Source organism: Helcococcus sueciensis DSM 17243, assembly GCF_000423145.1.
GTDB classification, from domain to species: Bacteria; Bacillota; Clostridia; order Tissierellales; family Peptoniphilaceae; genus Helcococcus; species Helcococcus sueciensis.
The window spans coordinates 1-42,920 of record NZ_AUHK01000018.1 but is presented as its reverse complement, the minus strand read 5'-3'; the positions used below and the strand labels follow the sequence as shown (position 1 = coordinate 42,920).

Sequence of the window (42,920 nt, the reverse complement as noted above, 5' to 3'; positions counted from 1 at the left end):
ATATTTTTTCTGAATAACAAAATATTAGAATTTGAAGCATTGTTAGAGGGTTAACTTTAGGTTTTCTGCCAAAATGTGAGTAGACTTGATGAAGTTTAGATAAATCCATCCTTTCAATGATATTTTTTACAAGCCTTAACTTTACATCATCTTGAACATACACATCTATGTTAAAATTTAACTTTAATTGAATCGTATCGTTAATTAGTGTAGAATTAATAAGTAACGATGTATGATTATTAGTGTTTTTCATAATTACATTGTACCAAAAAAAGACGAGGACTTTTTAAGTTTCTCGTCTTTTTTGTGATTGGGACTTATGCAACAGCCCCTTTTTTTTATATTATTCAATAACAGGAAATAAACATCTAATATTTCGGATAAATTACTATTTCAATTTTGTTTTAAGATTGAAAAGTAGTATTATTAAGATAGAAGAACAAAGGTTAATTTTTTGCTATTTAAAATTAATTTTTTTATTTAAATATTAAAAGGGGGAATAAAATGAATAAAAAATTAGTAGCTATTTTTGTTTCATTTATGCTTGTGCTAACTTTTATAACACCAAAAGTTATGTTATCTTAATCAAACGAAAAATTAAAGATTTAGAAGAAGAAAATAAACTTCAATCACAAGAGTTACTAGAAAATAATTAAGGGAATGAACAAAAATCATATATTATAGGTAAATATATTTTATTTGAAGTCAAAAAAGAAAGAGATAGTGAAGAAAGTATACATCTTTATGTAATAGTTTTATCTATTATAAGTCTTACTTATATTTCTAGAAGACGAATAATAGATGATAAATAATACTATAATTTTAAAATATTGGTGATATAAAACATTATTTTATACCAGAGACATTTATAAATATTTGTCTCTGGTATTTTTATATATATTTATTTTTAAGTTCTGTATAGTCATATTCTGATAATTTTTGTATCATAATAATCCCATCACCTAAAGGAATTAAGGTGGATTTTACAGAACTATCATTTTGAATAAAGTCTAAAAATTCATTTAGGCGTTTATGAATTTTTCTATTTCTTCTAGGTATACTCGATAAGTCATCAAATACAGTTCCGCCCTGAAATATATCATCTACTATAAGTATTCCATCTAAATTTAGTTTTTCCATGCAGAATGGATAAAATTCAATATATTTAGCTTTTGCACTATCCATAAATATGAAGTCAAATTTTTTATTCATTTTATCTAAAACATTTTTTGCATCATCAAATATAATTTTTATTCTATCTTCAAGCGCAAATTCTTTTATATTCTTTTCGGCTTCAAAAAACATTTTTGGATTTCTTTCTATAGTGATGATTTGTCCATCTTTATCTAGATTCATTTCCATAAGTATAGAAGAATATCCAACCGCTGTTCCAATTTCAAGAATGTTTTTTGGTTTTATTAATGATAGTATAAAGTCTAAAAATATAGCAGTTTCATGCGGGATTATAGGAATGTTTTTTTCGTTACAATATTTTTCAAGATTATCTAATTCTTTGTAAAATTTTCTTTGTGATTCACGCATATAGTCAACAATTTTTGGTAAAACTATTCTTTTATTCATCATTTCGTTTAACATAGTACCTCTTCAATTCTTTTACTAAAAATAAATGATAAAAAATAATATATTTAATGAAATTGTATTATCATAAATTTTCATCTATAATATCATCATCTTGTTATCTTACTAAATTGTAATATTTATTTAAAATATAATGTGTACAATTATATTATAAAGTTTATAATAAAGAAAGTGGATTTTTTTAATATAAAAAAATCAAGGAGAGTTTTATGACATTAGAAAGTATAAATAAGAGGATTAAATCATTTTTTGATGATAAATTAATTTTTAGTTTTTTAACCTTTTTTATATTAACTTTGATAGTTCATGGTTTTATGTTTGCAAATAAAATTACAAACCATGATGATATACATCAATTATATAATATTATGGATCTTAGAATTTCTGGAAGGTGGTTCTTGCAATACGCTTCAGGAATTAGTAGTCCATTGAGTATGCCATGGATGAATGGACTTTTGATAACTTTATATGCAAGTGTTTCATTTGGACTTATTGTAAAATTATTAGAATTTAGAAATAAATTTGTTATATTCCTTATGGCATTTCTAATAACTAGCTTTCCAGCAGATGTTGCAAAATATCTATATATGAACAGTGCTGATGGTTATGTATTTGCACTAATGATGAGTACAATTGCTTCATTTGTATATGTTAAAGGTGGAAATATAGGAAAAATTTTATATATTATATTAAATATTTTATCTTTAGCTACTTATCAGATTTATTTGGGATATAGTGTTTCTTTAGTTGTTATTTACTACGCAGTAAAATCTATTTATGAAAATGATTCATTCAAGAATTATTTTAAACGTGTATTTATTTTAGGAATAATTTCTATACTAACATTAGTATTTTACATAATCTCAGTTAAATATATATTCGTTGTTGAACTTACATCTTATCAAGGGCTTGATAGTATTGGAACTTTTGATATCCATAAATTATTATGGGGTGTAATAAGAGCGTATACAGATCCGATTAGATTCTTTATAATTGATAATTTTAGAATTTTAAAAGTATTAAAATATGCAAATATTATTTTATTTTCGGGAATAATATATATTTTGTTTGATAATATCAAAATTGAAGGCGGATTAAATAGAGATAAAATTTTGAGTTTATTCTTATCATTGATAGTACTACCTTTGACAATAAATTTAGTATATATACTTATAAATGGTGGATATGCAGGACTTAGAATGCTTTATTCATATATTATTTATTATGTAATTGTATTTGTAATTTTAGAAAGATATTTAAGGTTAAATTATCACAAGCATCTTGAATTAAATAGAGTTAAAATAGCTAGTTTAGGACTTATATTTGCAATATTATTTGCTAATATATTTAATTTTACTCTTTATACAAATAGGGTTTATTTCTCACTATATTTAGATAATAAACATCTAGAAGCTTTTACTAATAGATTAATTACCAAAATAGAGGAAAAAGATTTTTATAGTGAAAATAAAACCATTAATTTTATTGGCTATACTGATATAGATAATGAATTTTCAAAACAATATTCAACAGATGATATTCTAGCTTCAACTTTATTAGAACACAAAATTCCAGGTCATATTCATTATAAATTGTATCCATCAAGATATCTTGCTTTTAATAATAAAATAAAAATGATTTTTGATGAAGAATACGATAAAATAGATGATGAAAATCTCATAAAAGAAATCAAAAACAGAAAAGTATATCCATCAATGGATTCAATATTTGAATATAATAATGAGATTTATGTGAAATTTAAGGATTACAGTAATGATTGATAAAATTAAAGACTTTTATTATAAACATATGCAAATGATAAATTATATATTTTTTGGGGGACTTACAACACTTGTAAACTTTGTTACATACTTTGTAGCGTTGAAGGTTTTTAATATTCCAAATGTACCTTCAAATTTAATTGCATGGCTTGTATCCGTACTATTTGCATTTGTTGTAAATAAATTATATGTATTTAGATCGAAGTCACTTGAAATGAAAGTAATACTATTTGAATTATTTACTTTTGTTTCCGTAAGACTTTTAACTGGCGCTTTAGAAACTGTTATAATGTATGTTGGTGTTGATGTAATGCATTATAACGAACTTGTATTAAAGATAATTGCAAATGTAATTGTATTATTGACCAATTATTTTGGTTCTATTCTAATAATATTTAGGAGGAAAGATGAAGAAAGTTAGTTTGGTTTTTCCTTGTTTCAACGAAGAAAAAAATGTATCAAAAATGTTTGAATTATGTAAAAAAACACTTTCACCAAACTTTTCATATCAGTATATTTTCATAAATGATGGTTCAAAAGACAATACCTTTTTAGAAATTAGAAAATTAGTTTTAGAAAATAAAGATGATGAAATAATCGGAATTAATTTTTCCAGAAATTTTGGAAAGGAATCGGGTATTTTAGCAGGTCTTGAACATGCTAATGGCGATTATACAGTAGTTATAGACTCAGATTTACAACAAGATCCTAAATATGTAAACCAAATGGTTCAAATTTTAAATGAAGACGATGATATTGACATGGTTTCAGCGTATCAAGAAAAGCGTAAAGAGTCCAAAATTTTAACATTTTTCAAAAATACATTTTATAATATTATAAATAAAATTAGTGATATAAAATTTGAAAAAAATGCATCAGATTTTAGAACTTTTAACTCTAAAGTAAGAGATGCAATTTTAGATATTAGAGAATACAATAGATTTTCAAAAGGAATATTTTCATGGGTAGGTTTTAATACTAAATATATCCCATATGAAGTAAATGAAAGATATTCCGGGAAGACATCATGGTCATTTAGATCTTTATTTAAATATGCAATGGAAGGTTTTTTATCATATAGTACATTGCCGCTTAAAATATCTTCATATATAGGAACGATTACTTCACTTGCAGCATTTATATATATGATAGTGGTATTTATTCAAAAAGTCTTTTTTGAAATAAATGTTCCAGGTTATGCAACTACGATAATCTTAATTCTTCTATTTTCAGGACTAAACTTTTTATCCCTTGGAATAATTGGACAATATTTAAGTAAAACTTATATGGAAGTAAAAAATAGACCACATTATTTAATTAAAAATGTAATTTCAAATAAAGAAGATTAAAGTTTAGGATATTATGATGAAGAATAAATTTAATTTGTTTAATATAATTTCTGTAGCATATTTATTAATTATAGGGTTTATAATGGGGTATTATATCAGCCATTATATATCTAAAGAAATTAATGATCCATTTATAAGAATAATCATTAGTGTAATACTATTTTACATAGCTATATTTTTACAAATTATAATACATGAAATGGACATTTAATATTTGGACTATTAACAGGATATAAATTTACTTCATTTAGAGTTAGTAATATTATATTGATTAAAAATGAAAATAAATTTTCTATTAAAAGATTTTCTCTTGCAGGAACTGGTGGACAATGTCTACTTGCACCACCTGAAAGAAAAGAAGATGGTTCGTATCCTTATGTCCTATATCATCTAGGTGGAGTTATATTAAATGTAATCACATCGATTATATTTTATTCAATATATATTTTTACACCTAAGAATTATTTTGGACTTTTATTATTATTACTTTCTTTGATGGGGATTTTATTTGCGATACTAAATGGTATTCCATTCAGTTCAAGCATTGCAAATGATGCACAAAATCTTAAAAGTGCCAAAGAAAATTCACTCGCCAAATCTGCAATGTGGTATCAATTGAAAATCAATTCTTTATTGGCGAATAATATAGGACTTTCTGAAATGCCAGAAAACTACTTTGAGTTGCCAGAAGAAAGAGACAAACATAATATAATAATTTCAGCTATTGATGTTTTCAAAGCGAATAGACTTATGTCAAAATTTGAATATATAAAAGCTTATAATCTAATAAAAGATTTATTGTCAGATGAATATACTATTCATCCAGTATATAAATTTTTATTACAAATAGATAAACTAACCATTGATTTAATGATGCAAAAAGAAAACACAGATATTTCTATTTTAGAAGATAAAGAATTTAAGACGTACAAAAAAGCTATGAAAAAAAATCCTTCTATTACAAGATTAGAATATGCAATTCGTCAATTAAAATATGGTGAAGATGTATTAGAAGAATATAAAATAAAAATGTTAAAAATAGGGGAGAAATATCCTTATGAAAAAGATATAGAAAGCGAAATTATTTTAATGGATAGGATAAAAGAAATATATATAAATAATTTAGTTATTGAATAGAATACTATAATTGTAATTTATATATGTAAAGACAAAAATATCAATAATAAGACCACACTTTAGATAAAAAGTGTGGTCTTTAGTATAAAATTAATTTTCTAAGCTATCAATAAATATTACATTATTTATATTACCTTGTTTTTGATATTTGAATTTTATATATTTATAATCATTGAAAGGTAGTTTTGGTGAAAGATTTATTGAAGCTATATATATTTCTTCTGGATTGTTTTCCAATTGGAAATAGTAGAAGGTGTTTCCATTTATAGTTACTTCATGTTTTTCACTTATAAAACCTTCGTTTTCTAATGTTTCTATATTTTCTTGAATATCTGGCAAGTTAGCATTGGTATTATTTGATAAGTGATTTATCATTGCTTGTTCAACGGTATTTCCTATTGATACATTTTGATAATTCTGTGCATCTATAAATGAATATAGTTTTATTAGACCTGCATTATCTTTAAGTGAAAGGAAATAAGTAGGTTTTCCATCTATATTTAGCAATAATGGAAATGTTGATTTATATCCTTTTTCTTGTACTTCACCTTCTGCTGATTCCATGGCGGAAGATTCTTCAGCTGAGGAAACAGGATAGAATTTAGTTTCTTTTGTTCTTAAATTTGAAAGCACAAAACCTACATTGGATTCATCAGCTGCTACTGAAGTATATCCTGTATAGAGATAAACATCATCATTTAATGCTAAATAATTATAACCACTAGTTGTCATAAGTACATTTTTTTGAGCGAATATTGAGTTTATATATCCATCTTTTAAAGATCCATTCCAATTTAATTGCTCAATAATTCTGTCGGCATTGTAAATTCTATCAATCCATTGTGGAATATCATCTTTTTTATAATATTTATGTTCACCATTTGTAGCATTTACTATAATTGCGCCTTCGACATCTAATGCATCAAAGAAGAAAATTGATGGTTTATATGTTGGTATTATCCAGTAAGGAACACCATTATCATCTATTTCAAAATTTGCTTCCTCAAATATTTTAGTTGGATATCTTAGACGTGTATATCTATAAATATCTCTAAAGAAATAATCTTGTCTTGAAATTTTGATTTTATCTTGTAATTTAACAAGATTAGTTTCGGCATTTACAATATCAACCATCATATAACCAGGTAATCCTTCAGACATATTGAAGATATATTTTATAAATCCATTATATTTAAGCGGTGTTACACGAACAGGTTTATTTTGATAGTTTATTTGAGTGTAAGTTTGAGAATCTATATCGAATTGAGAAACGAGATCGATTAATTCACCCATTTTTCTTGCACCTAATTTTACTGTTGTATCTCTATCTAGAGTTGGTATTTTATCAATTGGAAGTTCTTCTATATCTTCTTGGAAATTTGATTGTTTTATATTAATTATATTTGCATAACTTCTAGATTGAAATAGAACTAAACCTGGAAGTTTTAAAATTGCGAATAATATAATTCCAATAAATAATGTATATCTATAAATTTTATAAAATTTAAGAGATTTACCACCAACAAAAACTAAAATACCAAATATTATTCCAAAATAAATCCAAGTTTCTATTGATCTTATATTTAATGGAGGTAAAAATATATAATAATATAATAATGCAAAAACTATTATAGAAAATATAGCTGTAAATCTTTGTCCTTTTCTAAATTTGTTAGAAAAACCTGAATCAGTTTTAAAAATTTCAAAAAAAGATTTATCCTTTTTTGATGTCTTGAAACCCTTGTTAAATTCAAATTTTAAATCATCAAAATTTTTCATATAGCCTCCTTTTTATTTGATTATATCATAAATAATAATCATAAAATTAGAATTTAGATGTTAGTTTATTTTTGAACTTGGGTATTAATAGACTATAAAATAGGAGGATGTATGGAAGGTTTAGGCATATTAACTGGTATATTAGCCATATTTATATTATGGGGAATATTAAAACTTTTATCAGTTTCTACAAAAACATTGATGACATTATTATGGAATGGAATTGTAGGACTAGTATTATTATTTGTTTTCAATCTAGTAGGTGGAATATTTGGTCTACAAGTTGAAGTTAATGCACTTAATTCAATAGTAGCAGGATTTTTTGGAATACCAGGTATTATTTTATTATTAATATTGCAATAATTTTTTAATTATTAGAATCAAAACTAGTTTATTTAACTAAATAAATAAAAATATTAAATTAAGAAGGAGAATAAAATGGATATTAAAAGAGATGATTATATATTTTATATTGGAGAAAATAAGGATAACCCAAAAGCTTTTATAAGTTTTGAAGATGGGAAAGATAACGAAATAGTAATTACACATACTGTTGTTGATCCTGAATTGAGAGGACAAGGAATAGCAGCTACATTGGTAGAAAGAGTAGTAGAGTTCGCAAAAGAAGAAAACAGAAAAATTGTGCCTATATGTCCTTATGTAGTTGATTATTTTCAAAAGCATGAAGAGTATGAAGATTTATTGGCATAATAAATGTAAAATTTAAGAATCAACCTACATTATAGGTTGATTTTTTTTATAGAATAGTCTAGAATAAATGTATTATGAAAATGTTTTCAAAACTTAAAGATAAAATATTATAGATTATTCAGGAGGTGTATATGTTCGCGTTAAAAGTAGTGATTTCAAATGAAATAGGTTTACATGCTAGACCTGCGTCTCTTTTTATACAAGAAGCGATTAAATATTCATCACATATAGACGTGATTAAAGACGATAAAGTTTATAATGGAAAATCCATAATGAGCGTATTAAGTATGAGTGCGGGTAAAGGTGCAGAAATAACTATACGAGCAGAAGGAGAAGATGAAGAAGAGGCAGTTAACGCCTTAGTTGATTTAATAAAAAGACTTTAAATTGCTTAGAAATAAGCAATTTTTTTGTTATGTAATGGTAGAACTAATATATCTAAAATTAAATAATTTCTAAGGGAATTATATGTGAAATGTAAAATGTATCAAAAATTTAACATTTATAAATAAATATATTAGTAATTAAAAATAATATATATTTTTTATTAAAATTATATCTTGATGTGTTATAATAATATCAAAAGTGGAGTAGTTATGAATAAATTAATAATTTTACGTGGAAACTCAGGAAGTGGAAAGTCGACGGTAGCAAAAGAGTTACAGAGGTATTTTGGACTTCATACATTAATGATATCTCAGGATAATGTTTCAAGAGATATGATTTTAGCTTTAGAAGGTGAAGATCAAGAAGCTTTACCTTTATTTATACATTTATTAAAATTTGGACATGAAAATAATAAGGTCACCATAATGGATGGGATTTTTAGAAAAGAAAAATATGAAGAACTTCTTAAGCTTGCCAAAGAGATGTACGGAGATAATATTTACGCTTATTATTTTGATTTGCCTTTTGAAGAAACTTTGAGAAGACATCAAACTAGATGGAAAAGATCAGAGTTTGGAGAAGAAGAAATGAAAAGATGGTGGAGCGAAAGAGATTTTATAGGATTTATTTCTGAAAAGATAATAACACAAGAAATATCTAAGGACGAAATAGTAAATCTTATAATCAATGATATTGAAAAAGAATAGAAAATTGAAAATTGACATATAAAAGATCTTAATATATATTTATAGAATGAATATAGTTCATAATATAAACAATAAAGGAGCTTTATATGACAATTAGATTAATAATTGATTCAGCAAGTGAATACACGCTTGATGAAGCTAATAAAAAGGGTTTAGATTTTATACCTTTGATTTTAAATTTAGAAGATAAAAGTTATAGAGATGGTATTGAATTAACAAAGAATGATTTTTTTGACTATTTAATTAATAAAGGTGCTAAACCTTCAACGAGCCAACCATCACCGCATGACTATGAAGAGGTATTTAAGAATATTGTAGAAAATGGTGATAAAGGAATTTGTATTACTATTAGTAGTGAAGTTTCTGGTACTTATCAAAGTGCGATGCTTGCAAGAGAAAAATATAAGGATTCAATAGAGGTTATAGATAGTAGAAATGCTACTATAGGTGAAAGAATACTTATTGATATAGCTAAAGATATGATAGATGAAGGATTAGAATTTGATCAAATCGTCAATAAATTGAATACTATTAAAAACGAAATAAAAGTATATGGAATTTTAGATACCTTAGAATATTTAAAAAGGGGTGGAAGAGTTTCATCAGTTCAAAGTCTTATAGGAGGACTATTTTCTATTAAACCTATTCTTAGTGTTGTTGATGGAAAAGTAGAAATGATTGACAAATCTCGAGGAATTAAAAAGGGTTTTAATAAATTATATGAATATATTGATATAGAAGGTAAAGATATAGATAGAATTTATTTTGGATATAGTGGATTAGATAAGACTAATTTAGAACTGTTTATAGAGAATATGAAAGGAGTTGATAAGCAACAAGTAAATATAATTCAACTTGGTACTACAATAGGGACTCATGCAGGTCCAGGAGGTGTAGTAGTAGCTTATTATTAACTATGAAAAAGAATTTGCAAGAAAGATTTATAAACTCATGGGTTGATTTAAATATGGAATTGAGAGAAAATAGAATTCTACTGGAGTTATCATTTAATGAGATTATAGTAATTAATTATATAATCAATGCTGAATATAATGGTGAAAATTATGTGACTACGACAGAATTATCTAAAAAGATGAATTTATTAAAGTCGCAAATAAATGCTATTTTATTAAAACTTGAGAAAAAAGATTTAATTACAAAAAATCAAAATGTGATTGATAAAAGAGTGGTTGAGATAAAACTTACTAAAAAAGGTAGAGCAATTTATGAAAAAGAACATGAGAGAAGTCTTAAAATTGCAGATAATATTATTGATTTGATAGGAGAAGAAGAAGTTAATAATGTTATAAATAGTTTTGAAACAGTAGTAAAGAATATACAAAATAATAGGGGGGAGTAATGAAAAAGTATTATAAAGCTAAAAAAATATTTACTAAAGAAAGTGTTTTAGAAAATAGTTTTATGCTTGTAGAAAATGGTAAAATTGTTGAATTTCTATCTGAATATGATGGTGAATATGAAGATCTAGGTGATAAGTATATTGCACCAGGTTTAGTAGACACGCATGTTCACGGATATAAAGGAGCAGATGTTACAGACTGTGAAGTTGGAGCTCTGAATACAATGTCTGTAGGAATGTTAGAAATGGGTGTAACATCATTTTTACCAACGACATTAACTTCTTCTACTGAAAACCTAGAAAATGCGGTTGAATTGATAGGTAAAGAATATAAAGATGTAAAAGGGGCAAAAGTCCAAGGTATATTTATGGAAGGACCATATTTTACAGAAAAATATAAAGGAGCTCAAAATCCTTCATATATGTCAGATCCTTCAATTGAACAATTAAAAAAATGGCAAGATTTATCTGGTGGAATTATTAAAAAAATCGCTATTGCACCAGAAAGACAAGGAGTAATAGAATTTATAAGAGCTGCGAAAAAAATGGGAATATATGTAGCTTTAGCACATAGTAATGCTACTTATGATGAAGCAATCAACGCTGTAAATGCGGGGGCTAATATATTTATACATTTATACAATGGTATGAGAGGACTTCACCATAGAGAACCTGGTATGGTAGGAGCTGCAATGTATAGTGACGCATATGCTGAACTAATTTGTGATGGACATCATGTACATCCAGTATCAGCAGGTATTGCAATGAAGGTTAAAGGACATGATAAGATATTATTAATTACTGACTGTATGAGAGCAGGTGGATTAGGTGACGGTATGTCTAGACTGGGAGAATTCCCAGTAATAGTTAAAGATGGTACAGCAAGATTAGAATCAGGTGCACTTGCTGGTTCGATTTTAGATTTGAAGACTGCGGTTAAAAATGTTCATGATTGGAATATTGCAACTGTTAAACAAGCTATAGATATGGCTTCTTATCACGCAGCTAAATCTGTAGGAATTGATGATAAATGCGGTGTATTATTAGAAGGTAGAGACGCAGACTTCATTGTGCTTGATGAACAATTGAATCTAGAAAGAACTTATTTAGATGGTGAATTGAGATATCAAGCTTAAAATTATATATTGAATTAAAAAGGCATATTTGTTAGATACAAATATGCCTTTTTATATTAAATATGAATAATAGATATATACTAAAAAAGGATGCTTATATAAGCATCCTTAAAATATTTTATTATTTTATATATTTTTGTATTAAGTCGTAAGCAATCTCAGAATCATCAGTTTTCTTTAATTCATTTATTGACTCTAAATCTTTGCTTAATTTTGCAACACTTGAAAGTATTTTCAAATGATCGTTTCCAATACCTGCAGATGCAAATATTAATTTAGCAACATCATCATTTCCAAAATCTACACCAATTTTTGCTTGTATAAAAACAACTCCTGTTTTAAGTGTATATTTTGAAGAATCTCTATCACCATGTGGTAAAGCAATTTCATTGTCGATGTATGTAGTTAGAATCTCTTCACGATTTAACATAGATTCTGTATATTCTTCTGTTACATATCCTGCTTCTTGTAATTTTTTTCCAGCAAATTTAATTGCTTCTTCCTTAGATAAGAATTGTTGGTTTAAAAATACATTTTCTTTTTCAAATAGAATATTTGCCATGTTTTCTCCTTATTATTTTATATTAAATTTAAGTATAATAACTATATAATTATTGTGTATCAAGTAAATTATCCCAAATTAGTCATCATAATATAAAAAATGATATAGAATAATTCTAGTTTATTATATCACTTAATTTAGAAAAATGCATTTTAGAGGAAATACTTATTTAATTATATATTATAGACTATTGATTATAATTTTATCGATTAAGATTAATGATATAATAAATATATGAAAAGTGATAAATCTCTCGATATTGCTGAGAAAATAGCAAAAAAAGTTAATATAAATGGAGGCCGAGCTTATTTTGTAGGAGGACATGTTCGTGATGAATATCGATTAAAGTTTGGTCAAACAAATAATATAGATAATGATATTGATATAGAAATTCATGGTATTGAAAAAAATGATCTTGAAAAAATTTTGAATGAATTTGGTGATGTACTTGAAATAGGAAAATCATTTGGTATCTATACCATTCGAAAATATAATTTGGATATCGCTTTACCAAGAATTGAAACGAAAAGTGGAGAAAAACACACAGATTTTGATATAGAAGTTGATCCGTTTATAGGGACTTACAAATCTAGTGAAAGACGAGATTTTACAATAAACTCAATAATGAAAGATATACTTACAGGAGAATATATTGATCATTTTAATGGTATCGAAGATATCGAAAATGGAATTCTAAGATTTGTCAATGGGGAAAAGTTTCAGGAAGATCCACTACGTGTTTTAAGAGCTTGTCAATTCGCAGCTAGATTTGGATATAAAATAGATAAAGAAACTATTGAACTTTGCAAAAATATAGATATTAGAAATCTTTCAAAAGAAAGGGTTTATGAAGAGGTTAATAAAGGCCTTTTTTCAAGCAATCCATCTATATTTTTTAAATATATGGATAAAATGAATCATCTTAATTATTGGTTTAAAGAATTATTTCATTTACAAGAAATTGATCAATCTCAAAAATTTCATGCAGAAGGAAATGTATATAATCATACATTGATGGTACTAGATGAGGGATCTAAATTGCTTGATAGAGTAAATTATAAAAAAGAATTTATGTATGCCTTATTGTGTCATGACTTTGGTAAATATACTGCAACAAGCATTGAAAATGGTAAAATTCATTCTTACAAACACGAAGAAGAAGGAATTCCTCTTGCGAAAACTTTTTTAAGAAGATTAACTGATGAAAAATTTATAGTAAAATATGTTATAAATATGACTCTTCTTCATATGAAACCAAATATGTATGCAAGAGATAAATCGAAGATTAAATCTACAAATAGAGTATTTTTTGATTCTATTGATCCAAATGATTTAATATTATTATCAATAGCAGATGATAGGGGACGAATTTCGCTTGTTGAAAAGGAAAATAGTGAAGACTTTCTTTATGATAGACTTGAAATATTCAATGAATATATGTCAAGAGATTATGTAGAAGGTAAAGATTTAATTGAAAATGGAATAAAGAGTGGTCCTATATTTAGAAAATTATTAGAACTTCGTGATAAACATAGGATAGCTGGTGTTTCTAAAAATGAGTCGTTAAAACAAATTATTGCTTATAACAAAGAATTGGAGAGTAAAAATGAAAATTGAATTATGTATAGAATCTTTTGCTGGAGCAAAACTTGCTCAAAAATATAATTTGGATTCTGTAGAAATCAATTCATCATTAAATCTTGGAGGTATAACTCCATCACTAGGTTTAATAAAATTAGTTTCAGAAGTATTTGATGGGAATAAAACTGCTATGATTCGACCAAGACCTGGTGGATTCAACTATACTGATGATGAATATGAAAATATGAAAAAGGATTTAGAAATATTTATGAAAGAAGATGTAGATGCAATAGCTGTAGGTTTTTTAAATTCTGATTATACGATTAATAGAGAGAGAACTAAAGAATTCTGCGGAATAATTCATAGTAATAATAAAAAAATGGTGTTTCATAGAGCTTTTGATAATGTAAATGATATGCACAAAGCAATCGAAGTTTTGATAGAAATAGGTGTTGACGCTATATTAACTTCTGGACTTTATGAAAATGCTATTGAAGGGAAAGATAATTTAAAATCTTTAATTGAAATTTATGGTAATAATATAGAAATAATTGCAGGAGCAGGTTTAAATAGTTCAAATCTAAAAGATTTTATAAATTACACTGATGTAACATTTGTACATAGTTCAATGAAAGGATTTAGAGAGGATAATACTAGTTTTAATAATGTATCATATAGAGTATATAACGATAATAAAGTGCTGATTAATGATGAAAATGAGATTAAAGCATTTGTAAATAATTTTAACTAATAGTCGAGCTTGTAAAATAAGGAATAGATAGGTTTTTTGTTTACAATTCGCATTTTCGGTTTTTTCAGTTTAATTTTTCATTTCTCAGAAGGATTGTTGCAGTCTCAGAAGGAATTTTGCGTTTTCGGTTTTTTTAGATTTATTTTTAATTTCTCAGAAGGAATTTTGCCGTTTTCGGTTTTTTTAGATTTATTTTTAATTTCTCAGAAGGAATTTTGCCGTTTTTCAGTTTTTTTAGATTTATTTTTAATTTCTCAGAAGAAATTTGGCTGTTTTTCAGTTTTTTAAGATTTATTATTAAATTTGCCGAAAATATACTTAGAAATGGAGCTTAGCACTTAAAAAAGAGCCTGTTTGTTACGTTTTGTTAACAATCCGGCTCTTTTTTTCGGTTTTTAGCTAATTTTATTTCTATTCTCAGAAAAATCGTTATTTTCCTTCGGTATTTTTAAAAATATTTTTCATTTTTCAGAAATGGTATTTAAGTGGTATCTTTTCTACATTAAAAGTCCCCATTTGTCCTCTATACAATAAGCCTCTCTTTTTTATATACTTTCTATTTTATATAATATGAACACTTTCTTATTTATATAATATGAACACTTTCTTAATATCTTTTAACATTCATAAGTAATGCATTTGCATCAATATCAGAAGGCATAGTAAATCCGAATTTTGGATTTAGCGAGTAATCAAGAATTTGCGGTCCATCTGGAGCGACATTTCTCTTAAACTGTTGTGTAATAAATCTTGATAAGAATTTTATATACCATTTGCTTATTTCTTCTTTTGAATATTTGTCTGCAAAAGCAATTTCGCATAGATTTTGTATCTCGGAGATTTCTAATTTATTTTTTATTAGATGATATATAAAGAAATCATGTAATTCATATGGTCCAACATTATTTTCTGTTTTTTGTTCAATTTCTCCAGATTCATTTGTTGGAAGAAGCTCAGGAGAAATTGGAGTATCTACTATATCAAGTAAAGTGTCCTTAAGAATTTGTTTGTTTGTAGTATCTGCAATGAATTTTACTACTTCCCTTAATAGAGTCTTTGGTAAACCACAGTTAATTGAATACATAGACATGTGATCACCATTGTATGTTGACCATCCAAGTGCAATCTCTGACATATTGCCAGTTCCAAGCACTATTCCACCATGTTTATTCGCAAGATCCATTAAGACTTGTGTTCTTTCACGGGCTTGAGAGTTTTCAAATGTCACATCATATTGATTTTCATCATGATTAATATCTTTGAAATGTTGAATTACTGAATCTTTTATTGAGATTTCTTCAAGTGTTACATTATAAGAATTTGCAAGTTCTATTGCATTATTTCTAGTTCTTTGGGATGTTCCAAGTCCAGGCATAGTTACCGCATGAATATCTTTTGAATCATATCCAAGTTTATAATAAGTAAGAGATGCGATTATCAAAGCTAATGTGGAATCAAGACCGCCAGAAAGTCCTAAATAAATTTTTTTATCAGGGATTTGTCTCATTCTTCTTGCTAATGCTTCTGACTGAATATCAACAATATTTCTCATGAAAGAATTCCAGTTTTCCTTAGTAGGGAAATATGGATAAGGATTAATTTTTCTTTTGATAGGGATTTCTTTTTCTTCAAGAATAGTTTCAAAATTATAGTATTCAGAAAAGAAATTATCAAATATTACATCATCTCTTTTGAGTTCAGATAAATGGAAATCATTATAAATTATACCGTTTAAGAAATCTTTTCCTTGCTCAATAATTTCGCCATTTGAAACAATATATTTTTGTGAAGAATATATAGCATTTGAACTGGATTCATTGCTAGAAGGTCCTGCGTAAACTACTACATTATTTCTGTTCTTGGATAGATTGATTAGATTATATTTAAAAGAATCTAGGCTAAGAGCATTTCTTGTTTCGCTTCCAGGGATTAATAATAAGTCATATTTATTATTTGAATCTATATTTGCATAATTTACTAAATTCTCAAATTGAACATCAATAGTAATATCACAATTTTTTATATTTAGCATAAAATTATGATTTATATTAACTGTAGTACCATCTATTTCAAAAGAATATGAATCTTCAAAAGAATTAAAAATATTTTGTTCAAATTTATTTAAATAAGATTTTGATTTTCCGCCAATTATATTACCATTTTGAATGGAAAGCATTGTATTGTAATATTTTCCATTATTATATGTCGGAAGTCCTAGGTATATTATTGTATTAAAATTTTTTGAAGTACTAACTATCTCCTTTAGAGCTTCATAAGATCTTTTAACAATTTCCTTTGTTGCAATATATTCTCCGCTACTTACTCCGGTTAATGTAAGTTCTGGAAATAGAAGTATATCTACTCCGTTTTGAGCTGCGTAATTTATATATTTTATTATTTCAGATTTATTTGCTTCAATGTTCAATAATTTTATATTGATATTAGCGGAAGCAATTCTTAAAAAATTTTTGTACATATTTCCTCCGATTTGTAAATCTAAATGTATGTTTATATTTTATAACAAGAGAAAAAAGATTTAAATATATAGGTTAAAATGTTTGCAAAGATAATTTATTTTTTGCAAACATTTGCAATTTACGATATTTTACCAGTTGATATAATTATTATAACACAAGGTTATAGGTTACCTTAAAACCTAAATAAAAAATATAGGAGGAACACTATGTCAGTAAAGAAAATAATGGCAGCTTGTGGTTCAGGTATTGGATCAAGCTTAATGGTAAGAATGAATATCGAAAAGATATTAAGGGATTTAGGTAGAGATGATATCGAAGTATTCCATTCAACAACATCTGATGCACAGCCAGGTTCAGCAGATATATTTGTAGTAGGAAGAGATTTAGAAACATTTGTTGAAAAGTTAGACAATGTAATTGCTTTAGACAATATAGTATCTAAACAAGAACTTAAAGATAAATTAAAAGCTAAATTTGACGAATTAGGAGAAAGTTATAGCGAATAATATTAAGGAGTTTATGTTATGGGAAAAGATTATATTGAGTTAGACAAATTTAGTAAAAGACTTAGAATTGAAATCTTAAAAATGCTTAAATGGAGAAGATATGGTCACCTTGGTGGATCTTTATCCATAGTTGAATTATTAACTGTTTTATATAACAAGTATATGGATATTGATCCTAAAAAACCTCATAAGGAGGATAGAGACTATCTTGTACTTTCAAAAGGTCATGCAGGACCAGCGTTATATTCAACATTAGCATTAAAAGGCTTTTTCGATAGAGAAATGCTTTATACATTAAATGAAATTGGGACAAATTTACCTTCTCATCCTGATAGATTAAAGACTCCAGGTGTGGATGCTACAACAGGATCGTTAGGACAAGGAACCTCTTTAGCGACTGGACTTGGTTATGCTTTAAGAATGGAAAATTCTGATAAGCATGTATTTCTAATTTGTGGTGATGGAGAACTTAATGAAGGTCAAACTTGGGAGGCGTTTCAGTTTTTAGCACATAATAAATTACATGAAGTGGTATTATTTATTGATAATAATAAAATGCAGCTAGATGGAACAACAGAAGATATTATGAATCCATTTGATCTTAAAAAGAAATTTGAAGCTTTTGGATTTTATACTCAAGAAGTCGATGGTTCAAGTTTAGAAGAAATTGATAAGGCGATTGAAAAGGCAATTAATAATAAACAACAAGCATCTTGTATTGTGTTAGATACAATAAAAGCTCAAGGATTCCCATATTTCTATAATAGACTCGACAATCATGCACCAAAATTTAATGATGAAATTGATAAAGAAACAGATTTAATTATTGAAGAATTTGAGAAATTTATTATTGAAAATGGAGGTGATGAATATGTGGAAACTAAGTAAGGAACATAAGGATATTGAACTTAGAAAAGCTTTTGTTAATACTGTTGATGAATTAATGCAAGAAAATGAAAAAGTTGTTGTATTTGAAGCTGATCTTGGTGGAGCGTCAGGAACATTAGCTCTTCAAAAAAAATATGGAAAAAGATATATTCAAGCAGGAATTTCTGAAGCTAATATGGTTGGTATGGCAGGAGGTATATCTATAAAAGGATATATCCCATTTATACATACATTCGCTCCGTTTACTACTAGAAGAGCATTGGATCAAATATTTATAGCTGGAGCTTACCAAGGAAACACCATAAATATTTGGGGTTCTGATCCAGGATTTTATGCGGCTGCAAATGGTGGAACACATTCAACTTATGATGATATTTCTGTTATGAGAGCTATTCCAAATACTATAGTATTAGCTCCTTGCGACTCAGTTCAATTTGAATGGTGTATTAAAGAAGTTGCAAAATTAAAAGGTGTACACTATATAAGAGCTAATAGAAAAGCAAATCCAAAGATTTATGAAGAAGGTTCTACATTTGAACTTGGTAAAGGAAATGTAATTAGAGAAGGTAATGACGTTGTAATTTATTCTATGGGTGGACTTTTAATACATGCTTTAGAAGCGGCTTCTGAATTAGAAAAGCATGGAATAAGTTGTGAAGTTATAGACATGTTCTCAATTAAACCCTTTGATACAGAACTTGCAATTAATAGTGCAAAAGATAAAAAAATAGCTGTAACTTTTGAAAATCACAATGTAATTGGTGGACTTGGAAGTCAAATAGCTGAAATAATTGCTGATAATCATATTTGTACAAAACTTATAAGAATAGGAGTTGAAAACAGATTTGGTCAAGTAGGAGATGCAGAAGATCAAAGAAAAGAATACAATCTTACATCTGAAAATATTCACACAAAAGTACTTGAAAATATAAGTAGGTAATCATGAAAATTAAAGATGTACTTAAGAAAGAAAATATATCAATTATAGATGAAAATATTTCCTGGAAAGATGCAATATATCTTATTACAAAACCTTTAATAGAGCAAGGATATGTTGAATCAAGATATCCAGAAGAAATTATTAAAAATACAAATGAATTTGGACCTTATTATGTTTTGGTTGAAGATGTGGCTTTTGTGCATACTAGACCAGATCAAGGTGTAATTGATAATCAAATAGCGGTTTTAGTAAATCATACTTCAGTTGATTTTGAAGCAAATAAAAAAACTGCAAAACTGTTTATTACTCTAGCTGCTTCGGGATCTGAGGAGCATCTAGAAATAATGGCTGCTCTAGCAGATTTGCTAAGTGATGAATCAAAAATTAATCAGATCATTAATTCTAATAGTATAGAAGAAATTTATCAATTATTGATAAATTAGGGGGGACTCATGAAATTTTTATTATTTTTACAAGAAATTTTATCCACACCAGCTATTTTAGTTGGTTTGATGGCGTTATTAGGTTTAGTTTTACAAAAGAAAAAAGCGCCAGATGTAGTAAGAGGAACTATTAAAACTATAGTTGGTTTCTTGGTTTTATCAGCAGGGGCATCATTCTTACAAACAGGTTCATTAACAGATTTTGGCGTTATTTTCAATTATGCATTTAATTTAAAGGGCGTTGTACCAAATAATGAAGCTATTGTAACTACAGCTTTAGTTGATTATGCTTCAGATACAGCATGGATTATGATGTTTGGTATGGTTGCAAATATAGTTATAGCAAGATTTTCAAGATTAAAATATATCTTCTTAACAGGTCACCATACATTATACATGGCAGCTATGATAGCTATCGTTTTAACAGTTGGGGGACTAGAAGGATGGCAATTAATCTTAGCTGGTTCATTAATGTTAGGTTTTGTAATGGCAATATTCCCAGCATTAGGTCAAAAAACAATGACTCATATTACAGGAACAGAAGATATTTCTTTAGGTCACTTCTCAACAGTAGGATATTGGTTTGCAGCTCAAGTAGGTAAGGCTACAAGAGGTAAAAAATCTAGAGAAGAAGTTAAATCAACAGAAGATATTAATTTCCCTAAATGGTTATCATTCATGCGTGATACAACCGTTGCAATCTCAATCACTATGATGTTAGTATTTATAGTAGTAACATTTGTAGCTTCAATTAAACCAGATTATGCTCAAGCTTTACAAGAAGGTGGAGCTTTAGCAGGTACAGAATTAACAGGATATACAAATTGGATAGTTTACGCTTTAGTTAAAGGTATGAGCTTTGCAGGTGCTATTTACATTATTCTTGCAGGTGTAAGATTAATCTTAGCTGAAATAGTTCCAGCATTCCAAGGTATTGCTGATAAATTAGTTCCAAATGCAAAACCAGCTATAGACTGTCCAGTTGTATTCCCATACGCTCCAAATGCAGTATTAATCGGTTTCTTAACATCATTCCTTGGTGGTATTATAGGTATGTTTGGTTTAATTTTAATAAATCCAGCATTTTCAAATGCATTACCTATTATTCTTCCTGGTGTAGTGCCTCACTTCTTCTGTGGAGCTACAGCTGGCGTATTTGCTAATGCTGAAGGTGGTCTAAAGGGAACTATTATTGGTGGTATTTTGCACGGTTTATTAATTACTATTTTACCAGTTATTACAATGCCAGTAATGGGTAATTTAGGATTTGCAGCTACAACATTCTCAGATGCTGACTTCTCAACAGTTGGTATTATTTTAGGTAATATAGCAAGATTTGTAACAGGTACACCATTATTAATTATTTGTATAGTAATTTTCTTATTACCAATATTACTAAATGTGGTATCACCTAAGAAAAATGTAAAATAATGTAAAGTCATTAAGATAGGGTATCACATGATTTACTTATGATACCTTATCTTATTTATTATAATTATAAAGGGTTATTTAGATGAAGAGAAGACAATTTCAAATATTAGAAAAAGTTATTCAAGAAGAGAAATCTTCGTTTAAAGAAATGTTGAAATTCTTTAAAATTTCTAATAGAACGCTTTATTATGATATTAAAGATATAAATTATGAAATTAAAAAATATGGAGAATTAAAGAAAGCTAACGACGATTTATTTTATATAGGTGATAGAAAAATAATTAATGAATTCAATTTAAATGCTAATTTTATTGATGATAAAGAATTTCGTATTAATTATTTAATTGATAAATTCTTTAATGATAAGTTTACAACTATTGATAATGTAGCTGAAGAGTTATTGGTAAGTAAGAGAACGGTATTTAATGATATTGAAGATATAAGGATTGATTTAAACAGCAAAGGAATTTCTCTACAATTTGATAAAAACTATTCAATAAAAGGTGATGAGGAAAAAGTAAGAGATTACTATTTAAATTATCTTTCTACTGATCAAAATCTTTTGAGCTATTCAGACAAACGAGTTGTGGAAATAAATAGATCTAGCAATCTTTATTTGACAGATTACTCAATTTCGCAATTATCAAAGTTTTTAGAGTTCTTAGATATTAGACATAGAAAAAATAGATTTTTATCTAATACAAATATTTATGACGATGTTGTAAACCTAGATTATTTTGAAATTGTACAATCATGTTTGGATTTTGAGCATGATATAGAATTAAAGTATTTTGTCGCATTTATAGCCAGTTTAACTAATCAAAAAAATGAAAAGATAAGTGAAGACATCAATTCATTTGTGGATGAAATGATATTGAATTTTGAAAAGATTTCTGCTTCAAATATAATTAATAAAACTTCATTTAAGATAGATATTTCAAGACATTTGCAAACTTCTTTTTATAGAATTAAATATAATTTTCCTGTATACAATCCATTATTAGATGAAATAAAAGATAATTATGGATATTTATTAAGTTTAGTAAAAGATGCTGTTAAAGAAACTGACAGTGAAATATTTAAGAACATGAGAGAAGCTGAAATAGGTTTCTTAACTATGTATTACGGTGCAAATTTAGATTCATTTTCTTCAAATTCAAATAGAGTGCTAATTGTTTGTCCTAATGGCTTAATAGTATCAAAAGTATTAGAATCTCAATTATACAAATATATACCTACAATTAATATAGTTGGTAGTGTGTCTATTAGTGAATTATATGATTTAAAAATAAAATATGATTATATAGTTTCGACTGTGCCAATTGATGATTTTGATAATGTATTGGTAGTTAAACCAATATTAACTTCATATAATATTTTTGAGTTAACTGAGAAGATATTTTATTCTAATCCTCTTGTTGGAAGACAAAATATTAATCAACTAATAGAAATAATTGAAAAAAGAGCTGATATTTTTGATGAAGATAAATTAAAAGAAGATTTAATAAAGTTTTTCTTAAATAAGGAAATTGATGATAAGTCTCAAGATATATTTTTAAGTGATTTACTTGTTGAAAATAGGTATACAAAAGTAAAATCAGTTGAAGATTGGAAAGAGGGAATAAAATTAGCATCACAAGTGCTTGTAGAAAATAATTCAATTCATAAAAAATATATTGATAGTATGATTGAAATGGTTGAAAAATTCGGTCCATATATTGTCATTGCTGATGGTATAGCATTTCCACACTCTAATGAGTTTCAATATGTAAATAAAATCGATGCAAGTATTTTGGTCTTTGATGAGCCTTGTCATATAAAAGATAAAAAAGTTAATGTGTTTTTTGTAGTTAGTTTAGTAGATAAGAATTCACATCTGAATCTTTTTGCACAGATTTCAGAAATATTAAATGATTCAAATAATATCGAAACTATTAAAAAGGGTAATTATCAAGAATTAATAAACATGATACAACAATATGAAAAGAGGTAAATATGAATATTAAATTATATGCAGATGGAGCTAATATCAATGATATGCTAAGTGTGTATAAAGAAGGTCTTGTAGATGGATTTACCACAAATCCTTCATTGATGAAAAAAGCAGGAATTAAAGACTATAAAGAATTTGCTAAAAATGTAGTTAATGAAATTCCAGATTTGTCTATTTCATTTGAAGTATTTAGTGATGATTTTGAAATAATGGAAAAGGAAGCATTAATCTTTAAAGAATTTGGAGAAAATGTTTTTGTAAAAATACCTATTCAAAATTCAAAAGGTGAATCATCAATTCCTTTAATCAAAAAACTTTCAAATGAAGGTGTAAATCTAAACATTACTGCCATTTATACTATTGAACAAGTAAAAGAAACAGTAGAAGCAGTTTCAGAAAATGCAAAAACTTATGTATCAGTATTTGCAGGAAGACTTGCAGATGCAGGCATAGACCCTATTCCAGTTATTAAAGAATCAGTAGAAATATGCCATTCAAAGAAAAATGTCGAATTACTTTGGGCTTCAACAAGAGAAGTGTTCAATATCTTTGAAGCAGAAAGACTGGGTGTTGACATAATTACCGTACCAGATGATATAATCAACAAATACAAAAAGGTAGGTAAAACTCCAGAACAATTATCACTTGATACAGTAGTTACATTTGCAAATGATATACAAGAATTGGGATATTCTATAATAGATTAATATTTTTTAGAGGATGTTATTTAAGAAATGACATTCTCTTTTTTCATTTTAATATTTGACGAATATACCCATAGGGGGTATAATAAAATTATAAATGGAGGATTTATGAAACAAAAATTTGATATTGAAGGCATGACCTGTGCATCATGTCAATTAACAGTTGAAAAATCAGTAAAAAAATTAGGAGTTAAAAATGTGAATGTATCACTTTTGACTAATACTCTTCAAGTTGATAGTGATATTTCAGAAGATGAAATAATAAAAGCTGTTGAAAATGCAGGATATAAGGCGTTTTCTAAAAATAAATCTGAAACAAAACATACATCAAGTCCTAAAGAACATTATGAAAAAGAAATTAAAAATTTGAAAAATAGATTAATAGTTTCTATTCCTCTTATGCTAATTTTAATGTATGTAGCTATGGGGGAAATGATAGGTTTACCATATCCAGTATTTTTATCAGGATATAAAAACGCAGGAATATTTTCTCTATTACAATTTGTTATTACAATACCTATTCTATACGTGAATAGAACATATTTCGAAACAGGATTTAAATCATTGTTTAAGGGACATCCAAATATGGATTCACTCGTTGCAATAGGTTCAGCTTCCGCAGTACTTTATGGTTTATTTGCAACGTTTATGATAAGTTTTGGACTTGGTAGAGCATATGAAACCATAGTTTATCAGTATATGCATGATTTGTACTATGAAGCAGCAACAATGATACTTACATTAATCACCCTTGGTAAATATTTTGAAGTAAAATCAAAAGCTAAAACAACGGATTCAATAAATAAACTTATTGAATTACAACCGGAAAAAGTTACGGTTCTAAGAGATGGAAAAGAAATTGAAACTTTAATTGAAGACGTAAATGTAGGAGATATTATTAAAGTCGTACCAGGTGAGAGGATTGCAATTGATGGTATTGTTACTGAAGGAAAATCAAGTGTAGATACCTCAGCTGTAACTGGTGAATCAATGCCTGTTGATATAAATGTAGATGATAAAGTTATATCTGGATCCGTGAACAATACAGGGTCATTTTTGATGAAAGCTACAAGCGTTGGCTCAAACACAACCATTTCTAAGATAATTACACTTATGGAAGAAGCTTCTGCAACAAAAGCACCAATTTCGCAAATGGCTGATAAAATTTCAGGAATATTTGTACCAGTTGTAATTGGAATTGCAATTGTGACATTTATAGTTTGGATGCTAACTGGAGCAGAATTTACATTTGCCTTTTCAATGGCGATTTCAGTTTTAGTTATATCATGTCCATGTGCTTTGGGGCTTGCAACACCAGTTGCTATGATGGTTGCAAATGGTAAGGCAGCAGAAAATGGAATACTTGTAAAAAATGCAGAAGCTTTAGAATTACTTCATAAAATAGACGCAATAGTTTTTGATAAAACAGGTACAATCACAAAAGGTAGACCGGTACTTACAGATATAATAACAGTTAATGGATTTGATAGTGATGAGGCGTTAAAAATAGCTGCTTCTATTGAATCAAATTCTCAACATCCACTCGCTCTTGCGATTATAAATTATGCAAAAGAAAAAGGATTTAATATTGATAAAGCAAAAGATTTTGATTCAGTAACCGGTAAAGGAATAGAAGCGAAATTAAATGATAAGATATACTTTGTCGGCAATGATAAATATCTTTCCGATATTAATATAGATATAAATAAAATAAAAGAATATGCAGATAAATATTCTAAACAAGGTAAAACAGTAGTTTATTTATTTGATAGTGAAAATCTAATTGCGATGTTTGCAATTGCAGATGCGATAAAACAATCATCTATTACAGCTGTTGAAGAAATCAAGGCTATGAATATTGAAACTGTAATGCTTACAGGAGATAATGAACTTACGGCAAAAGAAATTTCTAAACAAGTTGGAGTTGACTCATTTAGAGCAGAACTTTTACCTCAAGATAAAGATTCTATAATCAAGGAATATCAAGATAAAGGAAAACTTGTTGCAATGGTAGGGGATGGTATAAATGATGCTCCAGCACTTATGAGAGCAGATATTGGTATTGGTATTGCCGACGGTACAGATATTGCAATAGAATCAGCAGATTTAGTACTTGTAAAATCTAATTTGCAAGATATCGTAAGCTCAATAAAATTAAGTAAATCTACAATTAAAAATATTAAAGAAAATCTATTCTGGGCATTCTTCTATAATGTAATATCAATTCCTGTAGCTGTTGGACTATTCTATACTAGCTTTGGTTTAAGATTAAGTCCAATGATTGGAGCATTTGCAATGAGCATGTCTTCAATATTTGTAGTTGGTAATTCACTTAGACTTAGAAGATTTAAGATAGATGAAAGAGACCATTTAAACAATAAAGTAGATAAGAATATAGTAAATTATGATAATATAGATTTAAATGATATTAGTAAATCGGAGGAAGATATGAAAGAAAAGGTATTAAATATCGAAGGAATGTCATGTGGACATTGTAAAATGAATGTAGAAAAGGCATTAAGTAAATTCTCAGAAGATGTGGAAGTATCATTAGAAGATAAGATTGCAAAAATATACGTAAAAGATAGTATTAGTGATGAAGAATTAAGCAACGCTATTAAAGAAGCGGGATATAAAGTTGTAGGCATAAAATAATGAAAGCTGATCATAAAAAAATTACGAATCGTCTTAATAGGATTCGTGGTCAATTAGATGGTGTAATTAGAATGGTTGAAGAAGATAAATATTGTTTGGATATTTCTACTCAATTAATTGCAATATCTTCAGCTGTTAACTCTGTAAATAGAGAGATATTAATTGCTCATATAAACTCATGTGTAGCAGAATCATTAAAAAATGGAAAAGAAATAAATGTCTATGAAAAAATTGAAGAAATGGAAAAAATAATAAATAAATTGGGGAAATAAATGTTAAATATTGTTTTATTTGAACCGGAAATAGCTCAGAATACGGCGAATATAGGACGTACATGTTATCTAACTAATACCAGATTACATTTGATAAGACCATTTGGATTCGTATTAGATGATAAAAAAATGAGAAGAGTAGGTTTAGATTATTGGGAACATGTAGATATTGTTATTCATAATAGTTTTAAAGATTTTATTGAATATGCAAATGGTTCAAGAATCTATTTAGCTACAACTCATTCAGATAAATTTTATACAGATGTTGAATATAAAGATGGTGACTTCATAATGTTTGGAAGTGAGTCAAAAGGTGTGTACGATTATATACATGAAAACTTAAAGGATTATGGAATAAAAATACCTATGAGAAAAGATAGTGATAGATCACTAAATTTAGCAAATACTGTAAATATAGTATTGTATGAGGCGTTAAGGCAAACAGGATTTAAGGATATGAGGTAAATATGGAAAAATATGATGTAATAATTATAGGTGCAGGCCCAGCCGGATTAACGGCAGGACTTTATGCAGCAAGAGCAGGACTTAAAACCGCAATAATGGAAAAAGGACAATTAGGTGGACAGATAAGTTTAACTCTAGAGGTTGATAATTATCCTGGAGTTTTAGAAGCTCAAGGTCCTAGCTTAACAATGGATATGCTTAGTCAAGCTGAAAAGTTTGGAGCTGTTATGATATCTGATGAAATATTAGAAATCAAAGATGAAGGTAAAGTTAAGATAGTGAAATCTAAAGATAATATTTATGAAACAAAAACTATTATTTTTGCTACTGGTGCAGCTTCAAGAAGACTAAATATACCTGGAGAAGAAGAATTCGTAGGTAGAGGTGTTGGATATTGTGCTACATGTGATGGTGCTTTTTATACAGGAAGTGATGTATATGTAGTAGGTGGTGGAGATGCTGCTGTTGAAGAAGCGATATTTTTAACAAGATTTGCTAAAAAAGTAATTATTCTTTATAGAGGCTCTGAACTTAAAGCGGCAAAATCAATTCAAAAGCATGCTTTAGAAAATCCTAAGATTGAGATTAGATATAATAAAGAAGTTATAGAAGTTAAAGGAAGTACGTTTTTAGATAGTATAGTGGTTAAAGATAATCAGACTAATGAAGTTGAAGAATTAACTAATTTACCAGGAGATCCTGGCATTGGATTATTTATTTTTATTGGATATATACCTAATACAAAATTAGTTGAAGGACTTCTTGAACTTGATAGAGGATATGTAAAAGCTGGAGAAGATACATTGACAAATGTTCCAGGTGTATTTGTTGCCGGAGATGTTAGAACAAAGACTGTTAGACAAATAGTTACTGCAACATCAGATGGAGCGGTTGCTGCAATGGCTGCAGAAAAGTATATTACTTCATTATAATAGAAAGTAAAAAAATAGTGTGTTTGATTTATCATATTTCTTACACACTATTTTTTGAGTTGAATAAACAGCTTTCATTAGGGTATAAAACATTATGTAAGATAATTTAATTTTTAATTTTAAAAATTTAATATATGTGATAAAATATATATGCAATAAAAATTTCACAATATATTTTCATTGCAATATACACTGTAAAATAGCTTAATTAAGCGTTTTATACAACTATTGTAAATTTTATCATTATTGAGTAATTTTTGAAATTAAGTTATAATAATGATACTAATGAGACTTTGTCTCAAATTTTAGGAGGATTTAATGAAGGTTGCAATCAGTGGATTTGGTAGAATCGGTAGAGACGTTGCAAGAATTATTTTAGAGCAAGATAGAGAAGGTTTAGAACTTGTAGTAATAAATGATACAGGAAATAAAGAAACTTCTGCTAGATTATTTAAACATGATTCTTTATACGGAAAATTCTCAAAAGACATAGAATTAACAGAAGAAGGAGTTAAATTCGGAGATAGAGAAGTAAAATTTATTTCTGAAAGAGACCCTGAAAAATTACCATGGAGAGAATTAGGTGTTGAATTAGTTATTGATTCAACAGGTGCATTCAACAGTAAAGAGGGTGGAGAAAAACACTTAAAAGCAGGTGCTAAAAAAGTTTTATTTACAGCTCCAGCTAAAGATGTTGACAAAACTTTTGTCCTAGGTGTAAACGATAATGAATATGATCCAGTTAATCACAATATTGTTTCTAATGCATCATGTACAACAAACTGTTTAGCTCCATTAGTAAAAGTTCTATTAGAAGAATTTGGTGTTGAAAAAGGTTTAATGACAACAATTCACGCATATACTTCTGACCAAAATATACACGATAATAAACATAAAGACCCTAGAAGGGCTAGAGCAGCTGCATTAAATATGGTTCCTACAACTACAGGTGCAGCTAAAGCTGTAGCTTTAGTATTACCAGAAGTTGAAGGTAAGTTGACAGGATTTGCTGTCCGTGTACCAACCCCTACTGTATCTTTAGTAGATTTAACTGTACAACTATCTAAAGAAGCATCTAAAGAAGAAATCAATGCAGCATTCAAGAAAAGAGCTGAAGGAGATATGAAGGGTATATTAGGATATGCAGAAGATGAATTAGTATCTATTGATTTCCAAGGAGATAGTAGATCATCTATTTTTGATCCTTATTTAACATACACAATGGGTGATTTAGTAAAAGTTGTATCATGGTATGACAACGAATGGGGTTATTCAACAAGAGTTGTTGATTTAGCTCAATTAATAGCATCTAAATAATTTATATAGCCCAGTTTAAGGACTGGGCTAATTTACATGGAGGATTTTATGAAAAAAACACTTAAAGATCTTGATGTTCAAGGTAAAAAAGTATTAGTAAGAGTGGACTTTAATGTACCATTTTCTAAAGAAGATTCATCAGTGATTACAGATGATTCTAGAATTGTTGCAGCATTACCAACTATTAAATATCTTTTAGATAATAAAGCTAAAGTTATTTTAATGAGTCACTTAGGAAGACCTAAAGGTGAACCTAAACCTGAATTTTCATTAGCACCAGTAGCTAAAAGATTAGAAGAATTATTAGGTAAAACTGTTAAATTCTTAGATTCAGATGTAGTAGTAGATGAAAAAGTTAAAGAAGAAGTTGAAAACTTAAAAGAAGAAGAAGTTGCTTTATTGCAAAATACTAGATATAGAAAAGAAGAAACAAAGAATGATCCAGAATTTTCTAAGGAATTAGCTTCACTTGCAGAACTTTATGTAAATGATGCTTTTGGTACATCACATAGAGCACATGCATCAAATGTTGGTGTTTCATCATTATTACCTTCAGCTTTAGGGTTCTTAGTTCAAAAAGAAGTTGAAATTATGGGTAAAGCAATTCAAGATCCAGAAAGACCATTTGTAGCAATCCTTGGTGGTGCAAAAGTTTCTGATAAAATTGGTGTAATTGAAAATTTATTAAATAAAGTTGACACAATTTTAATTGGTGGCGGTATGGCATATACATTCTTAAAAGCTCAAGGTAAAGAAATTGGTAAATCTTTATTAGAAGAAGATAAAATTGATTTAGCTAAAGAATTATTAAATAAAGCTGATGAAAAAGGTGTAGAGCTAATATTACCAGTTGACTTTGCTGTTACAGATGAATTCAGTCCTAATGCAAAAGCTCAATATGTAGACGAAATTCCAGCTGATTTAGAATCTCTTGATATTGGACCAAAGACAATAAAATTATTTGCAGATAAATTGAAAGACGCTAAGACAGTTGTATGGAATGGACCAATGGGTGTATTTGAATTTGAAGAATTTGCAAAAGGTACAAATGCAATTGCTGAAGCGATGACTGAAACTGACGCTGTTACAATAGTTGGTGGTGGTGATTCAGCATTAGCTGTTGAAAAAGCAGGATTAAAAGATAAAATCACACATGTATCTACAGGTGGTGGTGCAAGTTTAGAATTATTAGAAGGTAAGGTATTACCAGGTATTGACGCTGTTGAAGATAAATAAGGAGAATCGATGAGAACACCAATTATTGCAGGAAACTGGAAAATGAATAAAACATATTCAGAAGCAAAAGTTCTTTTAGATGAAATAAAAAATCTTGAACTTTCTGAAAATGTTGAAGCGGTAGTTTGTCCACCATTTATTAATTTAGCGCTTGCTAAAGAAGTGTTGGAAGGTACAAATGTTAAAGTAGGAGCTCAAAATGCATATCATAAAGATTCTGGAGCTTATACAGGTGAAGTATCTGTAGCTTTTCTAAAAGATTTAGGGATTGAATATGTAATTTTAGGGCACTCTGAAAGAAGAGAATATTTCCATGAAACAGATGAAGATATAAATGAAAAAGTGAAAGCTGTTTTATCACATGGATTATCTCCAATACTTTGTTGTGGAGAAACTCTTGAAGAGAGAGAAGCAGGAAAAGAAAAAGAAAAAGTAAAGATACAAATCGATGCTGATTTTGAAGGATTGGAAGCGAAAGATTTTGAAAATATTGTAATTGCTTATGAACCTATCTGGGCAATCGGTACAGGAAAAACAGCTTCAGCAGATGATGCAGAAGAAATGTGTGGATATATTAGAGAATTAGTTAGAGAAAAATTTGGTGAAGACGCAGCTAATAAAGTTCGTATCCAATACGGTGGCTCAGTAAAACCTCAAAATGTTACAGAAATTATGTCTAAAGAAAATATTGATGGAGCATTAGTAGGTGGTGCTAGCTTAGAAGCTGAAAGTTTTTCAAAATTAGTTAATTATTAAAATAATATAAGGAAGTTAATATGGAAAAGAAAGTAATGCTAGTTATAATGGATGGTTGGGGATATGGTAAAGATTACCCAGGAAATGCTGTAAAGCTTGCTAAAACTCCTGTTTTTGATGAAAATATTAAAAAATATCCAAATACATCAATCAGAGCTAGTGGTTTAGATGTAGGTCTACCAGATGGTCAAATGGGTAACTCAGAAGTTGGTCATATGAATATAGGTGCTGGTAGAATTATATATCAAGATTTAACACAAATTACAAAAGATATCCAAGATGAAGTTTTCTTTAAAAATGAACATCTAGTTAAAGCTGTTAAATTAGCTAAAGAAAATGGCAAAGCTCTTCACTTAATGGGTTTAGCATCTTATGGTGGTGTTCATTCTCATTTAACTCATTTATTTGCGCTATTAGAGCTTGCAAAAAGATATGAGCTAGAAGAAGTATATGTACACGCTATTTTAGATGGTAGGGATGTATCTCCAACATCAGCTGTTAAGGATATTAAAGATTTATTGGATAAAATGGATGAAATCGGATGTGGAAAACTAGCAACAGTAGTTGGTAGATATTATGCTATGGATAGAGATAAGAGATGGGAAAGAATCAATAAAGCATATGAAGCATTTACTCTAGGTAAAGGTAAAAAAGTTCATGATGTTTTAGCATCTATTCAAGAGGAATATGATAAGTCAACTCCTGAAGCTAATACTACAGATGAGTTTATGACTCCGACAGTAATAGTTAATGAAAATGATGAACCAGTAGCTACAGTAAATGATGGAGACAGTGTAATATTCTTTAACTTTAGACCTGATAGAGCTAGACAAATTACTAGAGCTTTCATGGATGAAGATTTTGAAGGTGAAGAAAGAGAAAAGAGAGTTCACGTAAATTATGTATGTATGACAACATATGATAAAACTATCAAAAATGTAGATATTGCATATCCTCCAAAGGTTATTAACAATACATTTGGAGAAGTTGTTGCATCACATGGTCTTGCTCAATTAAGAATGGCTGAAACTGAAAAGTATGCTCACGTTACATTTTTCTTCAATGGTGGTGTAGAACCTCCAGTAGAAGGAGAAGAAAGAATTCTTGTAGCATCTCCTAAGGTTGCAACATATGACTTGAAACCTGAAATGTCTGCTTATGAATTAAAAGATAAAGCAATCGAAAGAATGAAAACTGAAGAACCAAAAGCGATAATTCTAAACTTTGCTAATCCAGATATGGTTGGACATACAGGAGTTATTCCAGCTGTAGTAAAAGCTGTTGAAACTGTTGACGAATGTGTAGGAGAATTAGTAAAAGTAGGTTTAGAACATGGTTATGAATTTTTAATTACTGCAGACCATGGAAATGCTGAACAAGAGATAGATTTTGAAACTGGTAATCCTTATACTGCACATACAACTAATTTAGTACCATTAATTTATGTTGCAAAAAATACTGAAGGTGTTACACTTAGAGAGGGTGGTAGATTAGCAGATTTAGCACCAACAATGTTAGATATTCTAAATATAGAAAAACCTGCAGAAATGACAGGCGAATCATTAATTAAAAGGGGGTAGTTAACCATGGGTTATATTACAGATATATATGCAAGACAAGTATTAGATTCAAGAGGAAATCCAACTGTAGAAGTTGAAGTATTTACAGATTTAGGTGGATTTGGTAGAGCTTTAGTTCCATCAGGAGCTTCAACAGGTGCTTTTGAAGCTGTTGAATTAAGAGATGGAGACAAATCTGTTTATTTAGGAAAAGGTGTTTTAAACGCTGTGGAAAATGTAAATACAGAAATTGCAGAAGAAATTATTGGGTTTGATGTATTTGATCAAGTTGCAATTGACCATGCTATGATTGAATTAGATGGAACAGAAAACAAAGGTAGATTAGGAGCTAATGCTATTCTAGGTGTTTCAATGGCAGTAGCAAGAGCTGCAGCTGATGAATTAGGAGTTCCACTATATAACTATATTGGTGGATTCAACGCTAAAACATTACCAGTACCAATGATGAATATCTTAAATGGTGGTGAACACGCAGACAATAACGTAGATATCCAAGAATTTATGATTATGCCTGTTGGTGCAAAATCATTTACAGAAGCTTTACAAATAGGTGCTGAAATATTCCATAATTTAAGATCAGTATTACAAGCATCAGGACACAATACATCTGTTGGTGATGAAGGTGGATTTGCTCCAAACTTAACATCTAACGAAGAAGCTTTATCAACAATTGTAGAAGCTATTGAAAAAGCTGGATACAAACCAGGTGAAGAAGTTAAAATTGCATTAGACGTTGCTTCATCAGAAATGTACGAAGATGGAAAATACAACTTCAAAGGTGAAGGCGTTGTTAGAACAAGAGAAGAAATGGTAGATTGGTATGAAGAATTAACTGATAAATATCCAATTATATCAATTGAAGACGGTTTAGATGAAGAAGATTGGGAAGGATGGAAATTATTAACTGATAGACTAGGAAAGAAAGTACAATTAGTTGGTGACGACCTATTCGTAACAAATACTAAGAGATTATCAAAAGGTATAGAAAATGGAGTTGCAAACTCAATCTTAGTTAAAGTTAACCAAATTGGTACTTTAACAGAAACTTTAGATGCTGTTCAAATGGCAAATAGAGCTGGTTATACAGCTGTTATGTCTCATAGATCTGGTGAAACTGAAGATACAACAATAGCTGACTTAGCTGTTGCATTAAACACTGGTCAAATTAAGACAGGTGCTCCATCAAGAACAGATAGAGTTTCTAAATACAATCAATTATTAAGAATCGAAGATGAATTATTCGATACTTCAGAATACAAAGGTGTTGATTCATTCTTTAACTTAAAATAAGTCTCTAAAATAGTTGTAAAAGGAAGCATTTCTTAGAAATGCTTCCTTTTTTGTGATTAAAAGAAAACGTTGACAAATTAGTATTAATGATGTAATATATGGATAAGTATTAAATAATATTTAAAAAAATAATCTACGAGAAGAAAAAAATGAAAAAAACAGTAAGAATGTCTTTAATTATATTAGCTTTAATGTTGGCTGTTTTACCAACAATTAGTTATGCTAATAATTATGAAAATGAAAGAATAGATATTGTACCGAATGGACCAGTAAAACCTCGTTCTTATCCTTATAAAGAACGCATACCTTTATATGGTTCTAGAACGATAAATTCTAGGTTATGGAGAAAAATATATGTTTCAGAAGATGGATATGAAGAAGGATATTATGAAGGATATATTTATTTAAAAAGAAAAGAAGGAACAGTTTGGGCTTATTTTGAAGGTACTCTATCTTACAGTGGAACTTCAATGATGAAGAGTAATTTGGAATTTGAATAAAAAGAGAGTTAATACTCTCTTTTTTTTTACAGATAGATGAGGTGTAAAATGCTATTATTTGAAATAAAGAAAGCTTTTAAGAGAAAGACCTTGTATATTATTGTTTTAGTATCATTTTTAATCTCTATATTTAATATATTATTATCTCAGGAAATAGATATTCATATAGAAAATGAGGTTGAACATGATGCGTATGGAAATATATTTTTAAATTTAGAATATAATAGTTCCGTTATTAAAAACTTAACAAAAAATGATAAAGAAAATTTATTATCAGAAATTATTGAACATAATTCAAATTTTCATTATCCATGGGATGAAAGTTATACAGATAAAGAAATATATGCTTTAAATTTGACTAAGTCATATATTGATGAATATTTGTATCAGGATGGACTACTTGATAAATATGATATCAAACTAGATCAAAATACTGAAGATATTTGGGAGTGGGGTCTATTTGAAAATGAATATTTTTTAAAAACAAATACTGCATCATCTAGAAATATATTTGCTGATATATCCAAAAATCCTTTTAGACTAATAATTTTTAATGATAGTATAAATTTTGGAATTGTACCAATAATTCTTTTACTTTTCTTATTTTCAGGAATAATATCTAGAGAAAAACAAATGAGTAATATCAATTTGTTGAAGTCTCAACCTATTAGTGACTATGAAATCATATATTCAAAATGGATTTGTATTGTTTTATATGGTATAATTTTCATTATTTTTACAATAATATTTACGATGTCATTATCATTATTAGTTGGAATGAAGTGGCATAATGGTCATTTAGAAATATATAGAATATTTTCTGAAAATAATTTAGATTATACAATTGCATATAAATTATTAATAAATATAATATTTGCAAGTATCATTATGATGATGTTTTTTGCTAGTATAATAATTCTATTTAGTGTCATTTTTAATAATAGATATATTCCAGCATTATTATTAAGTTTTATAATTATTTTATTCTTAATCATTACTAATAAATATGATTATTTTAGAGGTATATATAATCCATTTTATTTATTAAATTTTAAGAATATAATTAATGGTTATATTAGCACAGAAGTTAATTCACAAATTTATGACTATTCATATGTTAAATCATATGGAATATATCCATATTTTATATATTTGATATTTAGTCAGTTTATATTAATTTTATCTTTAATTTTGTTTAGGAAAATTAGTATATTTGAAAATAGTAAAGAAAAAATAAATAATATAAATTCTATTTATTCTTTAGAATTATTTAAAATAGTAAAAGATAAATCTTTTATAGTAGCAATTTTCGGGATATTGAGCTTATTGTTGTTATTTTTTATTGAAGTTTATATAAAAGATTATGAAGCAAAGAAGGTATTATTATCGAAAAAAGATACACCTTTAATTAATCATTATGTACAAGTAAATGTTATGCCTATTCAAAATGAAATGGATAATTTTATATTCAATAAAGAATATTTTTTAAGTATATATGAGGAAAATGAATATTATAATAAATTAGATATGATGAGATCTGATTTAGAGATTGAAAAAAATAAATTAGATCAGTATAGTATTGAATCAGATTATTTTTTAAAAAATGATGGTACAAATTTTTATAAATTAAGGATAGATCAGATGAATGATGTGATAAAAAATGATAGGATTGTTCCTACTGTAAATTTAAAAAACTTTTCGTATACATCATCATCTATAAAAGAAAGTTTAGAATTATATAAATATATGTCCGATAACAATAGTGAACCTAAAGTTTTAGGATGGCCTATTTTTGGTTCTGAATATGAAGAAAAGACAATGTTAAATGAAATTAATGGTTTTGATAATGTATTTGATCATTCAGCTTCTTATATTATAAGAAAATTATTAAAAACATATTCTATAGATTTAATTATATTATTATTAGTTAGTTTTATGGTTTTAGGTGGATATGCATTTGATAAGGAAAGTGGAAATCAAATAGATTTGCTATTTACACAACCTATTAATAAATCTAAAATATATTTAACCAAGTTGATGACTTCATTTTTTGTAGCATTTTTAGCTATAACTTGTATCTTATTATTTATAAAATTATTGGGTTTAGTAACTAGTGGAATTGGAGATATAGATTATCCAATTATAAAATATGGCAATTTCATAAAAAACGCTAATGATATAAATGATAATTATTTTTATTTTATACCTATATGGAAATATAATTTAAGTGTATATATTATATTGTTAGTGCAAATATTATTTATAATATCAATCGGCAACTTAATTTCTATTTTTCTAAAAAGCAAATTGAGTGTGTATTTTAGTACATTTTTTGTAATTGTATTTGGTTTAATAGCAAATAATAATTTATCTGAAAATATAAAAATATATTCTCCTTTCACATATTTAAATACAAGATATGTAGCAAATGGGGCTGTATATATCAGAGAAAATTTAACACAAAAAAGTCTAATGTTAAGTATTTTAGTTTTATTGATATCTATTGTATTTATTAATATAGTTGGTGTATTTGTATCAAGAAGTAAAAAGCAATATTAAATAACTGGGGGGATGATGAGTATTCTTAAAGTTGAAAATGTTATAAAAAAGTTTGGTGATCACAAGGTGCTTGATGGAATAAATATTAACATTAATGGTCCGGGAATCTATGCTTTAATAGGTCCTAATGGAGCGGGAAAAACAACCCTATTTAATGTTATATCAAATTTAATAAAACCAACATCTGGAAAAATAGAAGTTGTAGATAGACCTAATACAGACTCTAAAATATTTTATGAAGTATCATTTTTAAAAGATAATAGAGTTTTATATGATTATTTATCTGGATATGATCATCTATCATTTATTGCTTCAGCTCAAAAAATAGACAGAAATAGAATAAATGAAGTTATTGATAAATTACAAATATCTAAATATATTAGAAAGAAAGTTGGTACATATTCCTTGGGTATGAAACAACATTTGTTAATAGCTATGGCGATATTAAATAAACCAAAGTTTTTGATACTTGATGAACCATTAAATGGATTAGATCCTACATCAGTGATTAAGGTAAGAGGAATATTTCAAGAACTTGCAAAAAATGGTACGGCAATCTTAATTTCATCACACACACTATCAGAAATTGATCTTATGACAAATAATATTTTATTTTTAAAAAATGGAAAGATAATTGAAGAAGATGAATTTATAGATAATCATTTCAAATATGAGATTTTGATACCAGATGAAAGTTTAGAAAAAATAGAAAGGCTTAAAGATTTATATGATTATAAATTAAATGGAAATATACTTATTATTGATTTAGAAGATTCTAATATTTCAAATTTAATTGAATTATTACAAAAAAATGATATAAAAATTAAAGATATTATAAAAATAAAAATAGGTTCAGAAGAAAAATATATGAAGATGTTTCCAGAAGAAATGGAAAAGATTAGAGAATATATATAGTAATTCTATTTTTGTGGAAATAAATTTTAATATATAATTAGACAAGTTAGTTGACGTTGTAATTATCCTTTCTTGATTTGTGGTTATTTCAATTTTAGGATTAAATCATTACTTTGTCACTAACTTTTTATTTTAAAGCAAAAAAAGCGTAGTAGATTTTTATCCACCAACACTATTTATTGTAGAACCAAGAAAATTCGATACAAATGTACGATTATTTATTTTTAATTTCGTACTCATAAATAGTATTTTCAGAAATTGAAATTATATATAGTTTGTTATTATTTTCATCTATATAAACTCCTGATGGCATATAATCTCCTAATTTAATATGATCCATAATATGTTCATAATATATTTCCATATATTCAGGATATTCTTTTACATAAATATCATTTATATGCATTAATTTAGAAAAATCAATTTTTTCATTCGATTTATTATTAAATAAAACAGTATTATTCTTTTTTTCTTCTAACATTTGTAGTTCTTTATTTTTAAGATTTTCTTTTTCATAATATACGATTTCTAAGTCAGTATCATTATTTTTTAAGTGAGAATTTCTCAATTCTGTATAACCAAATATTCTAAAAGTTTTTTTATCAGAATCATAACTTGTAGTTCCATTTGTATAATCTGCTTTTGAGTATCCTTCAGCAACAGCGTAGTTATTTGTATTTGGAGTTCTATAGTATGTGTGTTCTACTTTATCGTATGTAGTGTTTCCAGTTACTGTACCCATCCTTCCTTCAACTTTTCCATTTATGGTACTAATGCTAGTAGTTTCTATTCTTTTTATCTTATTAGCATCAGCAAGTTGTTCTTTACTGATAGCTGAATGTGTAATAGCATTTTTATTAGTTGAAGGGGAATAAGATGAATATCCATTACTTATTGTTATTACTTTTCCGTATGCTGCAAATACAATTGTCGACATCGTGGATATTATTAATATAGTTAATAATATTATTCTATTTTTTTTCATTTCAACCTCCTATTTATATACTTCTACTCATATTATAAAACTATTAAAGGATTTCGTCAAAGTTCTCATTTTATGTTATACCTAAAATTTAATTATAAATTTAATTTTACCTAAATAGTCTTTTAGTATATTATTTATATAAGGAAGACTTCTATGTATATTAATAAAATTAAGGAGAATTATATGAATATATTAGAAAGATTTAAGAAATATGTGGCATTTGATACACAGTCAGACTCTACAAGCGAGTCAGTACCAAGTACTTTGAAACAATTAAAACTTGGTGAAGAAATAGTAAAGGATTTAAAAGAAATTGGCCTTGAAGATGCATTTTTAGATGAATATGGATATGTATATGCGACATTAAAATCAAATTCTACAAAGAAATTCCCTACAATAGGATTTATTGCACATATGGACACATCCCCAGATATGAGTGGTAAAGATGTAAAAGCTATTGTTCATAATTATAATGGTGGAGATATAAAATTAAATGATGAATTTAGTATTAAGCTATCTGAATTTCCATTCTTAAAAGATTTAGAAGGTTTAACAATAATTACAGCAAGTGGGGATACATTGCTTGGAGCTGATGATAAAGCAGGTATAGTCGAAATATTAGATGCGATGGAATATTTAATTAATCATCCTGAAATAGAGCATGGTGATATTAAAGTTGCAATTACAGTTGATGAAGAAATCGGAAGAGGAGCAGACTATTTTGATGTAGATGGTTTTGGTGCAGATTTTGCTTATACTATGGATGGGGGACCAATTGGAGAACTTGAATATGAAAATTTCAATGGCGCATCTGCAGTAATAAAAATTCAAGGTAAAAATGTACATCCAGGTTCTGCAAAAAATACTATGGTTAATTCAATTAGAATAGCCATGGAATTTGATTCATTATTACCAGTTGATCAAAAACCTGAGTACACGGTTGATTATGAAGGATTCAATCATTTAAATAATATCGAAGGTGATGTCGAATATACTGAAATGGAATATATAATTCGTGATCATGATTTTGAAAAGTTTACATCTAAGAAGAAATTATTTGAAGATATAACTGAATTTTTAAATAAAAAATACAATAATGCAATTACTCTAGAAATTTCAGATTCATACTACAATATGCGTGAAAAAATAGAAACTAGACTGGAAATAGTTGAACTTGCTAAAAAATCTATGGAAGATATTGGGATAATACCTGATATTAAACCTATAAGGGGTGGAACAGATGGTGCAAGTCTTTCATATAAAGGACTATTAACGCCAAATATATTTGCTGGTGGATTAAATTTCCATGGAAGATATGAATTAGTTCCATTGGAATGGATGGAAAAAGCATCTGAATTAATAGTGAAAATAGTTGAGAATAGTCAAGAGTTTCAATAATTTTTATAAATTATTTGATAAATTTTCTATATATGATATTATTAATAAGGGCAACTCCAATAGAGTTGCTTTTTGTATTTTAAATTTAAGGAGTTTTAATGAGTAAATTTATTTTTGTTACTGGTGGTGTAGTATCAGGGATTGGAAAAGGAATAGTTGCAACTTCTCTTGGAAGATTACTTAAAAATAGAGGATTAAAAGTATTTTTACAAAAGTTTGATCCGTACATAAATGTCGACCCAGGTACAATGTCTCCATATCAACACGGTGAAGTATTTGTTACAAAAGATGGAGCAGAAACTGATTTAGACTTAGGTCATTATGAAAGATTTATTGATGAAGAACTTACTCAAAATGCTAATATAACTACAGGAAGGGTTTATCAATCAGTTATAAGTAAGGAAAGAAGAGGAGAATATTTAGGAGCTACTGTTCAAGTAGTACCTCATATTACTGATGAAATAAAGCAAAAGATATATGATGCATATACTGATTCTGAAGCTGATGTAATAATCACAGAAATTGGTGGAACAGTTGGAGATATTGAATCACTTCCTTTTATAGAAGCTGTAAGACAATTCCATAATGAACATGATCCGGATGAAGTTATGATAATTCATACTGCACTCTTACCTACAATTCCAGGAACGGATGAAATCAAGACTAAACCATTGCAACATTCATATAAAGAATTGATGTCTTTAGGTTTGAGACCAAATATGATAGTTACAAGATGTAATCAAAAATTGACTGATGAAGTTAAAAAGAAAATTTCACTATTTTGTGATGTTAAAACAAAATCTATAATTGAATCACCAAATGTTGAAAATATTTACGAACTTCCATTAATTTTAAATGAACAAAAGTTTGATGAACAAGTTGTGAATAAATTAAAATTAAATACTAAAGATGCGGATATGAGTAAGTGGATTGATATGGTTCAAAGATTAAAAAATCCAAAAAATAATGTAAAAATAGCTTTAGTTGGAAAATATGTTCAACTTCATGATGCATATCTATCTGTTGTAGAAGCTTTGAAGCATGGAGGAATTGACTATGAAACTTCTGTAGATATAGAATGGATAAATTCTGAAGAAATTGATGAATCAAATGTAGAAGCTTTACTTTCTGGATGTGATGGAGTAGTAGTTCCTGGAGGGTTCGGAAATAGAGGAATAGAAGGTAAAATAATTACTGCAAAATATGCAAGAGAAAATAATTTACCTTATCTTGGAATTTGTCTAGGTATGCAAATTGCATCTATTGAATTTGCAAGAACAGTTTTAGGATTAAAAGATGCAGATAGTAGTGAATGGAATGAATCGTCTGAAAATCCTATTATTTCTCTTATGACAGATCAATATGAAGTTACAAATATTGGTGGAACACTGAGACTTGGTAATTATGATTGTCATATTCAAGAAGGGACTCTTGCAAAATCTTTATATGGAGAAGATGTAATAGTTGAACGTCATAGACATAGATATGAATTCAATAATGAATATAGAGAGAGATTTGAAGAGTTTGGATTTGTATTTTCTGGACTTTCACCAGATGGAAAATTGGTCGAAATTGTTGAATTAAAGGACCATCCATATTATATAGCATCTCAATTTCATCCTGAATTCAAATCAAGACCAAATAGACCACATCCATTATTTAAAGGCTTAATAAAATCGAGTTTAGATAAAAAGAATAGTAAATAACATATGTGAAAAGGTGATGAACAGGGTAGTAAATAAGGTGACCCCAAAAAGTTGGACTTTATACCAGAGACATTTAGAAATATTTGTCTCTGGTTTTTTGTAGTCCTAATATTTCCCCTAGGGGAAATCGCA

40 protein-coding genes and 1 pseudogene are annotated in these 42,920 nt (G+C 27.6%); 35 read left to right on the top strand and 6 right to left on the bottom strand.

Going from position 1 to position 42,920, the window contains the following annotated elements; genetic code table 11:
• Both G534_RS08565 and G534_RS0105170 read right to left on the bottom strand, forming a co-directional pair.
• Positions 1–253, bottom strand: a pseudogene (locus G534_RS08565) (IS1182 family transposase); the annotation flags it as partial.
• A gap of 638 nt (positions 254–891) precedes the next feature.
• A complete protein-coding gene (locus G534_RS0105170) occupies positions 892–1,596 on the bottom strand; it encodes an O-methyltransferase (RefSeq protein ID WP_027348179.1) in 705 nt (234 codons plus the stop codon).
• Positions 1,597–1,808: 212 nt separating this feature from the next.
• On the opposite strand from G534_RS0105170, the gene G534_RS0105165 reads away from it, so the two are divergent.
• The 5 genes from G534_RS0105165 to G534_RS08440 are packed head-to-tail and all read left to right on the top strand — an operon-like array spanning position 1,809 to position 5,866.
• The gene (locus tag G534_RS0105165) at positions 1,809–3,380 is read left to right on the top strand and encodes a glucosyltransferase domain-containing protein (RefSeq protein WP_027348178.1); all 1,572 of its coding nucleotides are present in this window, start codon (positions 1,809–1,811) and stop codon (positions 3,378–3,380) included.
• A complete protein-coding gene (locus G534_RS0105160; protein WP_027348177.1) occupies positions 3,373–3,801 on the top strand; it encodes a GtrA family protein in 429 nt (142 codons plus the stop codon). The genes G534_RS0105165 and G534_RS0105160 overlap by 8 nt, the downstream gene beginning before the upstream one ends.
• Entirely contained in the window at positions 3,788–4,729 is a 942-nt protein-coding gene (locus G534_RS0105155; protein ID WP_027348176.1) for a glycosyltransferase family 2 protein, read from the top strand. Before G534_RS0105160 ends, G534_RS0105155 begins: the two co-directional genes overlap by 14 nt.
• A gap of 16 nt (positions 4,730–4,745) precedes the next feature.
• Entirely contained in the window at positions 4,746–4,940 is a 195-nt protein-coding gene (locus G534_RS08700; RefSeq protein ID WP_156896576.1) for a hypothetical protein, read from the top strand.
• 56 nt (positions 4,941–4,996) lie between these two features.
• Positions 4,997–5,866 carry a hypothetical protein gene (locus tag G534_RS08440; RefSeq protein ID WP_051177437.1) on the top strand — a complete coding sequence of 290 codons (870 nt, stop codon included), beginning with the start codon at positions 4,997–4,999 and terminating at the stop codon, positions 5,864–5,866.
• A 90-nt stretch (positions 5,867–5,956) separates the two neighbouring features.
• Here G534_RS08440 and G534_RS0105145 read toward each other — a convergent pair whose 3' ends face one another.
• Positions 5,957–7,645: a hypothetical protein gene (locus G534_RS0105145; RefSeq protein WP_205617661.1), complete on the bottom strand. Its 1,689-nt coding sequence runs from the start codon at positions 7,643–7,645 to the stop codon at positions 5,957–5,959.
• Positions 7,646–7,756: 111 nt separating this feature from the next.
• On the opposite strand from G534_RS0105145, the gene G534_RS0105140 reads away from it, so the two are divergent.
• From G534_RS0105140 to nagA, 7 genes are all read left to right on the top strand, one after another.
• Positions 7,757–8,008, top strand: coding sequence for a pro-sigmaK processing inhibitor BofA family protein (locus G534_RS0105140; protein ID WP_027348174.1), 252 nt, complete (start codon positions 7,757–7,759; stop codon positions 8,006–8,008).
• Positions 8,009–8,083: 75 nt separating this feature from the next.
• Positions 8,084–8,356, top strand: coding sequence for a GNAT family N-acetyltransferase (locus tag G534_RS0105135; protein WP_027348173.1), 273 nt, complete (start codon positions 8,084–8,086; stop codon positions 8,354–8,356).
• Between the two features lie 131 nt (positions 8,357–8,487).
• Positions 8,488–8,742 carry an HPr family phosphocarrier protein gene (locus G534_RS0105130; RefSeq protein ID WP_027348172.1) on the top strand — a complete coding sequence of 85 codons (255 nt, stop codon included), beginning with the start codon at positions 8,488–8,490 and terminating at the stop codon, positions 8,740–8,742.
• A 210-nt stretch (positions 8,743–8,952) separates the two neighbouring features.
• Positions 8,953–9,450, top strand: coding sequence for an AAA family ATPase (locus G534_RS0105125; RefSeq protein ID WP_027348171.1), 498 nt, complete (start codon positions 8,953–8,955; stop codon positions 9,448–9,450).
• Between the two features lie 86 nt (positions 9,451–9,536).
• Entirely contained in the window at positions 9,537–10,364 is an 828-nt protein-coding gene (locus tag G534_RS0105120; RefSeq protein WP_051177436.1) for a DegV family protein, read from the top strand.
• A 2-nt stretch (positions 10,365–10,366) separates the two neighbouring features.
• Complete coding sequence (locus G534_RS0105115; RefSeq protein ID WP_027348169.1) at positions 10,367–10,810, top strand: MarR family winged helix-turn-helix transcriptional regulator; 444 nt, start codon at positions 10,367–10,369, stop codon at positions 10,808–10,810.
• Positions 10,810–11,946, top strand: a complete 1,137-nt coding sequence (gene nagA / locus G534_RS0105110) for an N-acetylglucosamine-6-phosphate deacetylase (protein ID WP_027348168.1) — start codon at positions 10,810–10,812, stop codon at positions 11,944–11,946. Before G534_RS0105115 ends, nagA begins: the two co-directional genes overlap by 1 nt.
• 121 nt (positions 11,947–12,067) lie before the next feature.
• Here nagA and G534_RS0105105 read toward each other — a convergent pair whose 3' ends face one another.
• A complete protein-coding gene (locus G534_RS0105105; RefSeq protein ID WP_027348167.1) occupies positions 12,068–12,508 on the bottom strand; it encodes a PTS mannitol transporter subunit IIA in 441 nt (146 codons plus the stop codon).
• 234 nt (positions 12,509–12,742) lie between these two features.
• Here G534_RS0105105 and G534_RS0105100 point away from each other — a divergent pair, with 234 nt between their 5' ends.
• A complete protein-coding gene (locus G534_RS0105100; RefSeq protein WP_027348166.1) occupies positions 12,743–14,125 on the top strand; it encodes a CCA tRNA nucleotidyltransferase in 1,383 nt (460 codons plus the stop codon).
• Positions 14,115–14,840 (top strand): copper homeostasis protein CutC, encoded by a 726-nt coding sequence (locus G534_RS0105095; RefSeq protein WP_034596019.1) that lies wholly within the window; start codon positions 14,115–14,117, stop codon positions 14,838–14,840. The genes G534_RS0105100 and G534_RS0105095 overlap by 11 nt, the downstream gene beginning before the upstream one ends.
• A gap of 607 nt (positions 14,841–15,447) precedes the next feature.
• On the opposite strand, the gene G534_RS0105090 is transcribed toward G534_RS0105095, so the two are convergent.
• Positions 15,448–17,316 carry an NAD(+) synthase gene (locus G534_RS0105090; RefSeq protein ID WP_027348164.1) on the bottom strand — a complete coding sequence of 623 codons (1,869 nt, stop codon included), beginning with the start codon at positions 17,314–17,316 and terminating at the stop codon, positions 15,448–15,450.
• Positions 17,317–17,523: 207 nt separating this feature from the next.
• Here G534_RS0105090 and G534_RS0105085 point away from each other — a divergent pair, with 207 nt between their 5' ends.
• The 19 genes from G534_RS0105085 (at position 17,524) to G534_RS0104995 (ending at position 38,699) form a co-directional block, all read left to right on the top strand.
• Positions 17,524–17,823 (top strand): PTS sugar transporter subunit IIB, encoded by a 300-nt coding sequence (locus tag G534_RS0105085; RefSeq protein ID WP_027348163.1) that lies wholly within the window; start codon positions 17,524–17,526, stop codon positions 17,821–17,823.
• Between the two features lie 18 nt (positions 17,824–17,841).
• Positions 17,842–18,711, top strand: coding sequence for a transketolase (locus tag G534_RS0105080; RefSeq protein WP_027348162.1), 870 nt, complete (start codon positions 17,842–17,844; stop codon positions 18,709–18,711).
• On the top strand, positions 18,695–19,651 hold the full coding sequence (locus G534_RS0105075; protein WP_027348161.1) for a transketolase family protein: 957 nt from the start codon (positions 18,695–18,697) through the stop codon (positions 19,649–19,651). Before G534_RS0105080 ends, G534_RS0105075 begins: the two co-directional genes overlap by 17 nt.
• Before the next feature lie 2 nt (positions 19,652–19,653).
• Positions 19,654–20,094 carry a PTS sugar transporter subunit IIA gene (locus tag G534_RS0105070; RefSeq protein ID WP_027348160.1) on the top strand — a complete coding sequence of 147 codons (441 nt, stop codon included), beginning with the start codon at positions 19,654–19,656 and terminating at the stop codon, positions 20,092–20,094.
• A 9-nt stretch (positions 20,095–20,103) separates the two neighbouring features.
• Positions 20,104–21,525 carry a PTS ascorbate transporter subunit IIC gene (locus G534_RS0105065; RefSeq protein ID WP_027348159.1) on the top strand — a complete coding sequence of 474 codons (1,422 nt, stop codon included), beginning with the start codon at positions 20,104–20,106 and terminating at the stop codon, positions 21,523–21,525.
• An 82-nt stretch (positions 21,526–21,607) separates the two neighbouring features.
• A complete protein-coding gene (locus G534_RS0105060; RefSeq protein WP_027348158.1) occupies positions 21,608–23,518 on the top strand; it encodes a BglG family transcription antiterminator in 1,911 nt (636 codons plus the stop codon).
• A gap of 2 nt (positions 23,519–23,520) precedes the next feature.
• Positions 23,521–24,225 carry a transaldolase gene (locus G534_RS0105055; protein ID WP_027348157.1) on the top strand — a complete coding sequence of 235 codons (705 nt, stop codon included), beginning with the start codon at positions 23,521–23,523 and terminating at the stop codon, positions 24,223–24,225.
• A 105-nt stretch (positions 24,226–24,330) separates the two neighbouring features.
• Positions 24,331–26,877 (top strand): heavy metal translocating P-type ATPase, encoded by a 2,547-nt coding sequence (locus G534_RS0105050; protein WP_027348156.1) that lies wholly within the window; start codon positions 24,331–24,333, stop codon positions 26,875–26,877.
• Complete coding sequence (locus G534_RS08695) at positions 26,877–27,149, top strand: metal-sensitive transcriptional regulator (protein ID WP_027348155.1); 273 nt, start codon at positions 26,877–26,879, stop codon at positions 27,147–27,149. The genes G534_RS0105050 and G534_RS08695 overlap by 1 nt, the downstream gene beginning before the upstream one ends.
• A complete protein-coding gene (locus G534_RS08690) occupies positions 27,150–27,614 on the top strand; it encodes a tRNA (cytidine(34)-2'-O)-methyltransferase (protein ID WP_027348154.1) in 465 nt (154 codons plus the stop codon). It abuts the gene before it with no gap.
• Positions 27,615–27,616: 2 nt separating this feature from the next.
• Complete coding sequence (gene trxB / locus G534_RS0105035) at positions 27,617–28,546, top strand: thioredoxin-disulfide reductase (protein WP_027348153.1); 930 nt, start codon at positions 27,617–27,619, stop codon at positions 28,544–28,546.
• Between the two features lie 318 nt (positions 28,547–28,864).
• Positions 28,865–29,863 (top strand): type I glyceraldehyde-3-phosphate dehydrogenase, encoded by a 999-nt coding sequence (gap, locus tag G534_RS0105030; RefSeq protein ID WP_027348152.1) that lies wholly within the window; start codon positions 28,865–28,867, stop codon positions 29,861–29,863.
• Positions 29,864–29,911: 48 nt separating this feature from the next.
• Positions 29,912–31,099 (top strand): phosphoglycerate kinase, encoded by a 1,188-nt coding sequence (locus G534_RS0105025; RefSeq protein WP_027348151.1) that lies wholly within the window; start codon positions 29,912–29,914, stop codon positions 31,097–31,099.
• 9 nt (positions 31,100–31,108) lie between these two features.
• On the top strand, positions 31,109–31,855 hold the full coding sequence (tpiA, locus tag G534_RS0105020; RefSeq protein ID WP_027348150.1) for a triose-phosphate isomerase: 747 nt from the start codon (positions 31,109–31,111) through the stop codon (positions 31,853–31,855).
• 20 nt (positions 31,856–31,875) lie between these two features.
• On the top strand, positions 31,876–33,435 hold the full coding sequence (gene gpmI, locus G534_RS08685) for a 2,3-bisphosphoglycerate-independent phosphoglycerate mutase (RefSeq protein ID WP_027348149.1): 1,560 nt from the start codon (positions 31,876–31,878) through the stop codon (positions 33,433–33,435).
• A gap of 6 nt (positions 33,436–33,441) precedes the next feature.
• On the top strand, positions 33,442–34,725 hold the full coding sequence (eno, locus tag G534_RS08680) for a phosphopyruvate hydratase (RefSeq protein ID WP_027348148.1): 1,284 nt from the start codon (positions 33,442–33,444) through the stop codon (positions 34,723–34,725).
• A 149-nt stretch (positions 34,726–34,874) separates the two neighbouring features.
• On the top strand, positions 34,875–35,225 hold the full coding sequence (locus G534_RS0105005) for a hypothetical protein (protein WP_027348147.1): 351 nt from the start codon (positions 34,875–34,877) through the stop codon (positions 35,223–35,225).
• A 48-nt stretch (positions 35,226–35,273) separates the two neighbouring features.
• Positions 35,274–37,784, top strand: a complete 2,511-nt coding sequence (locus tag G534_RS0105000) for an ABC transporter permease subunit (protein ID WP_027348146.1) — start codon at positions 35,274–35,276, stop codon at positions 37,782–37,784.
• A gap of 15 nt (positions 37,785–37,799) precedes the next feature.
• Positions 37,800–38,699, top strand: a complete 900-nt coding sequence (locus G534_RS0104995) for an ABC transporter ATP-binding protein (protein ID WP_027348145.1) — start codon at positions 37,800–37,802, stop codon at positions 38,697–38,699.
• 214 nt (positions 38,700–38,913) lie between these two features.
• Here the strand turns inward: G534_RS0104995 and G534_RS0104990 are convergent, their stop codons facing one another.
• The gene (locus tag G534_RS0104990; protein WP_027348144.1) at positions 38,914–39,684 is read right to left on the bottom strand and encodes a hypothetical protein; all 771 of its coding nucleotides are present in this window, start codon (positions 39,682–39,684) and stop codon (positions 38,914–38,916) included.
• Positions 39,685–39,867: 183 nt separating this feature from the next.
• Here G534_RS0104990 and pepT point away from each other — a divergent pair, with 183 nt between their 5' ends.
• Positions 39,868–41,082, top strand: a complete 1,215-nt coding sequence (gene pepT, locus G534_RS0104985) for a peptidase T (protein ID WP_027348143.1) — start codon at positions 39,868–39,870, stop codon at positions 41,080–41,082.
• Between the two features lie 98 nt (positions 41,083–41,180).
• Positions 41,181–42,788: a CTP synthase gene (locus tag G534_RS0104980; RefSeq protein ID WP_027348142.1), complete on the top strand. Its 1,608-nt coding sequence runs from the start codon at positions 41,181–41,183 to the stop codon at positions 42,786–42,788.
• The last annotated feature ends 132 nt before the right edge of the window (positions 42,789–42,920 follow it).

Bases quoted from the DNA above. Each gene is read 5' to 3' on its own strand.
- G534_RS0105170 (WP_027348179.1), bottom strand. From the start codon at position 1,596: ATGTTAAACGAAATGATGAATAAAAGAATAGTTTTACCAAAAATTGTT.
- G534_RS0105165 (WP_027348178.1), top strand. From the start codon at position 1,809: ATGACATTAGAAAGTATAAATAAGAGGATTAAATCATTTTTTGATGAT.
- G534_RS0105160 (WP_027348177.1), top strand. From the start codon at position 3,373: ATGATTGATAAAATTAAAGACTTTTATTATAAACATATGCAAATGATA.
- G534_RS0105155 (WP_027348176.1), top strand. From the start codon at position 3,788: ATGAAGAAAGTTAGTTTGGTTTTTCCTTGTTTCAACGAAGAAAAAAAT.
- G534_RS08700 (WP_156896576.1), top strand. From the start codon at position 4,746: ATGAAGAATAAATTTAATTTGTTTAATATAATTTCTGTAGCATATTTA.
- G534_RS0105145 (WP_205617661.1), bottom strand. From the start codon at position 7,645: ATGAAAAATTTTGATGATTTAAAATTTGAATTTAACAAGGGTTTCAAG.
- G534_RS0105140 (WP_027348174.1), top strand. From the start codon at position 7,757: ATGGAAGGTTTAGGCATATTAACTGGTATATTAGCCATATTTATATTA.
- G534_RS0105135 (WP_027348173.1), top strand. From the start codon at position 8,084: ATGGATATTAAAAGAGATGATTATATATTTTATATTGGAGAAAATAAG.
- G534_RS0105130 (WP_027348172.1), top strand. From the start codon at position 8,488: ATGTTCGCGTTAAAAGTAGTGATTTCAAATGAAATAGGTTTACATGCT.
- G534_RS0105125 (WP_027348171.1), top strand. From the start codon at position 8,953: ATGAATAAATTAATAATTTTACGTGGAAACTCAGGAAGTGGAAAGTCG.
- G534_RS0105120 (WP_051177436.1), top strand. From the start codon at position 9,537: ATGACAATTAGATTAATAATTGATTCAGCAAGTGAATACACGCTTGAT.
- G534_RS0105115 (WP_027348169.1), top strand. From the start codon at position 10,367: ATGAAAAAGAATTTGCAAGAAAGATTTATAAACTCATGGGTTGATTTA.
- nagA (WP_027348168.1), top strand. From the start codon at position 10,810: ATGAAAAAGTATTATAAAGCTAAAAAAATATTTACTAAAGAAAGTGTT.
- G534_RS0105105 (WP_027348167.1), bottom strand. From the start codon at position 12,508: ATGGCAAATATTCTATTTGAAAAAGAAAATGTATTTTTAAACCAACAA.
- G534_RS0105100 (WP_027348166.1), top strand. From the start codon at position 12,743: ATGAAAAGTGATAAATCTCTCGATATTGCTGAGAAAATAGCAAAAAAA.
- G534_RS0105095 (WP_034596019.1), top strand. From the start codon at position 14,115: ATGAAAATTGAATTATGTATAGAATCTTTTGCTGGAGCAAAACTTGCT.
- G534_RS0105090 (WP_027348164.1), bottom strand. From the start codon at position 17,316: ATGTACAAAAATTTTTTAAGAATTGCTTCCGCTAATATCAATATAAAA.
- G534_RS0105085 (WP_027348163.1), top strand. From the start codon at position 17,524: ATGTCAGTAAAGAAAATAATGGCAGCTTGTGGTTCAGGTATTGGATCA.
- G534_RS0105080 (WP_027348162.1), top strand. From the start codon at position 17,842: ATGGGAAAAGATTATATTGAGTTAGACAAATTTAGTAAAAGACTTAGA.
- G534_RS0105075 (WP_027348161.1), top strand. From the start codon at position 18,695: ATGTGGAAACTAAGTAAGGAACATAAGGATATTGAACTTAGAAAAGCT.
- G534_RS0105070 (WP_027348160.1), top strand. From the start codon at position 19,654: ATGAAAATTAAAGATGTACTTAAGAAAGAAAATATATCAATTATAGAT.
- G534_RS0105065 (WP_027348159.1), top strand. From the start codon at position 20,104: ATGAAATTTTTATTATTTTTACAAGAAATTTTATCCACACCAGCTATT.
- G534_RS0105060 (WP_027348158.1), top strand. From the start codon at position 21,608: ATGAAGAGAAGACAATTTCAAATATTAGAAAAAGTTATTCAAGAAGAG.
- G534_RS0105055 (WP_027348157.1), top strand. From the start codon at position 23,521: ATGAATATTAAATTATATGCAGATGGAGCTAATATCAATGATATGCTA.
- G534_RS0105050 (WP_027348156.1), top strand. From the start codon at position 24,331: ATGAAACAAAAATTTGATATTGAAGGCATGACCTGTGCATCATGTCAA.
- G534_RS08695 (WP_027348155.1), top strand. From the start codon at position 26,877: ATGAAAGCTGATCATAAAAAAATTACGAATCGTCTTAATAGGATTCGT.
- G534_RS08690 (WP_027348154.1), top strand. From the start codon at position 27,150: ATGTTAAATATTGTTTTATTTGAACCGGAAATAGCTCAGAATACGGCG.
- trxB (WP_027348153.1), top strand. From the start codon at position 27,617: ATGGAAAAATATGATGTAATAATTATAGGTGCAGGCCCAGCCGGATTA.
- gap (WP_027348152.1), top strand. From the start codon at position 28,865: ATGAAGGTTGCAATCAGTGGATTTGGTAGAATCGGTAGAGACGTTGCA.
- G534_RS0105025 (WP_027348151.1), top strand. From the start codon at position 29,912: ATGAAAAAAACACTTAAAGATCTTGATGTTCAAGGTAAAAAAGTATTA.
- tpiA (WP_027348150.1), top strand. From the start codon at position 31,109: ATGAGAACACCAATTATTGCAGGAAACTGGAAAATGAATAAAACATAT.
- gpmI (WP_027348149.1), top strand. From the start codon at position 31,876: ATGGAAAAGAAAGTAATGCTAGTTATAATGGATGGTTGGGGATATGGT.
- eno (WP_027348148.1), top strand. From the start codon at position 33,442: ATGGGTTATATTACAGATATATATGCAAGACAAGTATTAGATTCAAGA.
- G534_RS0105005 (WP_027348147.1), top strand. From the start codon at position 34,875: ATGAAAAAAACAGTAAGAATGTCTTTAATTATATTAGCTTTAATGTTG.
- G534_RS0105000 (WP_027348146.1), top strand. From the start codon at position 35,274: ATGCTATTATTTGAAATAAAGAAAGCTTTTAAGAGAAAGACCTTGTAT.
- G534_RS0104995 (WP_027348145.1), top strand. From the start codon at position 37,800: ATGAGTATTCTTAAAGTTGAAAATGTTATAAAAAAGTTTGGTGATCAC.
- G534_RS0104990 (WP_027348144.1), bottom strand. From the start codon at position 39,684: ATGAAAAAAAATAGAATAATATTATTAACTATATTAATAATATCCACG.
- pepT (WP_027348143.1), top strand. From the start codon at position 39,868: ATGAATATATTAGAAAGATTTAAGAAATATGTGGCATTTGATACACAG.
- G534_RS0104980 (WP_027348142.1), top strand. From the start codon at position 41,181: ATGAGTAAATTTATTTTTGTTACTGGTGGTGTAGTATCAGGGATTGGA.